Origin of the sequence: Desulfurella amilsii (assembly GCF_002119425.1) — a bacterium.
GTDB lineage: Bacteria > Campylobacterota_A > Desulfurellia > Desulfurellales > Desulfurellaceae > Desulfurella > Desulfurella amilsii.
Window position 1 is genome coordinate 645,172 of sequence record NZ_MDSU01000018.1, and the last position, 57,671, is coordinate 702,842.

General features: G+C 33.9%; 61 protein-coding genes and 3 tRNA genes (2 of these 64 only partly in view). 19 read left to right on the forward strand and 45 right to left on the reverse strand.

What is annotated here, in order from left to right:
- From rlmN to DESAMIL20_RS06850, 17 genes are all read right to left on the reverse strand, one after another.
- Positions 1-916: the 5' portion of a dual-specificity RNA methyltransferase RlmN gene (gene rlmN, locus DESAMIL20_RS06770; RefSeq protein ID WP_086034046.1), read on the reverse strand. Its footprint begins 116 nt before the window's first position; only the first 916 of its 1,032 coding nucleotides appear in the window; the start codon lies at positions 914-916; its stop codon lies beyond the left edge, outside the window.
- Between the two features lie 14 nt (positions 917-930).
- Positions 931-1,302, reverse strand: a complete 372-nt coding sequence (locus DESAMIL20_RS06775; RefSeq protein ID WP_086034047.1) for a response regulator — start codon at positions 1,300-1,302, stop codon at positions 931-933.
- Positions 1,299-2,006: a protein phosphatase CheZ gene (locus tag DESAMIL20_RS06780; RefSeq protein ID WP_086034048.1), complete on the reverse strand. Its 708-nt coding sequence runs from the start codon at positions 2,004-2,006 to the stop codon at positions 1,299-1,301. Before DESAMIL20_RS06780 ends, DESAMIL20_RS06775 begins: the two co-directional genes overlap by 4 nt.
- On the reverse strand, positions 2,006-2,491 hold the full coding sequence (locus DESAMIL20_RS06785) for a chemotaxis protein CheX (protein WP_086034049.1): 486 nt from the start codon (positions 2,489-2,491) through the stop codon (positions 2,006-2,008). The genes DESAMIL20_RS06780 and DESAMIL20_RS06785 overlap by 1 nt, the downstream gene beginning before the upstream one ends.
- A gap of 8 nt (positions 2,492-2,499) precedes the next feature.
- Positions 2,500-3,471 carry a chemotaxis protein gene (locus DESAMIL20_RS10795; protein WP_086034050.1) on the reverse strand — a complete coding sequence of 324 codons (972 nt, stop codon included), beginning with the start codon at positions 3,469-3,471 and terminating at the stop codon, positions 2,500-2,502.
- Positions 3,468-3,914, reverse strand: coding sequence for a chemotaxis protein CheW (locus tag DESAMIL20_RS06795; protein ID WP_086034051.1), 447 nt, complete (start codon positions 3,912-3,914; stop codon positions 3,468-3,470). The genes DESAMIL20_RS10795 and DESAMIL20_RS06795 overlap by 4 nt, the downstream gene beginning before the upstream one ends.
- 10 nt (positions 3,915-3,924) lie before the next feature.
- On the reverse strand, positions 3,925-4,791 hold the full coding sequence (locus tag DESAMIL20_RS10800; RefSeq protein WP_086034052.1) for a methyl-accepting chemotaxis protein: 867 nt from the start codon (positions 4,789-4,791) through the stop codon (positions 3,925-3,927).
- Between the two features lie 5 nt (positions 4,792-4,796).
- Positions 4,797-5,576 (reverse strand): oxygen-binding di-iron domain-containing protein, encoded by a 780-nt coding sequence (locus DESAMIL20_RS06805; RefSeq protein WP_086034053.1) that lies wholly within the window; start codon positions 5,574-5,576, stop codon positions 4,797-4,799.
- 2 nt (positions 5,577-5,578) lie between these two features.
- Positions 5,579-7,906, reverse strand: a complete 2,328-nt coding sequence (locus DESAMIL20_RS06810) for a chemotaxis protein CheA (protein WP_086034054.1) — start codon at positions 7,904-7,906, stop codon at positions 5,579-5,581.
- Positions 7,893-9,089, reverse strand: coding sequence for a HAMP domain-containing protein (locus DESAMIL20_RS06815; protein WP_086034055.1), 1,197 nt, complete (start codon positions 9,087-9,089; stop codon positions 7,893-7,895). The genes DESAMIL20_RS06810 and DESAMIL20_RS06815 overlap by 14 nt, the downstream gene beginning before the upstream one ends.
- Positions 9,082-10,116: a sensor histidine kinase gene (locus tag DESAMIL20_RS06820; RefSeq protein ID WP_086034056.1), complete on the reverse strand. Its 1,035-nt coding sequence runs from the start codon at positions 10,114-10,116 to the stop codon at positions 9,082-9,084. Before DESAMIL20_RS06820 ends, DESAMIL20_RS06815 begins: the two co-directional genes overlap by 8 nt.
- A gap of 52 nt (positions 10,117-10,168) precedes the next feature.
- Positions 10,169-11,467, reverse strand: coding sequence for an adenylosuccinate lyase (gene purB, locus DESAMIL20_RS06825; protein WP_086034057.1), 1,299 nt, complete (start codon positions 11,465-11,467; stop codon positions 10,169-10,171).
- 7 nt (positions 11,468-11,474) lie between these two features.
- The gene (rodA, locus tag DESAMIL20_RS06830) at positions 11,475-12,569 is read right to left on the reverse strand and encodes a rod shape-determining protein RodA (RefSeq protein WP_086034058.1); all 1,095 of its coding nucleotides are present in this window, start codon (positions 12,567-12,569) and stop codon (positions 11,475-11,477) included.
- 26 nt (positions 12,570-12,595) lie between these two features.
- Positions 12,596-13,498: a diguanylate cyclase gene (locus tag DESAMIL20_RS06835; RefSeq protein ID WP_086034059.1), complete on the reverse strand. Its 903-nt coding sequence runs from the start codon at positions 13,496-13,498 to the stop codon at positions 12,596-12,598.
- Positions 13,495-14,442 carry a biotin--[acetyl-CoA-carboxylase] ligase gene (locus tag DESAMIL20_RS06840; protein WP_158090547.1) on the reverse strand — a complete coding sequence of 316 codons (948 nt, stop codon included), beginning with the start codon at positions 14,440-14,442 and terminating at the stop codon, positions 13,495-13,497. Before DESAMIL20_RS06840 ends, DESAMIL20_RS06835 begins: the two co-directional genes overlap by 4 nt.
- Before the next feature lie 21 nt (positions 14,443-14,463).
- Entirely contained in the window at positions 14,464-15,747 is a 1,284-nt protein-coding gene (gene thiC, locus DESAMIL20_RS06845; RefSeq protein WP_086034061.1) for a phosphomethylpyrimidine synthase ThiC, read from the reverse strand.
- A gap of 87 nt (positions 15,748-15,834) precedes the next feature.
- Positions 15,835-15,921: transfer RNA gene (locus DESAMIL20_RS06850), tRNA-Leu, on the reverse strand.
- Between the two features lie 93 nt (positions 15,922-16,014).
- Here DESAMIL20_RS06850 and DESAMIL20_RS06855 point away from each other — a divergent pair.
- Positions 16,015-17,598, forward strand: a complete 1,584-nt coding sequence (locus tag DESAMIL20_RS06855; protein WP_086034062.1) for a cytochrome c3 family protein — start codon at positions 16,015-16,017, stop codon at positions 17,596-17,598.
- On the opposite strand, the gene DESAMIL20_RS06860 is transcribed toward DESAMIL20_RS06855, so the two are convergent.
- From DESAMIL20_RS06860 to DESAMIL20_RS06920, 13 genes are all read right to left on the reverse strand, one after another.
- Positions 17,599-18,138: a hypothetical protein gene (locus tag DESAMIL20_RS06860; protein WP_086034063.1), complete on the reverse strand. Its 540-nt coding sequence runs from the start codon at positions 18,136-18,138 to the stop codon at positions 17,599-17,601. It abuts the gene before it with no gap.
- 64 nt (positions 18,139-18,202) lie between these two features.
- The gene (locus DESAMIL20_RS06865; protein ID WP_086034064.1) at positions 18,203-18,952 is read right to left on the reverse strand and encodes a prepilin peptidase; all 750 of its coding nucleotides are present in this window, start codon (positions 18,950-18,952) and stop codon (positions 18,203-18,205) included.
- The gene (gene tatC, locus DESAMIL20_RS06870) at positions 18,949-19,689 is read right to left on the reverse strand and encodes a twin-arginine translocase subunit TatC (protein ID WP_086034065.1); all 741 of its coding nucleotides are present in this window, start codon (positions 19,687-19,689) and stop codon (positions 18,949-18,951) included. The genes DESAMIL20_RS06865 and tatC overlap by 4 nt, the downstream gene beginning before the upstream one ends.
- A complete protein-coding gene (locus DESAMIL20_RS06875; protein ID WP_086034066.1) occupies positions 19,670-20,038 on the reverse strand; it encodes a twin-arginine translocase TatA/TatE family subunit in 369 nt (122 codons plus the stop codon). Before DESAMIL20_RS06875 ends, tatC begins: the two co-directional genes overlap by 20 nt.
- 44 nt (positions 20,039-20,082) lie before the next feature.
- The gene (gene rpmB, locus DESAMIL20_RS06880) at positions 20,083-20,274 is read right to left on the reverse strand and encodes a 50S ribosomal protein L28 (protein ID WP_086034067.1); all 192 of its coding nucleotides are present in this window, start codon (positions 20,272-20,274) and stop codon (positions 20,083-20,085) included.
- A gap of 40 nt (positions 20,275-20,314) precedes the next feature.
- Positions 20,315-22,507, reverse strand: a complete 2,193-nt coding sequence (gene topA, locus DESAMIL20_RS06885) for a type I DNA topoisomerase (protein ID WP_086034068.1) — start codon at positions 22,505-22,507, stop codon at positions 20,315-20,317.
- Complete coding sequence (gene dprA / locus DESAMIL20_RS06890) at positions 22,504-23,523, reverse strand: DNA-processing protein DprA (RefSeq protein ID WP_086034069.1); 1,020 nt, start codon at positions 23,521-23,523, stop codon at positions 22,504-22,506. The genes topA and dprA overlap by 4 nt, the downstream gene beginning before the upstream one ends.
- The gene (locus tag DESAMIL20_RS06895; RefSeq protein WP_086034070.1) at positions 23,507-24,133 is read right to left on the reverse strand and encodes a class I SAM-dependent methyltransferase; all 627 of its coding nucleotides are present in this window, start codon (positions 24,131-24,133) and stop codon (positions 23,507-23,509) included. The genes dprA and DESAMIL20_RS06895 overlap by 17 nt, the downstream gene beginning before the upstream one ends.
- Before the next feature lie 43 nt (positions 24,134-24,176).
- Entirely contained in the window at positions 24,177-24,548 is a 372-nt protein-coding gene (locus DESAMIL20_RS06900; protein ID WP_086034071.1) for a YkgJ family cysteine cluster protein, read from the reverse strand.
- The gene (gene nth / locus DESAMIL20_RS06905) at positions 24,530-25,138 is read right to left on the reverse strand and encodes an endonuclease III (protein WP_086034073.1); all 609 of its coding nucleotides are present in this window, start codon (positions 25,136-25,138) and stop codon (positions 24,530-24,532) included. Before nth ends, DESAMIL20_RS06900 begins: the two co-directional genes overlap by 19 nt.
- Entirely contained in the window at positions 25,135-25,494 is a 360-nt protein-coding gene (locus tag DESAMIL20_RS06910) for a molybdenum cofactor biosynthesis protein MoaE (RefSeq protein ID WP_239393411.1), read from the reverse strand. Before DESAMIL20_RS06910 ends, nth begins: the two co-directional genes overlap by 4 nt.
- Positions 25,475-26,470, reverse strand: coding sequence for a KamA family radical SAM protein (locus tag DESAMIL20_RS06915; RefSeq protein ID WP_086034075.1), 996 nt, complete (start codon positions 26,468-26,470; stop codon positions 25,475-25,477). The genes DESAMIL20_RS06910 and DESAMIL20_RS06915 overlap by 20 nt, the downstream gene beginning before the upstream one ends.
- A gap of 3 nt (positions 26,471-26,473) precedes the next feature.
- Entirely contained in the window at positions 26,474-27,004 is a 531-nt protein-coding gene (locus tag DESAMIL20_RS06920; protein WP_158090548.1) for an acyloxyacyl hydrolase, read from the reverse strand.
- A gap of 121 nt (positions 27,005-27,125) precedes the next feature.
- Here DESAMIL20_RS06920 and DESAMIL20_RS06925 point away from each other — a divergent pair, with 121 nt between their 5' ends.
- Genes DESAMIL20_RS06925 through aspS form a run of 10 tightly spaced genes read left to right on the forward strand, consistent with a single transcriptional unit; the run spans position 27,126 to position 37,588 of the window.
- Entirely contained in the window at positions 27,126-27,338 is a 213-nt protein-coding gene (locus DESAMIL20_RS06925; RefSeq protein WP_086034077.1) for a hypothetical protein, read from the forward strand.
- Between the two features lie 24 nt (positions 27,339-27,362).
- Positions 27,363-28,985, forward strand: a complete 1,623-nt coding sequence (locus DESAMIL20_RS06930) for a glycosyltransferase family 39 protein (RefSeq protein ID WP_158090549.1) — start codon at positions 27,363-27,365, stop codon at positions 28,983-28,985.
- Positions 28,986-29,897, forward strand: coding sequence for a lysylphosphatidylglycerol synthase transmembrane domain-containing protein (locus DESAMIL20_RS06935; RefSeq protein WP_086034081.1), 912 nt, complete (start codon positions 28,986-28,988; stop codon positions 29,895-29,897).
- Positions 29,894-30,823: a glycosyltransferase gene (locus DESAMIL20_RS06940; RefSeq protein WP_086034083.1), complete on the forward strand. Its 930-nt coding sequence runs from the start codon at positions 29,894-29,896 to the stop codon at positions 30,821-30,823. Before DESAMIL20_RS06935 ends, DESAMIL20_RS06940 begins: the two co-directional genes overlap by 4 nt.
- Positions 30,820-31,719 carry a formyltransferase gene (locus tag DESAMIL20_RS10595; RefSeq protein WP_204218580.1) on the forward strand — a complete coding sequence of 300 codons (900 nt, stop codon included), beginning with the start codon at positions 30,820-30,822 and terminating at the stop codon, positions 31,717-31,719. Before DESAMIL20_RS06940 ends, DESAMIL20_RS10595 begins: the two co-directional genes overlap by 4 nt.
- The gene (locus DESAMIL20_RS10600; RefSeq protein ID WP_204218581.1) at positions 31,716-32,732 is read left to right on the forward strand and encodes a bifunctional UDP-4-keto-pentose/UDP-xylose synthase; all 1,017 of its coding nucleotides are present in this window, start codon (positions 31,716-31,718) and stop codon (positions 32,730-32,732) included. Before DESAMIL20_RS10595 ends, DESAMIL20_RS10600 begins: the two co-directional genes overlap by 4 nt.
- Positions 32,725-33,573: a polysaccharide deacetylase family protein gene (locus DESAMIL20_RS06950; protein ID WP_158090550.1), complete on the forward strand. Its 849-nt coding sequence runs from the start codon at positions 32,725-32,727 to the stop codon at positions 33,571-33,573. The genes DESAMIL20_RS10600 and DESAMIL20_RS06950 overlap by 8 nt, the downstream gene beginning before the upstream one ends.
- A 20-nt stretch (positions 33,574-33,593) precedes the next feature.
- Positions 33,594-34,613 carry an LptF/LptG family permease gene (locus tag DESAMIL20_RS06955; RefSeq protein ID WP_158090551.1) on the forward strand — a complete coding sequence of 340 codons (1,020 nt, stop codon included), beginning with the start codon at positions 33,594-33,596 and terminating at the stop codon, positions 34,611-34,613.
- A 4-nt stretch (positions 34,614-34,617) separates the two neighbouring features.
- Complete coding sequence (hisS, locus tag DESAMIL20_RS06960; protein WP_086034088.1) at positions 34,618-35,829, forward strand: histidine--tRNA ligase; 1,212 nt, start codon at positions 34,618-34,620, stop codon at positions 35,827-35,829.
- Complete coding sequence (aspS, locus tag DESAMIL20_RS06965; protein ID WP_086034089.1) at positions 35,819-37,588, forward strand: aspartate--tRNA ligase; 1,770 nt, start codon at positions 35,819-35,821, stop codon at positions 37,586-37,588. Before hisS ends, aspS begins: the two co-directional genes overlap by 11 nt.
- Positions 37,589-37,592: 4 nt before the next feature.
- On the opposite strand, the gene DESAMIL20_RS06970 is transcribed toward aspS, so the two are convergent.
- Positions 37,593-37,667: transfer RNA gene (locus DESAMIL20_RS06970), tRNA-Val, on the reverse strand.
- A 48-nt stretch (positions 37,668-37,715) separates the two neighbouring features.
- Here DESAMIL20_RS06970 and DESAMIL20_RS06975 point away from each other — a divergent pair.
- From DESAMIL20_RS06975 to DESAMIL20_RS07005, 7 genes are all read left to right on the forward strand, one after another.
- On the forward strand, positions 37,716-39,995 hold the full coding sequence (locus DESAMIL20_RS06975; protein WP_086034091.1) for a DNA polymerase: 2,280 nt from the start codon (positions 37,716-37,718) through the stop codon (positions 39,993-39,995).
- A 3-nt stretch (positions 39,996-39,998) separates the two neighbouring features.
- A complete protein-coding gene (gene hemE, locus DESAMIL20_RS06980) occupies positions 39,999-40,970 on the forward strand; it encodes a uroporphyrinogen decarboxylase (RefSeq protein WP_086034093.1) in 972 nt (323 codons plus the stop codon).
- Positions 40,951-41,787 (forward strand): ferrochelatase, encoded by an 837-nt coding sequence (locus tag DESAMIL20_RS06985; RefSeq protein ID WP_158090552.1) that lies wholly within the window; start codon positions 40,951-40,953, stop codon positions 41,785-41,787. Before hemE ends, DESAMIL20_RS06985 begins: the two co-directional genes overlap by 20 nt.
- Entirely contained in the window at positions 41,784-43,118 is a 1,335-nt protein-coding gene (gene hemG, locus DESAMIL20_RS06990) for a protoporphyrinogen oxidase (protein WP_086034097.1), read from the forward strand. The genes DESAMIL20_RS06985 and hemG overlap by 4 nt, the downstream gene beginning before the upstream one ends.
- A gap of 72 nt (positions 43,119-43,190) precedes the next feature.
- Positions 43,191-43,655 carry a rhodanese-like domain-containing protein gene (locus DESAMIL20_RS06995; RefSeq protein ID WP_086034099.1) on the forward strand — a complete coding sequence of 155 codons (465 nt, stop codon included), beginning with the start codon at positions 43,191-43,193 and terminating at the stop codon, positions 43,653-43,655.
- A gap of 187 nt (positions 43,656-43,842) precedes the next feature.
- On the forward strand, positions 43,843-45,135 hold the full coding sequence (locus tag DESAMIL20_RS07000) for an ammonium transporter (RefSeq protein ID WP_239393417.1): 1,293 nt from the start codon (positions 43,843-43,845) through the stop codon (positions 45,133-45,135).
- Positions 45,136-45,178: 43 nt separating this feature from the next.
- Positions 45,179-45,254, forward strand: a tRNA-Ala gene (locus DESAMIL20_RS07005).
- 188 nt (positions 45,255-45,442) lie between these two features.
- Here DESAMIL20_RS07005 and DESAMIL20_RS07010 read toward each other — a convergent pair.
- Both DESAMIL20_RS07010 and DESAMIL20_RS07015 read right to left on the reverse strand, forming a co-directional pair.
- The gene (locus DESAMIL20_RS07010) at positions 45,443-46,222 is read right to left on the reverse strand and encodes an ABC transporter permease (RefSeq protein WP_086034100.1); all 780 of its coding nucleotides are present in this window, start codon (positions 46,220-46,222) and stop codon (positions 45,443-45,445) included.
- Positions 46,206-46,844 carry an ABC transporter ATP-binding protein gene (locus DESAMIL20_RS07015; protein ID WP_086034102.1) on the reverse strand — a complete coding sequence of 213 codons (639 nt, stop codon included), beginning with the start codon at positions 46,842-46,844 and terminating at the stop codon, positions 46,206-46,208. The genes DESAMIL20_RS07010 and DESAMIL20_RS07015 overlap by 17 nt, the downstream gene beginning before the upstream one ends.
- 89 nt (positions 46,845-46,933) lie before the next feature.
- Here DESAMIL20_RS07015 and DESAMIL20_RS07020 point away from each other — a divergent pair, with 89 nt between their 5' ends.
- A complete protein-coding gene (locus tag DESAMIL20_RS07020; RefSeq protein ID WP_086034103.1) occupies positions 46,934-47,524 on the forward strand; it encodes a GGDEF domain-containing protein in 591 nt (196 codons plus the stop codon).
- Here the strand turns inward: DESAMIL20_RS07020 and DESAMIL20_RS07025 are convergent.
- The 12 genes in view from DESAMIL20_RS07025 to dsrA are tightly spaced (at most 55 nt apart) and all read right to left on the reverse strand, a layout consistent with a single transcriptional unit that may run on beyond the window.
- The gene (locus tag DESAMIL20_RS07025) at positions 47,512-48,171 is read right to left on the reverse strand and encodes a hypothetical protein (RefSeq protein ID WP_086034104.1); all 660 of its coding nucleotides are present in this window, start codon (positions 48,169-48,171) and stop codon (positions 47,512-47,514) included. The genes DESAMIL20_RS07020 and DESAMIL20_RS07025 overlap by 13 nt on opposite strands.
- A gap of 23 nt (positions 48,172-48,194) precedes the next feature.
- Positions 48,195-49,559 (reverse strand): cobyrinic acid a,c-diamide synthase CobB, encoded by a 1,365-nt coding sequence (locus DESAMIL20_RS07030; RefSeq protein WP_086034106.1) that lies wholly within the window; start codon positions 49,557-49,559, stop codon positions 48,195-48,197.
- On the reverse strand, positions 49,546-50,097 hold the full coding sequence (locus DESAMIL20_RS07035; RefSeq protein ID WP_086034107.1) for a precorrin-2 dehydrogenase/sirohydrochlorin ferrochelatase family protein: 552 nt from the start codon (positions 50,095-50,097) through the stop codon (positions 49,546-49,548). Before DESAMIL20_RS07035 ends, DESAMIL20_RS07030 begins: the two co-directional genes overlap by 14 nt.
- A gap of 3 nt (positions 50,098-50,100) precedes the next feature.
- Complete coding sequence (locus DESAMIL20_RS07040; protein ID WP_086034109.1) at positions 50,101-50,523, reverse strand: DsrE/DsrF/DrsH-like family protein; 423 nt, start codon at positions 50,521-50,523, stop codon at positions 50,101-50,103.
- A gap of 15 nt (positions 50,524-50,538) precedes the next feature.
- A complete protein-coding gene (locus tag DESAMIL20_RS07045) occupies positions 50,539-50,889 on the reverse strand; it encodes a DsrE family protein (protein WP_086034111.1) in 351 nt (116 codons plus the stop codon).
- 13 nt (positions 50,890-50,902) lie between these two features.
- Entirely contained in the window at positions 50,903-52,378 is a 1,476-nt protein-coding gene (gene dsrK / locus DESAMIL20_RS07050; protein ID WP_086034112.1) for a sulfate reduction electron transfer complex DsrMKJOP subunit DsrK, read from the reverse strand.
- A gap of 11 nt (positions 52,379-52,389) precedes the next feature.
- Complete coding sequence (locus DESAMIL20_RS07055) at positions 52,390-53,160, reverse strand: respiratory nitrate reductase subunit gamma (RefSeq protein WP_086034113.1); 771 nt, start codon at positions 53,158-53,160, stop codon at positions 52,390-52,392.
- A 55-nt stretch (positions 53,161-53,215) separates the two neighbouring features.
- On the reverse strand, positions 53,216-53,557 hold the full coding sequence (locus DESAMIL20_RS07060) for a TusE/DsrC/DsvC family sulfur relay protein (RefSeq protein ID WP_086034114.1): 342 nt from the start codon (positions 53,555-53,557) through the stop codon (positions 53,216-53,218).
- Positions 53,558-53,571: 14 nt separating this feature from the next.
- Positions 53,572-55,254, reverse strand: a complete 1,683-nt coding sequence (locus tag DESAMIL20_RS07065) for an NAD(P)-binding protein (protein ID WP_086034116.1) — start codon at positions 55,252-55,254, stop codon at positions 53,572-53,574.
- 9 nt (positions 55,255-55,263) lie between these two features.
- Positions 55,264-55,506, reverse strand: a complete 243-nt coding sequence (locus DESAMIL20_RS07070; protein ID WP_086034118.1) for a hypothetical protein — start codon at positions 55,504-55,506, stop codon at positions 55,264-55,266.
- Positions 55,507-55,517: 11 nt separating this feature from the next.
- Complete coding sequence (gene dsrB, locus DESAMIL20_RS07075; RefSeq protein ID WP_086034120.1) at positions 55,518-56,606, reverse strand: dissimilatory-type sulfite reductase subunit beta; 1,089 nt, start codon at positions 56,604-56,606, stop codon at positions 55,518-55,520.
- A gap of 3 nt (positions 56,607-56,609) precedes the next feature.
- Positions 56,610-57,671, reverse strand: the 3' portion of a protein-coding gene (gene dsrA / locus DESAMIL20_RS07080) for a dissimilatory-type sulfite reductase subunit alpha (RefSeq protein WP_086034121.1). It continues 159 nt past the right edge of the window; 1,062 of the gene's 1,221 nt are visible here — the last part of the coding sequence; its start codon lies beyond the right edge, outside the window; the stop codon is at positions 56,610-56,612.

Below are 57,671 nucleotides of genomic sequence, written 5' to 3' on the forward strand. Positions count from 1 at the left end.
TTTGAGCATCGCTTGGATAAAGATTTTCGCTGTATAAATGTTTGTTTAGAGGTATTAAATTAAGCTTGCATTTAATGGGCTTCAATAATTTAATTAGGTTCTTGATGTCTTCTTGTGTATCATTAAACTCTTTAATCATTATGTACTCAAATGTTAGCCTTTTTCGCTCAGGCAGAGGAAAATCTTTTGCAGAATTTATCAGCTCTTCAATTGGATAAGAGTTGTTAATGGGCATCAAATAGTTTCTTTTTAAATTATCAGCAGCATTTAAAGATATAGCCAAATTAATATAAGCTAAATCTTTTTTAAGCTCTTCAATTTTTGGCACAATTCCGCAAGTAGATACAGTAATTCTTCTGCGTGAAATGCTTAAACCGTGCTCATTATTTATTATCAAAATAGCTCTTATTACATTCTCATAATTATCAAGTGGCTCACCCATTCCCATAAATACGATATTAGGGGTCCTGTGGGTTTCTTTTTTAATTTGATTATAAATATATCTTACTTGATAAACAATTTCCCATGTTTGCAAATTTCTAATAAAGCCTAACTTTGCTGTGGCACAAAATTTACAATTCATCTTGCAACCGACTTGAGTTGAAACACAAATGGTATTTTTCCCTTCTTTCATTGGTATTAAAACTGATTCTATAGCTTGACCATCTAATAATTTAAATAAAAACTTTGTTGTGCCATCAGTATCTTTTATTGGACTAGACTCAAGCTTGGGAATAAATAATTTTTCACTTAACATGTTTCTATCTAATTTCTTTAAAACACTAATATCTAAAAATTCATCAAAACCTTTGGCATATATAAAATTAAATAGCTGTCTAGCTCTATACCTGTCAAATCCTAATTCTAACATATACTCTTCAAGATCAAAAAGCGTAAAATTAAAGAAATTTTGCATTTTTAATCCTTTTTTTATTTTAAACCCATTACAATCTCTATTTTTTCTTTTAACACTTCAGGAGTAAAAGGTTTTACTATATAATTGTTTACACCGGCTTTTAGTGCTTCTAAGATATCTTCTTTTGCCGCTTCGGTTGTAACCATTATAATAGGCACATCATTCCACTCACTCATGCTCCTAATTTTTTTAACAAATGTTAATCCATCCATATTAGGCATGTTCCAATCAGTTATAATAAGGTCAACCTTGTTTTGCGACAGAATATCGAGTGCTTGTTTTCCGTCCTCTGCTTCTAATACATCGCTGCCATACCCAATACGGGAAAGTGTATTTTTAATGATCCTTCTCATTGTAGAAGAATCATCAATAGTTATGATTTTCATTCAATCTCCCCCCTTTGAAAACTATTTACAATATCATCTACTTCTTGGTCTATCTGAGGTTTTTGTGATTCATCAGCAATAGTTTTTGCAACGCGAGCCCTAACCTTGCTGCCTGATGCAAACCAGTTGTTTAGATATTCATGCAATGCTTGAATGACACTGATTACTTTTTCTATCTTTTGTCTTGTAATATCCTGAAACTGCAGTAAATCCATAGAGTCGAATATATAGTTTTTAAGTTCTTCATGTGTCTTTTGAATTTCATCAAATATTTTAAGCACATTAGAAAAATACTCGTAGTTTTTATTAACTGAAGCTTTTGGAAATGCACTGACAAATAAATCCATAAATTTCTTGTGTTCGTCTAGGTAGGGCTTAACTTTCTTAAGCTCTGCATCCATTGCATCTATTCTGCTTACTGCGTTTTCTAGCAGCTCAAACAGCTGGTTGACTTTTTCTTCACTTTCTTTTGTAATTTCATCAAGCTTATCTACTACCCTGTGGTCTTCTGGTGGATAGACTTTTCCTTGTAGATGCTCTTGATTTTCTTGTTCTTTTTCTTTTATTTTTGGTTCTTCTTCTATCTTTGGCTCAAGCATTTGCGTATTGTTTTGCTCAAACTTATCTAGCATATCTTCTATATCTTCTTTTTTGGCTGAATTAAAACTTGAAAGCAGTTTATCAATTTCATCTTGTGTGCCCATTATCCCTCCTTTGACGCCTTCTTTATCGATACCTGTACAGCAAAATTGCCAAGTTCAGTCTCAAATGGAATAACTATTGTAGGAATACCTTTTACAGAACTAATAGCAAGATCTTTGCCTACAATAATATTAGGTACAGAGATTTTCATACGAATATTCTTTTCATAGAAGATCTTTTTTACCCTTCCTGCAATTATATTTGTTAATTCGCCTATTGCATCCCTTGTATCAGCAGAAAGCCCAAGCACTTCTTCACCTACAAATTTAGAGACTATCTTAAGCGCAGTCTGTTTGGGTAAAGAAAAAGCAATAGAGCCTACCGCTTCACCCGTTAGGCCAATAAGCCCGGTTATATCAAAGAGCGGTTCATCTGATTGCTTTACATATGGTTTAGATAGCTTTGGCTTAACACCTAATATTTCGTCTAGCACTTCTGTTGCTGCTGTTATGAAAGGATTGATCCAATCTGCACTAATAGCTGACATTCAAACTCCTATTTGACATTATTTGTAACTGCCCTTACAAACTCTTCTGCTATAAACTTGGTGCAGAAATCATCTGCGCCTACTGATTTTGCTTTTGCTAAGTTAGCACCCCCTGAAAGAGAAGTATTAACTACAACAGGCAGTGTTGAAAACCTTGGGTCTTCTTTAATCTTTTTTGTTAGTGTAAAGCCATCCATGTTTGGCATCTCAACATCTGTTATGACAAGGTCTAATAAGGACTTAATATTTCCATTTGAGGTTTCATAGAGTGTGTTTAAAATCTCCCATGCCTCTTGGCCGTCTTTTGTTTCGTAGAGTTTTTCTGTTATAGGCTTTATGGCTTCTTTTATAATCTTTCTTGCTATAGAAGAGTCATCTGCTATTAAGACATTCGCTTTTCTTGATACTTTGTAATTTGATATATCATTTTCTATCTTTTCTACATTTTCTGCTCCAAATATGCCAAGCTCTTCACAGATCTTTTCAAAATCAACAATCAATAGGACTTTTTCTTTGTCTTCATCGTCTATGTTGTTTATCGTTCCTATAATCTTATTTTCATACTGGCTAGAAAGCACATCGTTTGGCGGCTTTATATCGCTCCATGCAAATCTTCTTATCCTTTTTGCTTCATGAACAATAAAGCCTACCGTTACATTGTTGAAATTAGCCACAATGATTTTTTTACTCTTTTCAATTAAAGGGTCTTGTGGTTCTTTGATGTTTAACCATTTAGCTAAGTTTACTATTGGGATTACTTCACCTCTTAAGTTTATCATACCTTCTAGCACATCGGATTTACCATGAACGCTTATTATTTCTTTTGGGTTTGGGTACTTTATTATCTCTTTTATCTTTGATACGTTTATGCCGTATATGTTTTCTTTGGTATAGCTGTCTTTCTCTTCATACATCCTAAAGTCAACAAACTCAACCCTATTTTCGCCTACCCTTAAGACTTCTTTCAAATCATCGTTCATGACTTATACCCACCTTCTTTTAGTATGGTATCAACATCAAGCAAAATAATTAAAGCTTCATCCAGCTTGCCAACGCCTTTAATGTATTTTTGAACATTCTCGTTTACAGTCTCTGGTGAGTTTTCAATGCTTTCTTTATCAATATTGTAGATCTTCTTAATATTGTCTACAAGGAAGCCTACGGTATTTTCTTGCATAGATACCACTATTATCCTGCTGTCTTGAGTGATGTCTTTAAACTTATCAAAGAACTTCTTATTTAAGTCTACTGTAGGTATAATCTTACCCCTTAGATTTATAACCCCAAGCACAAAGTCTTGAGTGTTTGGTATGAAAGTTATGTTTATGGGCTTTATTATTTCAGATACATTTAAGATATCAATACCGTATGTTTCGTTTTCTAAGTTAAAGCCTACCGCTTGAGTGTAATCTGCATCTTGCATATAGCCTACCTCAAAATTTAATCATATTTTCTATTTTCTTGTTTACATTAACCATCGTCATTATTACATGCACTATCTTTTCTAATGCTGAGTATATTGTGCTTATTCTATATGCCAAATCATCCACTACTTTAATTTGCTCGCTTATAGCCAGTGAGTTCTGCGACAAAGACTCACCAATAGAGTTTGATTCTTTTTGGGATTGACTAAATACGTTAGCAAACTCGTTAAAATCCTTTGTTAGTGTTTCTAAAAAGCTGTTTACATTTTCTACGCTTTCAACGGCTTCTTCTATTTTTGTGTTAAAGCTATCAAGAATTTTGTTGATATTTTTTGTCATAGTGTCTGTTTTTGTCGCAAGTTTTCTGATCTCGTCTGCAACTACAGCAAAACCTTTGCCTGCTTCACCAACACGGGCGGCCTCAATTGCAGCATTTAATGCAAGCAGGTTAGTCTGCGTGGCAATATCTGAGATTGAACCAATTACTTCGCTTATCTTTTCTGACGAAACGCTTAGATTTTTTATACTTTCTACGAATGTATTTAAGTTCTCTTTTTTTTCTGCAATGTCTTGGTTGCGTTCGTCTATCTTGGATTTTAATGCGGCATTGTTGTTATTGAAGTGTTCAAAGTCAGCGTTTATAGACAACAGGTGATCGGTCATAGATTTTAGGTTTCCGCTCATTTCTTCAACAGATGCAGCAAATACATTCATTTGCTCCTTAATTCCCAGTACATCGCTTTGGATTATTTTAAAACTGCCATTTGTTGAAGTGCTAAGTAGAGAGTCTTTTACTACACTTTTAGCTAGTTTTGCTATAGTGCTTTTTTTGCTTGATTTATCAAAAGAAGTTGTTATTACGTTATTTTTTTTCATGGTAATCACCTTGATATTTCATCTACAATATCGCTGCCGCACCTTAGGGATTCAAGCCAGCTTAAAAAAGACTTAGCCGATTCTTTTTTAAATACAGCTCCATGCTGGGGAGCTATCATGTTTATATCGTATTTCCTAACGCGGTTAACAAAATTCCTGCACACAGCATTTGATGCCATATAGCGCTTGTGAAATCCTTCCATTAAGGCAACATGAGCATTAAAATCTTCCACAAAAAGGTATGTTTTAGAGCCAAATACAGCTGCACCAACATCACCGCTAAATAGTATCTTGGAAGTTGGGTCATAGAGTGTATGCTGGCCTGGTGAGTGCATAAAGTGAGCTGGTATCACTTCAAATGAATCAATCCTACCGCCGTTGTCTTCAATTGGTATAATACGCGAAACATCAGTTATACCAAAATGTGGTAAAAACCTTACCCACAGCTTAGATATATAAACATTTGCGCTTGTAATGGAAAGCCACATAGCAATACCGCTTGATACATCTGGATCTTGATGTGTGTAAAATATATTTTTAATATCTGCTAAATCTATATACCTGCTTACATTTGCAACAACCTTTGGGAACACATGCACACCACCTGGATCAAGTAATGTGCCTTTGCCGTTTGATATAATCAAGTACTGATTAACCTGTATAAAACTGCCTTTAATGTCTGCTTCATCCCAACCAAGCCAGATAAACTTGTGACCTGATTCTTCAAATAACACTTCGCCGTTTGAGATATTTACCTGCTCGTTTGATAAATTAATATACCCCATACTCACACTCCTTTTAGTAGTTTTATCATTCTTTTTTCTAGCAAGTTTTTAATGCCATCAAGGCTCGTTTGTTGAATAGATACAATAGCATTTAAACTTGTATCTTCAAAGCGGGCTTTATCTGATGTTAGGTCTTCGCTTAAGCCTACAATGTATGACTTCTTTGTAGCAGGAAGCTCCCTTATATCGTTTATTGTATCTATTACATTGTGCAGGGATAAATCTAAAAATATTACGCTTGATGGGTGCGTATAGACAATACTCATACTATCGTGGTAGTATACATTGTAGTCTGAAAAATGCTCTTTTATAAAGCTCAAAGATTCCAATTTATTGCTTATTGCAATCACAAGGGCGTTTTTAGCAAACTCTTTTTGGTCTATTGTATGGGAAGCTATGTTAACAGATAGCTTTGAAGCTTGTTTTACAATTGAGACTACATCAAGTATCAATGCAACACTGCCATCTCCCATAATGGTTGCACCTGCAATGGATTTAACTTTGCCTAAATAGTTTCCAAGTGGCTTTATTACTACTTCTTCTTGGTTAACAAGCGCATCAACCACTAAGCCTAACTGCTTTTCTGCAGATGAGACAATAACAACATACATCTCATCTTTGCTTAGAGTTTTCTTATCTTTAGATATACCCAGTATATCCCCTAAATAGGCAAGAGGAACAATAGAGCCCCTTAGTCTTAGCACATCTTTGTTTTGGACATGCTCAATGTCTGATAGGCTAATCCTTACTGTTTCTATAACATTAGCCAAAGGTATGGCAAAAAGACTGCCTACAGTTTTTACAAGCAAAGACTGAATAATAGCAAGCGTTAGAGGTATCTTTATAATAATCTTTGTGTCTTCGTTTATTTTGGATTTTATGCTTATTATGCCGTTTAGCTTTTCTATGTTTGTTTTTACAACATCCATACCCACACCACGGCCAGAAAGGTTAGAAACTTGACTTGCAGTAGAAAATCCAGGCAGGAATACAAGGTTAAAGACATCATTTTCGCTCATCTGACTTGCTTCCTGCGGTGTAACTATAGAGTTTTCTATAGCTTTTTGCTTGATTTTTTCTTGATCCATACCTTTGCCGTCATCTTCTACGATTATTACTATGTGATTTCCTTCCTGCGATGCAGACAGCTTTAGCGTGCCAATTCTATTTTTGCCTTTTTGGATTCTTTCTGCTGGAGGTTCTATGCCGTGGTCTATGGCGTTTCTTATTAAATGAACAAAGGGTTCGTTTATTTCTTCTACGACGCTTTTGTCTAGTTCAGTTTCTGCACCTTCAATGACAAGGTTTACCTCTTTGTTTAAGTCTCTGCAAATGTCCCTTACTATCCTTGGGAATTTGTTAAATACTTTGCCTATTTCAACCATTCTAGTTTTCATTATAGCCATCTGCAGATCTGTTGTAACAAGCGTTATCTGGGATGAAATGTTAGATAGGCTGTCTGCTATTTCATCACTTTGATTTGTTTCTGATACTATGTTTGCAAGCCTTACCAGTCTGTTTTTTGCTAAAACAAGCTCTCCTGCTAAATCCATCAAGTCATCAAGCTTTTTAACATCAACCCTAATGGTTTGCTTTTCTAAGTCCTGTTTTGATTTGTCTTGGGGTTCTTGTGTAGGCTGTTTGGTGGCTATTGGACTTGTTTGCTTAGGTTTAGAGTCTTTAGCTGCAAAAGAGCTTTCAGCAGGTTTAGATGAAGAAGCGTTTTGCTTTGCCTTCCTTTTTTCTTCGTCTTCTTTCGTTCTTTGAGCTAAAAGCCTTTGGATTTCTGCATTGAGTTCTTCATCTGTTAGGTTGGTTTTTTTAGCAACAGGAGGCTCTTCTTGTTGTATTTCTTCTATCTGGAGTTTAACTATATCGCTTTCTGCTTCTATATTTGGTGCTGGTTCTTCTTTAGCTTCTTCTTGTGCTTGAGAGTTGTTTTCTTGAGCGCTAAGGAGCCTTTGTATTTCTTGTTCTATGTCTATGCTGTCTATGGCTTGATTTTGCTTTACCATATCTACCATTGTCTTTAGCTTATCAACGCTTAAGAGTATCGCATCCATGATAGAAGGCGTTAACTCTAGATCAAAGCGTCTAAGAGAATTTAACAAGTCTTCTAATTTGTGTGTAAGCTGTGTAATTTTATCAAAGCCTAAAAAGCTTGAAGAGCCTTTTATTGTGTGGAAGGCTCTAAATACCTTGTTTAGCAAATCAGCGTCTTTAGGAGACTTCTCAAGCGCCACTAAGTCTTCATCAAGACCTTCTAACAGCTCTGTGGTCTCTACAATAAAGTCCTGAAGTATCTCATCCATTTCATTAAAGCTGCTCATCTTCGTTCTCCTTGTTAACGGCAATATCGCCTAAATTAGCCAATGTTTGAGCCAAAGCATCCATCAAATTATTGACAGATTTTACAAGCTCGCCTAACTCATCATTGCTTTCATATGTTATACGCTTTGAAACATCGCCCATTATTATCGCATTGATTGTATTTGTAGCATCCAAAATGGGCCTTACTATTCTATTTGATGCCCACATGCTAAAAAATAGCGCTATTAAAATAGTAATAACACTAAAAAATGAAAAAATCCCAAGCATTAAAATTGTTTTAGAGTTAATCTGCTGATTAAGTTTGCCAACACCTTCTAATAAGCTGCTAATAGGTAATGTTAAACCTAAAGCCCAACCAGCTTGAGGCACTGAAGTATATCCAACATATTTTTCAACACCGCGAAATGTATAGTAAGATGTGCCGGTTTTTCCTTTCAATATATAGTTTGTCATTAAATATGCTAACTTTTCACCATTTTCTGGGTTAGTCAAATCTACATGGTCTTTTAATGTAATAAGAGGATGTTCTTTAACCTTTGGGTCAAACACCAAAACACCCTTTGCATCCGTCATCCATAAATACTTATCGCTCATTGGCTTAATTTGTGCACTTTGCAATATTGAAAATATTCCTATAGGATCTATTTCAAAAAGGATGTAGCTATCATCTTTAAAAGGAAACAAAAAAGCAAAATACGCATTTTTGTCTTTATTTAAGTAAAAATCAACAAAATAAGAGTTCTTTGAAAATTTCTTATACTCGTGCGATTTTAATCGAGTTATTGCACCATCAAATTTTACATCAGCTGGGTAAGCATACTGAACTGAAAAATTCTTATCCAAAACAGCTACGCCTTTTATATTTAAATCTTTATTCATTACAGTATAAATATTTGGTATATACTGTTTAGGGTCTTGCGCTTTTAGGAGAAAATTAACGGTAGAATCGCACATCTTTTCTTTGATGGTTAAATTAGCTTCTATAATTTTTGAATAACTTTTTACCTCGTCTTCTAAATAATGATTTGCTTGCGCTTCAAAAACATTTTTACTTGAGTTTATAAAAAAACTCCTTAAAGTAAGTAAATTATACAAAGAAATAATACTAAATAACACTGAAACTATAAGCATTATCGAAAAAGTATACGCTACGATTTTTGTTCTTATGCTTTTTTTAAACAACGCTTAGCCTCTCTATGCGCATCTTAGAGCGCTTTTCTATAGGTAAAATTAACTTTACCGTCGTTGTATTATTTTTAGAAATAACACGTAACCTTCCTCTATGAGCTTGCATTATGAGTTTTGATATAAATAAACCTAGACCAATATTTTTTGGTTTTGTAGAATAAAACGGCGTGAACAGCATGCCTAACCTTTCTTTATCAATGCCTCCACCATTATCTTCGATATTAATTAATACATTATTGCCTTCTTTTTGGCAATACATAAATATGTTTCCTTTTTCTTCAATCGATTCGTAAGCGTTTTTTAAAATCTCCTCTAAAACTAAACCAAAAAGTTTTTTGTCTATGTATAAATCCAAGCCACAGTCAAATTGATACCTATATTGAATAGGCTTTAATGTATTTTCCAATCGAAAATTTTCAAAAGCACTATGTAAAAAATCATTAATATTAACTTTTTCCAATTTTAAATCGGATACATTATTTATTATCTCAATATCAAGTACAATTTTCATAATTTTTGAAAACTCGCCTTGAATGTACTCTAGATAAGGTTCGATATCATTTTTCATATCATTTGGCAGTTTTTTTCTAATAAGATTTAGAAAACCGCTTATTGACATTATAGGGTTTCTAAGTACATGGGCAATGCCTTGAGAAATATATTTTAAATAATTGTAATTTAAGTTTCTCTGACTTAAACCAAGCTTGTTAAAACCAGAAAGTACTATTATTTCAAACACATAAGAATCACTGTTTTTAAAACCATTAATATAGCAAAATTGCACTTTTTTATTTTTGTCAAGCAGGCGTATAAAATTCTTATATAACCCTTCTTTGTTTAATATATCCATTAAATTATCAAAAAATACAACCCTATCGTCTGATTGGAATATACTTCTTATGTCGTCTTTTAATTTTACATCAAAATGCATTATTGCATTTTTGTTTGCATAAACTATACGCTTTTCTATATCAAATACTATTATACAGCTTTCCAATAAATCAAAAATCTCTACATTCACATAATAATCCAGCCTTCTAAAATTATCTAGGCAAAATATAACACAATTTTAACTATTTATCAAATACTCGTTCGAATATTTTGTCAATATTCCTTATAAAATAAGTATGCTCGAAACACTCATTCAATTCTTTATAACTTAAATATTTATTAATTGTTTCATCTTTCGAAAGTATTGTTTTGTAATCCAATCTATTATTCCACGATTCAAAAGCCTTACTTTGTGTAATCTTGTATGCAGTTTCCTTGTCGAGTCCTTTTTCTATGAGCTTTAGCATTACCCTTTGGGAGTATATAACACCTCTTGTCAAGTTTAGGTTTTCTAGCATTTTATCCTTATACACAACCAATTTTGTCAATATATCATTTAGCCTGTTTAGCATAAAATCTACTGCAATACTTGAATCTGGCAGTATTATACGCTCATTTGAAGAGTGACTAATATCGCGCTCATGCCATAGGGCAACATTTTCTAAAGCACACAGTGCATTTGACCTAACAAGTCTTGCAAGACCATCTAGGTTTTCACTTAACACTGGGTTTCTTTTGTGGGGCATACTTGATGAACCTTTTTGGCCACCATGAAAAAACTCTTCTGCCTCCTGCACCTCGGTTCTTTGGTAGTGTCTTATCTGTAAAGCAATTTTTTCGATAGTTGCCGCAATTATAGCTAGTGTTGTCATATACTGGGCATATCTATCCCTTTGTATAATTTGGTTTGATATAGGAGCAGGCCTTAATCCTAAAATTTCACACGCACGCTCTTCTACTTTAATATCAACATTTGCAAATGTCCCCATAGAACCAGAAATCTTACCGTATGAGATAGACTCTTTGGCTTGCTGCATCCTCTGTAGGTTTCTTTTCATTTCTTCATACCACAGAGCAATTACAAACCCAAATGTTATTGGCTCTGCGTGTATACCGTGAGAGCGACCAATCATAGGTGTATCTTTAAACTCAAAAGCGCGCTTTTTTAAAGTTTCAAGCAGTTGTTTTATATCTTCGATTATTATTTCAGATGATTGTTTTAAAAGTAATGCGTTTGCCGTATCTACAATATCAGACGAAGTAACACCATAATGCAAAAAACTACCTTCAAGGGGCGTCAAATATTCTCTTACATTTTCATTAAAAGCTACAATATCATGGCGTGTTACCTCTTCAATTTCTTCAATGCGATTTACATTAAACTTTGCTTCCTTTCTAACACTTTCTGTTATACCAGCAGGGATTGTGCCCATTACTTCGTTTGCCTGCATAATTGCAAGTTCTACTTCGAGCCATTTTTGATATTTATTCTCTTGCGTCCAAACATCACCCATAATTTTTCTTGTATAGCGCTCAATCATAATCACCTCACCTATAGATTTGATTTTTTATTTTAATATTAAGTAAAATCCCGATTGCAATAAAATTAGTTATAACAGCAGAACCACCATAACTTACAAAAGGCAAAGGCACACCAACAACAGGCAGCAAACCAATAGTCATGCCAATATTGAATATCATAGAAACAGATAACATTATAGTGACACCTATTACTACAATTTTTTCAAAAATTGAACTAGCGACATCTATAAATGACAAACACCTAAAAATAATAAACACATATAAACTAATTAGTACCACAGCACTTACAAACCCCCATTGCTCGCTAAAAGCAGCAAATATAAAATCTGTATGGTTTTCTGGTAAAAAGTTCAGCACGGTTTGTGTGGCTTTGGCTGCTGTTTTACCAAAAATACCCCCAGAGCCAACGGCGATTTCTGATTGTATAATGTGATAACCAAATGTATGTGGCGAAAGGTAGGGATTGATAAATGCAATAAGGCGTTCTTTTTGATAATTCTTTAATAAACTCCAAAAAAATGGGGCTGCAATAAGCAAAAAAATGATAGATTTAATCAAAAATGTTTTCTTTACGCCAACGCTTAATATTATGCCAAACCCAACGATAAGAATAATTAAGGCTGTGCCCAAATCTGGTTGCTTTATAATTAAAACGGCAGGGATTAAAATTAAAGCCAGTGGCAGGTACAAATCATTAAAATTATACTTAGAGCTTTTTATGTACTCATCAAAATACGCAGCCAAAACAAGAATAATTGCCAACTTCATAAACTCAGATGGCTGTATATTAAAAAAGCCTAACGAAATCCAGCGTTTTGCACCATGACCAACAAAACCTATAAAAAACACTACTATTAAGATAAATAATACAAAAATATAAAATACAAAAGCATAGGATTTAATTAGCTTTAAGTCCATATTTGCCACAAGCAAACATAAAAAAACCCCAAGTAATTCCCATAATATCTGTTTGTTATAAAATACCCGGCCTGCATCAGTGCTATAAATCAAAAAAACACTCAAAACCCCAAGTAAACACACAGCTATAAATAAATAATAATCAAAATATTTAAATTTTCTTCTATCTAATTGCAATAACATTTAAAATAAAATTTAGAAAAAACATTTTAGTCAAATACTGTTATGGAGTTTTTGCCAGATCGTTTTGACGAGTACAATGCAGCATCAACCCTTTCCATTATAGAATCTAGCGTATCATCCTTTCTCACACAAGTTAATCCAATAGAAAAAGTAACTTTAAACTCTTCATCTTTTTTCTTAAAAATAACCTTAGACATTTTATCTGTAAACTTTTCCGCCACTTTTTTTGCGCTATTTATATCCGTTTCTGGCATTAAAACAACAAATTCATCTCCGCCATAACGAACTGGTATGTCAGATGATCGAATATTTTTCTTTATCAAGTTACCTATTTGCCACAGTACATTATCTCCAATTTGATGTCCAAACTTGTCGTTTATGTCTTTAAAATCATCCACATCAATCATAAATAAGCTAAAAATACGACCGTAGCGCTCCATATAGTATAAATTTTCTTTTAACTTTATTTGCAAATATTCTCTTAAATATAAGCCGGTTAAACTATCACGGTAAACTTTTACTTTTACTTTTTCTAAAGATTCTCGCTCTAGGTCAATGTTTCTCATAGCTTTTTCTAAATTCATTTTTAAAGAAAGGTTTATTTTTTTAAGCTTTTCTATTTCTTCATATGCATTTGAAGCATCTTCTAAGTGTAGGTTTTCTTGAGCAATAAGAGTTTCGCTAATATTTTGACTTGCATTTGAGATTTCTTTTTTTACATTATCAACGATTCTTTCAATTCTTTCTTTTATTTGGTCTGTCAATTCATCTTCTTTGTATTCTTCATACAAGTATTTTTTTAAATCAGTTAAATTCAAACCATTTTGCGTTGCAGTTTCTATAAAAAGTTTGTAATAATTATAGGGGGTTAAGTTTACATTATTTTCTATTGCCTTGTTCAATGTTTGAGCGATAAGCTCTTCAATCACAAAAACCTCACGCTATCAGAAGTAATAATCCTTTGTATCCCATTTTGAGTCTCTACAAGCAAAAAACCATATTCATCTATGTCACTAGCCTTACCAATAATTTTTTTAGAATCACTAATAATTTCTACCTTTCTGCTAAGTGTTGTGTCGTATAATCTCCATAGCTTAATTATATTACTTTTTCGTTTATTTTCAATTAGTTTAATAAGTGCTTCTAAATATTGCACAATTTTGTCCAAAATGAACAACCTATCAGTGGTTTTTTTTGTAACCTCATATACACTTGTTGCATTGGTTTCTTCTGGTATATCAGCCCAATTTATATTTACACCAAAACCGATAATAATTTCGTCTATTGAAGATATATCGCTTTTTGCATCAACTAACACGCCCGCTATTTTTTTATCGCTTACAAGACAATCATTTGGCCATTTAATTTTGGCATCAATGCCAATTTGCTTTAGGGCTAGCACTATAGCAATGCAACCTGCAAACATTACAAATAAACCATCTTGTGGCATGAGATTTTTGGGCAAATAAATATAAGAAGCATATATATTTTCACCAAACGATAACCAGTGTCTGTTTTTGCGACCTCGACCTTGCGTTTGATTAAGTGCAACTATAAGCGATTTGTGAGCTAAATTTTTATTATTTTCTGAGATTTTTTTTGCCTCATCCATTGTAGAAGTAGTATTTTCAAAAAAAAATATATTTTCAACAGCCGTTGTATGCTTTAATTTTTCAATCTCGTAAAGGTTAAGTAAATCAGGTGGATTTTGAGTCAGTTTATAACCTACACCCCTTTTTGCTTCAATAATATAGCCTAACTTTTGTAATTTTTTGATATGTTGCCAAATGGCAATCCTTGATATTTGGGTTATTGAGCACAAATATTCACTACTAACAAAGTTACCTTTATTACTGTATAGAATTTCCAACATAATACGAGTGGTATTCATCTATTATCTATTGCGCAAAGCTTTGTTTAGTAATTTGATTGCGCAAAATTTACCACACATTGTGCATACATCATTTTCTTTCGGCAAAGAAGACTGTCTTTGTGCTTTCACATATTCTGGGTCAATAGACAACTCCATCATTTTGTTCCAATTAAGGTCTTTCCTTGCCTTTGACATTTCTATATCCCAATCAATTGCGCCTGGAATCTTTTTTGCAATATCTGCTGCATGAGCTGCTATACGCGTTACTATGACGCCTTCCCTTACATCTTCTGGGTTTGGCAGTCTCACATGCTCGGCTTTTGTCACATAGCACAGCATATCTGCGCCATATGAAGCCATAAGCGCACCACCAATAGCGCTTGTTATATGGTCATAGCCTGGTGCAATATCTGTAACAACTGGACCTAACACATAAAACGGTGCATTTTCGCACACAGCTTCTTCGATTTTTGCATTTGTAATAATCTGATCAATGGGTACATGGCCTGGACCTTCTATCATAGACTGCACGCCCACACTTAAAGCCTTCTTGTGCAATTCTCCTAAAATAATTAACTCTTCAATTTGCGATCTATCTGTGGCATCAGCTATGGCACCTGGTCTGAAGCCATCACCTAAAGATATCGTAACATCATATTTTTTGATAATTTCAAGTACATCGTCAAAATACTCATAAAGCGGGTTTTCTTTCTCGTGATAAAGCATCCAAACAGCTAAGAAAGAACCGCCTCTTGAGACTATATCTTCTATCCTTCTCTGTTTGATTAATCTTTCGAGCGAGCTTTGAGTTACTCCGCAGTGCAGTGTCATGTAATCAATCCCATCTTGAGCCTGTTTTTCTATGGTCTTTAATAAATAATCCTTTGTTAAATTTATGATGGAACCTTCCCTTGTTGCAACTTCAACCGCAGCTTGATATATTGGAACATTTCCAACCACGATAGTTGACTCTTCTAAGATTTTTCTTCTAAAAAAATCCAGGTCACCACCTGTTGACAGATCCATAATTGAATCAGCTTTGGCCTCAATTGCCGCTTTTACTTTTAGTAATTCTGCATTTATATCAACTATATCACTTGAAGTGCCAATGTTGGCATTTACTTTCGTTTTTAAGCCTTTACCTACACCCATTGCTTCAATTTGATGATTTATGTTTTTTGGTATTACCATTGTTCCTTTTATTAAACCTTCCATTATAAATTCTTCGCTTCTTTTTTCTTTGGCTGCAACTTCTTTAATTTGTTTTGTAGCAATGCCTTTTTGGGCATACTCAATTTGCGTCATAACACCCCCTTAAATTAATTGTATTATTACATTAATTATCAAATTTATCAAGTGGTATAAGAGATATGTAATAAAAGGCTTTTAATTTGGTGCCGGGGGCGGGACTTGAACCCGCACGAGGTAACCCTCACTACCCCCTCAAAGTAGCGTGTCTACCAGTTCCACCACCTCGGCGCTTATTTTATGTTTTATAATATAGTCTGTTATTTTTGTCAAGTAAGTTAAAATTTACTTTTATAAAAAATTTTTTTATGCTATACTTTTTTTATGCGGGTTTTGTTTTTTTTGGCTTTTTTGTTGCTTCCTATAATTAGCAAAGCTGCTAATTTTAACGATTGTTTATCTTGCCATAAAGGCATTGAACAAATGCCACCACCACACAACTTTAGCTGTCAATCATGCCATGTATTGCCCAAGGATAGAAATAAGCCACTTACATCACACAACATGATTATAAAAAACCCATCGGCACCTAAATATTGGAATACTTTTTGTTACAAATGCCACGCAAAGCAGATTGATGATGTAGAGCACTCACTGCATTATACAGCCTACGGTGAAATAAACAAAACGCTTTTAACGCTGCTTCACAAAAAAACAAGCTACACAGTCCAAGACCTGCCATCAAAAGGCAAAAACACACTTGAGACACTATCTTTTCAGTTCCTAAGGGAAAATTGTCTTAAATGCCACATATCAACTGAAGGCGAAAAGGGCACTGGTTTATACAGACCTTCTGGGTGTGCTGCCTGCCACATGCCTTTATCAAAAGACGGCATATACCTTGGAAAAGACAAAGCTATGCATGGCAAACCCTCAAATATAGCTTACCACAGTTTTATAAAACCTCAAATGCAAAACTGTTTATCCTGCCACAACAAACAATACGTAGGCACTGATTACTTGGGTATGTTCCCAAAAGAGTTTGGCGAAACATACAGAACCCCAATAAACAAAGAAGGTAATTTTCCTCCTGTGATATACGGCATTGATTACAATTATTTAGCAAAAGATGTACACTACAAAGCAGGTATGACATGTATGTCATGCCACACAAAACAAGAAGTTATGGGAAATGGTAAATTTTATCACAATGAAACGCAAAGCTTGCAGGTAAGTTGTCAAACATGCCATGGTGGATATCATACAAAACCTACCAGGTATTTTAAAAACATAAAACTTTTTAACCCAAACATACCTGGCCACAAATATCACGAAAATGTCTCTTGCAGTGCCTGTCATGCACAATGGACTATATACGATTTTGGCTTTTATGCCCTTAAAGACGATACAAAAGACTACACCAAATGGTCTGCTTTTACACTTACCGGTAACCCACAAGCGGATAAGTTTTTATCTAATGCTATAGGTCTTATGGAAGAAGGTAAAATCCCGCCGCCTCCCATGCAGGAAGATTTTCTTACTGGTAAATTAGTGCCAGGACTTTGGCATATTGGATATTTATTCACAAGATGGGAATATGTAATACTAGGTAAAATGGGTAGCAAATATGTAATATTGCGCCCAATGTATCAGTATTACTTTAGCTATAAAAACGCGCAAGGCAAAGTTATTGTAAATAATAAATTTATGGGTGCAGACTGGGAACCATACTTTCCTCATACGATTGGCAAAGCACGAAGCTGTTTATTTTGCCATGGAAATAAAACCGTAGCAGGCGATGGCTTTTATCCGTTAAAAGACAATTATGCAACAAACCTTATGAGACCAACAACATGCGCACAGAGCAATGTTAGGGTATTAAACAATAAAGAAAAAGAAAACCTCATAAATTACACGCCTTTATTCAAAAAAGAATATTTGAGACACCTAAATTATTATAAAAAATGATTATCTTTCGTAAAATAAATTAGACGGGATAGTTGTATATGATTTAATCTCGTTCTTGTCGTTTTGGTATATAGTGTAGCAGTAAATGCCAACTTGCGTCAAAAAATCCAGCAAGTATTTATCGTTATTGTTAAGCTCCCGCTTAATGGCCTTATCTATAACAAAAATTATGTATATAGAGTGCCTAAATTTTACATCTGCAATATACATAAATGTTTGACCAATAGCGCTAACCCATGCGGATTGGTCTTTTTGTGTATTTACTTCAAGCTCAATAAATATTGAGTTTTTGGGATCGTAAAAGTCAGCTTGCCAAAATTTATAGCTTTTTGATGTAAGAGACTTAAGTGTTGTCATGGTAGGAATATTTTTGTCTTGAAGCAACATATTGTATTTTTGAGCAACTTTTTTAAACTCATCTTTTATGTCTTGTATTTTTGTCTGAGAATCCTTATTAAAAAAACTATATAAATTAGAAAACCTTACCTGATAATTAAAATAAGCATTAAAAACATCCACAATAGGATACGAATTAAACATCGATCACCTTTTTATACATTTAACTGGAAGTTTACAAATTATTTTCAATTTTGCAAGAAAAAAACTAAATACCATAAAAAAAATGCATCAATTCTTTCCCAAAAAAGATATAAGAAAAGGCACTGAGTGCTAAAAAAGGCCCAAATGGTATTTTAGCTTTAAAATTTTTACCAAATAAAAAAACCAATAAAATTCCTGCGATGGAACCTGTAAGCGATGCAACAAAAACAGTGTACAATACACCTACCCAGCTAGTCCATACACCCACTGTACCAAGCAATTTTACATCACCAAAACCTAGTGCTTCCTGTTTTAACAATTTTGAAAATATAACTGCCAAAGCATAAAACAACACAAAACCAAACACACCCCCAATTAAGCTTTCGATAATTGCGCCATTGTATATTGCAAACAAAAACCCAAATATTAGCAATAATACATTTATAACATCGGGTATAATAAACAATTCTAAATCTATAAAACTTAAAGTTAACAAACAATACCCAAAAATGGCCCAAAAAACACTTTGCAAAGCAAAACCAAACTTTAGAAAAACACACAAGGCGATTAGTCCACCAAATAACTCCACAATTGGATGCTTTATAGGTATATTTGATTTGCAATTGCGGCATTTACCTTTTAAAAAAATGTAGCTTAAAATAGGAATATTATCGTACCATTTAATCCGAGTTTTGCAAATGGGACAGCTAGATGGAGGAGTTATAATAGAAAGACCGCGCGGGATCCTATAAATACAAACATTTAGAAAACTACCAAATATTATACCTATTATAAAAACAAATAAATAGATCAATCTTCGTCCTCTTTTTTTGGTTTTTGAGCAATATAGACAACACCAATACTAACCACATATAACAAAATCATAGGTATAGCCATCAAAAATTGAGATAATACATCTGGTGGGGCAAGCACTGCAGCTACTATAAAAGCGCCAAGTATCGCATAATCCCATTTTTTTATTAGCCATTTTGCGTTAATTACATCGGCTTTTGCTAAAATATAGCTAACAACGGGCATCTCAAAAATTAACCCAAACGCAAAACAAATCCTTAAAAAAAACGACACATATTGCTTAATGCTAGGCATAGCAGACATTTCCTTCCCACCATAATTAACTAAAAACTTTAAACCAATTGGTAGTATAACTTTATAAGCAAAAACACAGCCTATCAAAAAAAACACAGTGGCAAAAAAAATAAATGGCAAAACAATCTTTTTTTCCTTTTTTGTTAAACCTGGATGCACAAACATCCATATATGATAAAAAATATACGGCAAACCAAAAAGCACAGCAGCATACAAAGAAACTTCCATCCTAACCCAAAAAGCTTCCGTTATACCTGTAAAAATCACATGGCTTGTAGGAGGCAAAACCTTTATAAGTGGCTTTAGTATGAACTGCAGTATACGAAGTGAAAAGTGAAATGTTATAAGAGCTAATATACCAAGAACAATTGTTACATAAATAATCCTTAGCCTGAGCTCTTCTAAGTGCTCAAGCAAAGTCATGTTATTTGGGTTTTTCTTCATCTGATTGTGTTTTTTTGGGCTCTTGTTCTTTCTTGGCTTCTTCTATTAAACTTTTCCATTCGTTTTTAATCTTTTCTGCTGGATTTATATCTTTGATATCTTTGATATTTTTGATATTTTTGAAACTTGTCATATTTTTTAGATCTCTTATTTTTTTGAAATCTTCTACATACTCGTTATCTATATCTATGTTTTGTTTTATATCGCTTTTTGCTTGCTCGTAAGCCTTAATAAAGGCTTTGTAAAATTTGGCAAATTCCCTTGCTAGCTCAGGCAAACGCCTTGGCCCTACAATAACAATTAATATAAACAATATTACAAGTAATTCGCCATCGGATATACCAAACATTTTAATGAAGATTTAGCCTGCAAAAACAGGCGAATCTTAACTACTTATATTACTTTTTCAACTTTACCAGATTTTAAACATGTTGTGCAAACAATCATCTTTTTTGGTTTGCCATTTTGCAAAACTTTAACCTTTTGAAGATTTGGGTACCATACTTTTTTGGTTTTTCTGTTAGAGTGGCTAACATTGTTTCCAACATGAACGCTTTTTCCACAAATTTCGCACTTCCTTGACATTTCACAACCTCCTTAAGACAAATACACTATAAACAATATGCTACAATTTTTCAAGTTCTTCTTTTTCAATGACCTCTTTATAATCGCAATTTGGGTTTGCGCATTTTAGTGTATCCTTTAAAACCTTAAACAGTCCATAACCACATTTTGGGCATTTTTTATTAATAATATTACCTTTGATAGTGAATTTACAAGTAGGATAATTGCTACAACCGTAAAATTTTCCGCGTTTTGAAGATTTCTCAACTAAATCTCCACCACACAAAGGACACTTCAATCCGGTAGGATACGGGATTGTGTTTTTACAATTAGGGTAGTTTGAGCATGCAAGAAACTTAGAACCTTTTTTTGAATGCTTAACAACCATTTTTGAACCACATTTATCGCAAATTATGTCGACTGTTTCTTCGTTTAATGACTTTGTGTTTTTACACTTGGGATAATTTGAGCATGCAAGAAACCTGCCAAAGCGACCTTGTCTTATAACCATTGGTGAGCCGCAAAGTTCACATACCTTATTGGTAGGTTCATCTTTGGGCTTTATGCTATCCATTTCTTGATAAGCTTTGTCAAGCATCAAGCGAAATTTTTCATAAAAATTTTCTAACAATTTAGTCTTATCTACCTTGTTTTTGGCTACGTTATCTAAGTCTTCCTCAAGTTTTGCTGTAAAATCTACATTTATAATATCTTTAAAGAAATTATCCAATGATTTTGAAACTATCACTCCAATCTCTGTTGGGTAAAATTTTTTATCATTTAGGACTACATACTCTCTTTCTAAAATTGTATCAATTATAGTAGCATATGTAGAAGGCCTGCCAATACCGTATGATTCAAGTGTTTTTATAAGACTTGCTTCTGTATACCTTGGTGGTGGTTCGGTAAAATGCTGTTTTTCTACCACATCTTTGAGCTTAACACTGTCGTTTTGCTTAAAATTCGGTGCTTTTTGGAAATCATTGTCCGATAAATCCCAGATTTTTAAGTAACCATCAAAAACAAGTTCATTGAAGTTTGCTTTTGATTTAAAACGGTTGGAAGAAAAAATTATACTAATTGTATTTATTTTTGCGCTTGCAGCTTGACTTGCCATAAATTTTTTCCAAATTAGGCTGTATAGTTTGTACTCATCATCGCTTAAGTGTTCCTTTGCCATATCTGGCAATAAAGATGGCTTTGTAGGTCTTATGGCTTCGTGCGCTTCTTGAGCTGTTTTTGATTTGGTTTTGTAAATGTTTTGTTGTTTTGGCGCATACGAGTGTCCATAAAATTTTTTAATGATATCTAAAGCTTCCTCTTGCGCTTGGCTTGCCACATTTAGTGAATCGGTTCTCATGTATGTGATAAGGCCCATGCGTTCTTTTTGTAAACTCACACCCTCATAGAGCTTTTGAGCTATTTTCATAGTCTTTTTTGGAGGAAACCCTAAAATCGTGGAAGCTTCTTGCTGCAGAGTGCTTGTGATGTATGGTGGCTTTGGTTTTCTTACAACTGTTTTTTTTGTTATACTTTCTACGATAAATTGCTCTTTTTCAATTTGAGTTTTTATATCCTTTGCTAAAGCAGCATTATTGATGTAAAATTTATCTAATTCAACATTGTCTATGCTGATTAAAATAGATTCAACCTGATTGTTCTTATCTGAAAAAACCAAATGCAGCGTCCAGTATTCTTTTTTTACAAAATTTTTTATTTCTTCTTCTCTTTCTACAGCCAGTTTCAATGCGACAGATTGCACCCTTCCAGCAGAAAGCCCACGTCTTATTTTTTTTGCCAAGAGCGGAGATAGTTTGTAACCAACAATTCTATCTAAAATTCGCCTTGACTCTTGAGAATATACCATCAGAAGGTCAATGTTTCGTGGGTTTTTTAAGGCATTTAAAATTGCTTCTTTTGTAATTTCGTGAAAAACAATGCGCTCAACCTTATCTTTCGGGATTTTGCCAGCTTCAACAATATGATAACCAATAGCTTCACCTTCTCTATCTTCATCTGTAGCTATGTAAACTTTATTTGACTGTTCGCTTAGTGTTTTAATTTTTTCAACAATAGGCTTTTTGTCTTTTAAAATTGTATACTTTGGTTTAAAACTATGTTCAATATCAACGCCAAAATTATTCTTTGGCAAATCCCTAATATGCCCATAAGAGGCCATGACTTCATAACCTTTACCCAAGAAGCGCGATATGGTTTTAGCTTTTGCTGGCGATTCTACTATAACTAAGTTCATAACTTTCGCACCCTATCAAAATCGAGTCTTTTAATAACGCCTTTAACTTCCAAATCAAACATTATAGATACTACCTCGTCTATTGAAAAATTTATCTTTTCAGCAATCTCATCCAAACTCATCTCACCTTCTAAGACATCTAAAATACAGGCTTCTTTATCTGTTAAAACTAATTCTTTTTGATTGTTACTTTCTTTGTTTAGCACTTTTTTTATTTCTTTGTAAAAATAAAAAATTATATCTGAAGGCTCCTGCGTAAAATATGCTCCATCTTTTATAAGCTGATTTGTCCCATAACTTCTTTTAGAAAAAATTTCACCTGGTATAGAAAATACTGGTTTTGACTGTGTTAACGCATACTTAGCACTAATTAATGAGCCGCTTTTTATATCAGCTTCAACTACCAACAAACCTTCGCTTAAACCTGTAATTATTCTGTTTCTTCTTGGAAAATTGTACGCACTAGGCGGAGTTGAAATTGCAAACTCGCTGATTATAGCACCATTTTGAATCATTAACTCAAATAGAGCCCGATTTTCTCTTGGATAGACTATATCTATACCACAGCCTAACACGCCAACACTATAGCCGCCATTCTGAAGGCAACTTCTGTGCGCAATGCTATCGATACCTCGAGCTAAACCACTCACAATAGAAAAATTAGCCAAAGCAAGCTCTTTTGAAAACAATTGGGCGCATTTTTCGCCATAGCCAGAAGGATACCTTGTACCAACTATGGAAAAAAACAATTTCGAAGGATCAAAATGACCTTTTGCAAATAAAACAATTGGTGGATAATCTATATTTTTTAAATTTTTTGGGTAATTTTCATCAAAATAGCCAATTATAGTAATACCGTTTTTTTCAATATAGGCTAAATCAGCGTCTATTTTTTTTGGATCAATTTTTATGTTACTTTTCTTGTACAATTCTTCTACGCATGAAAAATTTTTTAAATCTTTTACCATAATATTTGAGTTTGAAAGTGCAGCTAAAATCTCACTTCTTTGCAACAAGCAACCTCACAAGACCCCTATAGTAATAATATTCATAAAAACCGCTAAAGCCGACACTTCTTAATATTTCTTTAATTGGAATGTTTATAAAATCAACAGCCAAAGGACACTCAAAATGGTCAAATAGTTTTTTAAACAATAGTGGTTTATTGTAATAATCAAATTCATTGTAATCTAGTATGCAAAACTCACCATTTTGTTTTAAGTTGGCGTAAGCGCTGTTTATTATTTTCTCTCTATCTTTTGGCTCAAAACCATGCAACACAAACGATATAAACACTTTATCTACTAAAAAAGGCGTCTTTTTTCTGATATCGTGTTTAAATATTTTTACATTTTTATAATATTTGCATTTTTTGTAGGCTCTATAAAGCATTGTTTTTCCAATATCTAAACCAATAATCTGCCCTTTTGTGTGGGTTAAAAAATTGCAAAGTGCCATAGCAGAACCACAACCAAAATCCAAAATTGACTGATTTTGTCTTATATTCATATCATTTATAACTTGAGTGAGAAATTTTTTATATGTAAAACCACTAACTAAGCTAATAAGCTCATCGTAAAATAGCGCTTCTAGCCCTTTTACCTCAACTTTACTTAAACTTTTCATAAGCTGGCTATAAACTATAAGAATTCTTTAGAAAAGTCAACCGCTATTTTTTTAGAATCGCAGGGCAGAGTTGATTTAAATCTTCAAGACTGAAATTTTTCATACTCTCCCAAAAAGGAAAAGTCCTGCATTGAATAGGTCTTTTGGGGTAAATTTCACATAAGCCTTCTTTATCTAAAAAACAACACGTATACTCACCATTTACTTTGATGTTTGCAAGGGTAACTTTATCGTAAAATTTTCCCGTATAGGTTTGTAAAAATTGTTCTTTTTCCAAATTCAAGTAAGCAGCAATATCTTCTATATCGCTTTGCGTCAAAAATACATAGCCATCGCCTCTGCAGCAGTAACCTTTGCATATTTTACAGTAGCTATCATCAAAACTGTAACTAAAATCTAGATGTTTTTTACACATACATCGCTTAAAAAGCAACTGTCGCAGTGTGCAAGCCTAGCCGTACAAACATACCTGCCATGCAAAATCAAACCAGAAAAAAAGTTTATCCAATACTTTCTATCGCATATTGCTTTAATAGCCTCTTCTACTTCTTTTGGGTTTTCGTTTTTTGATATACCAAGCCTTTTGCAAACACGTGCCACATGCGTATCTACGCCGACTGCTGGCTCACCAAAACCAAACGCAAGCAGGATATTGGCTGTTTTTTCGCCAACGCCAGGCAATTTTGTAAGCTCTTCAAAATCATTGATAACAGTATTATTAAACTTTTTACAAAGAATATTTGACAACTCAAAAATATTTTTTGCCTTTGCGTTGTGCATGCTGCAAGATGATATAAATTCATTGATTTCTTCAATACTTGATTGTGCTACATCACAGGGTGTTTTAAAGCGCTTAAAAAAATCCTTTGTTATCTTGTTTGTTGTTTTATCCAAACATCGTGCAGACAAAATCAGCGCTATAAGCAGCTCAAATGGGTTTGAGTACTCAAGTTCTAGTTTTGGATCTTTGTAATGCTCGATTACACGCTGAACTATCTCGTTCATTCCTGTTCTCTCACAATGTTTTTCTTTATAAATTCAATAAAATCCTCAAACGGTTTTAAAACATTACTCCTTCTGTCGCCTGCTACAACAACAAGCATAATATCATCGCCTACTTTGAGCCTGCCCTCATTTATAAAAGCCAATACTTCAACTATACCTGGCAAGTCTTTTAGTTCTTCTATTTTTTTGTCTAAAAGTTCTTTGTCGTAACTTAACAGCATTTCTTTTACGATCTTTGATCCATCTTTTGAAGTTTTTCTTACAATTCCGTTATGTATTAAAATCATACCAAGATTTTCGGGATTACTTTTCTGTTTTATTTTTTTTACAATCTCATCAATACTGGGCATCTTCATAAATATACTCCTTGCCTTCAAAATTTTTAAGCTTATATATGCTACCTTGTTTTGAAACAATACGATTTGGCTCAAGTACGACTTTGCCGCCATCATCTACATCGAAAGCAAAAAAAGGCATACACAAACCGCTTATATTATTGCGCAAAGATTCCATTATGTTCAAAGCTTCTTCTAATTTCACCCTAAAGCGCTCATTGCCAATTGCTCGATCGCAACCAAATAAATAATACGGCTTTATGCGTAACTCAACAAGTTTACAAAATAATTCTTTTAATGTTTGAGTATTATTGTTTATATCACGCAATAGAACCGTTTGAGAAACAATGGGAAACCCACTATCTATAATTTTGTTTGAAGCTTCAATAAAGTCCTTAGTAATTTCATTCGGGTGGTTTATGTGTATGGAAAACCATATGGGTTTATATGGCTTTATGGCTTCTAAAAAGGAATTGGTTATTCTATATGGCAAAACACTCAAAGCACGCGTTGCGATTCTTATTAGTGCTATATGTTTTATAGCTTTGATTGCTTTAATTAAGCTAGCTAAACTTTCATCCTCAAAAGTTAGTGGATCGCCACCGCTAATCAAAATCTCTCTTATTTCTTTGTGATTATTTAAGTACTCAATAGTTTTTCTTAAGCTAAATCCATCGTAATTTTGCCAGTTACTCTTTCTAAAGCAAAATCTGCAATTTGCAAAGCACTTGTTAGTAACCACAAGTAAAGCTCTATCAGGGTACCTGTGAATCAAGCCTTCTGATTTTGTGAATTCCTTTTCAAAAAGGGGATCATCTAAGCCAGCATTATCAGTTTTTGAAGTCTCTACAAACTGTTTGATTATTTTATCGCTTTGAAACAAACTCAATAAATACGGTGTAACAAGCGTATCATTTGTACTAACAAAATTTAAGCCAAGGCTTGATACATCTTTTAAAGAGTTCCTTTTTTGCCAATGCCAATCTTTAAAATCCATTAATCAAAAAGCAATGCCTATCATTAATGTATTGGAGTTAACCGCACCATTTGGCTCTTTTAAAGAAGCGCATGACATATGTATAAATCTATCTTCTATAAACATCTTTGTAGACTTTCCAACATTAAATTCAACACCCAAGCCTACTTGAGGCATAAACAAATACTTTGATGCTTGTCCTTTATACTGCAAGGTATTGTATGAAACGCCTAAACCGCCATCTGCAAATGTTCTAAATGTAGCTTCATTTAAAAAGTAATATCTTAAAAGCCCGCTTACACCAAAAGATACACCACTTGTAGGCCTATTTACATAAGCAACAAATGGTTCTGCTATAAGACTGAAATTTTTACTGTAAAAATGCTCAAAATCTACGCTTGCCTTGTAATAGTCATAGTATTGTTTATCCAGCTTAGAAAACCCATTCCCAGTATTTAACAAACCAAAACCATAACCCAAATTATATATAATGCGAGCACTTGCAACACTACTTAATGAAAGCAAGAATAATAAAACAAACAAAATTTTTTTCATCCCATACCTCCTGTTTAAACAGTATAGTAAATTCTTAATCTTTTTCAACATATTTTAAAGTGAATAAAATTTAAGATTTTTATAATCACAAAGCCAGGCCGTTAATTTATCTTAAATAAACATGAGTGATTCTAAACTGCTTATTGTAGTATTTTCTATATTTTGTTGTTTAACCGTTGTACAGAAAAATCATATTTATTCTATGCAGCACAGTGAAGGTCTTCATACTTTAGACTACAAATTTACTTCAAGACTGCCAAGGATCGAACTAGAAGCCAATTTTGAAGATTTTTTGTCGTTTAACAAAAAATTATGCAAAATTCAAACAAAATGATATAAATATGCACTGGAGAGTATGATGGATACACAAAAGAAAAAACTTATTTTTTATTCGCTATTTATCATTATTTGTTATTTTGGTTTGATTTGGCTTATGCCTTACATGGACCCAGATGAAGCAAGGTATGTAGAGATACCACGTGAGATGATGCAGCTTAAACATTACATCATACCATATTTAAATTATACGGTTTATTTAGAAAAACCGCCTTTATACTATTGGATGAATATTATAGCGTTAAAAATTTTTGGTTTTAATGATTTTGCTGGTAGGTTTTGGACAGTAACTATTTCACTGCTTGGAATTTTTTTGAATTACAAGTTTGCAAAAAAAGTCATTAATAAAAAAACGGCGTTTTGGTCATCTTTAATTTTGGCAAGCTCGCTTTACTATTTTTTAATTGGCAGACTAAACCTAATAGACATGACAAATGCATTCTTTATCTCAATGTCAACCTACTGTGGGTATCTTTTCTTAAAAGAACACAAAAAATATTTTTTATACCTTATGTATGCAGGCATGGCATTGGGATTTTTATCAAAAGCGCTAATTGGCATTATCTTTCCGTTTGCAATACTCTTTTTATGGTCTATTTTTACAAAGCAATTCAAAAGCTTTTTTAAGCTTATATCACCTGTCGGTATTATTATACTTTTGGCTTTATGTATGCCGTGGATTTATATGGCTGGAACACAATTGAGTGATTTTTATTACTACTTCTTCCTAAAACAGGAGTTTTTAAGATACCTTGAGCCTCTTGAGCATACACAGCCTATCTGGACGTTCATACCTGTTGTAATTTTTGGGTTTTTGCCATGGATTATATTTGTATTTAGTTTGTTTAAAACCTATAAAGCAACAAAATTCAAAGATATTGAAAAAAACGATTTAATTTTTCTGTTAACTTTTGTGGGATTTATATTTGTTTTTTATAGTTTATCTCAAAGTAAACTGGTGACTTATGTTGCACCATTGTTTTTCCCTGCAGCAATAATATTGGGTAATTTGTTTTCAAAAATTGATACCATAGACAAAAAAGACAAATATATAAATCTAGCTTTATTTAGCATTTTTTTTATCGCATTAGTTGGCTTTTGTTTTATACAAGATGTATATATGAGCAAAGAAAAATGGTTTTTACTAATTTTACCAAGCGCAATCGCATTAATTATACTTGGTGTGTTGCCATTTATTATAAAAGATGCAAAAAAAATCTTCGCTAGTTTGTTTTTTGGTATGCTCATTTTTTATAATCTTGCTATAATACCCACAGCAAGCTACACTATGTATTACAAAACCACAAAACCCGTCGCTTTATTTGTCAACAAAATATACAAAAAGGGCGATATTTTAGCTTCTTATAAGTTGTATAGGCAATCGTTTAACTATTACACACAAAAAAGAACAGTCCAGGTAGACAGTATTAATGAGCTTGGTTTCGGATACAGGCACTTATCGCCAAAAGGACAAGAAATCTGGTTTCCAACCATTGAACAATTTAAAAAAGTGTGGGATTCAGACCATAAGGTAATTTTACTTATTAAAACAAAAGAGATACCAAAATTCGCATACAAACACTACTTTATTTTGCTTAAAGAACCTTATTTTAGCATCTTATCCAACAAGGGGCGTTTAGATTAATTGAGAAAATTCTTTATCTTACTTGCACTGTTGTTTCTAATAGTTTCTGCAATAGGTTTTTTTGCTGATTTTAAAAAAGCTGTGCAATCTTTAGAATATTTTGATACAATATATTTGGTTGGTGCGGCTATTTTTGGGTTTGGAAATGATTTTATAAAATTTTTTAGATGGCATTTATACATAAAAAAATTACACATTAATGTAGGTTTTTTTACCGATTTGAGAATTTTTTTGTGCGGTCTTGCAATGAGCGTTACACCTGTAAAATTTGGCTATACGATAAAAAATTACATCATAGAAAATATTACAAAAACACCATTTAAAAAGACATTATCAGCTACATTTGCAGAAATTTATGTTGATTTTTTGGTACTTTCTGTGATATCTTTATTGGGCATGTTTTATTTGAAAAAGTTTTCTGTAATTGGAGCAGTACTTATTATTATAGTAAGTGTAATTTTTTACCCAAGCGTTTTTAAAAAGATATTTATACAGTTTAGAACTATCTTGCCGTATACAATAAGAAAGTACTACATGGTCTTAAAAGACATGGTTTCTTTTTTTTCCATAGGTCTTTTTGGAGAAGTTATTTTAATTACAATACTAGCGTGGCTAAGTGAAGGCATATCCCTTAGTTTAATTTTAAAAGGTTTTGGTTTTGATGTCAATATAATAAAAACTACTATAATATTTGGCTTTGCAACACTAGCTGGCAGTTTATCAATGCTGCCTGGTGGCTTAATTGTCTCGGATATAACACTATTTGGTTTGCTTGTCTACATTGGAATACCAGCGTATATTAGTCTGGGCGCAACAATTTTAGCAAGAATTTGCACATTGTGGTTATCCGTAATTGTGGGCAACAGCGCTTTATTTTTGAACAGAAAAGTTTTCTTTGGAGTACAAAAATGATATCAATTGTTATACCTGTTTACAATGAAGAAGAAAATATAACATCGTTACACAAAAGGCTATTCAAAGTTTTAAATTCCCAGAATGAAGGCTATGAGATTATATATGTTGATGATGGCAGCAAAGACAATTCCCTAAACATTTTAAAAAACCTAAAAGGCAATGTAAAAGTAGTAGAACTTGCTAGAAACTACGGCCAGCATGCAGCTATTTTTGCAGGATTTAGCATGGTTAGTGGAGATAAAGTTATTACAATGGATGCCGATCTTCAAAATCCACCAGAAGAAATACCAAAAATTCTCGAAAAATTCAATGAAGGCTATGATGTTATAGCTACAGTAAGACAACAAAGGAAAGATTCTATTTTTAGAAAATTTTCATCACATCTAAATAACTATATTACAAAAAAAATTACAAAAGTGGATTTAAACGACTGGGGCTGTATGCTTAGAGGATATAGAAAAAAAATAGTTGAGCGCATGTTAAACAACGACGAAAAAACTGTGTTTATACCAGCAATTGCAACTTATTACACAAAAAATATCATTGAGATCCCAATAGAACACAGTCAAAGACAAGCTGGAAAATCCAAATACTCACTAATAAAACTCGTAAATCTAATGTTTGATCTTATGACATCGTTTTCAAATTTGCCGCTTGAAATACTTTTGTATGGTGGTATAGCAACGGCTGCTTTTGGCATTTTGCTAGGTATTGTTTTGGCACTTGGAAGGATATTTTATGGTGTTGAGTGGGCTTTGGGCGGTGTGTTTTCGCTCTTTAGTGTGCTTTTTGTGCTAATTGGAGCTCAATTTTTTGCATTTGGTATACTAGGTGAGTACATCGGAAGAATCTATAAACAAGTAAAGAACAGACCCGTATTTGTAATTGAAAATATCTATGAGTCAAAAGAAGATAAACAATGAAAACGGTTGCTTTTGCCTATCACAATATGGGCGTAATTGGCCTAAACGCTCTAAAAAAACACGGATTTGATATTGAATGCGTTTTTACACACAAAGACGATGACAACGAAAATATATGGTTTGAAAGCGCTCAAACTTGGTGCACAAAAAATGACGTAAACTATTTTGCACCAGAAAATGTAAATACAAAAGAATGGATTGATAAAATTAGCCTTTTAAAACCCGATATTATCTTTTCATTCTATTACAGAAATCTTATATGCGAAGATATCTTAAAAATACCTAAGTTTAAAGCTATAAATCTGCATGGCTCCTGTTTACCTGATTATCGCGGCAGAGCACCAGTCAATTGGGTACTTGTAAATGGTGAAAAACGCACAGGTGTTACACTTCACTATATGGTCAAAAAACCCGATGCAGGTGATATCATTGCACAAAAGTGCATAGATATTGATTTTTATGATACTGCAAAAACTTTGTTTGAAAAATTAGAAAAATTAGCTGCTTCTATACTTGATGAAGCATTACCAAATATTAAAAACAACACAATAAAACCCATAAAGCAAGATGAAACAAAAGCAAGCTATTTTGGTAGAAGAACAAAGCAGGACGGCTTAATCGATTTTGAAAAAAACTCAATTGAAATATACAATCTAATTAGGGCTGTAACAAAACCCTACCCTGGCGCTTTTTGCCACTACAAAGGCAAGGAATTAATTATCTGGTGGGCACTGCCAAACAATGTTAAATTACAGCCAAAGCAGATTGCCATAATTGGAGAAAATGTTTATATTGGCACAAAAAAAGGCTCACTTGAGCTAAAAGAAATAGAGTACGACAGCAAAATATACAAAGAAAAAGAAATTTCAAATCTTTTAAAAGGAGGACATTTGTGAAGATACTTATTTTAGGCGTAAATGGTTTTATTGGTTATCATCTTACAAAAGAAATTCTTGCGACGACAGACTGGGAAGTCTATGGCATGGATATAGATGATAACCGCATAAACGAGCTTGAAAACTCAAGACTACATTTTGTTGAAGGTGATATAGAAATAAATAAAGAGTGGATTGAGTACAATATAAAAAAATGCGATACTGTTATGCCACTTGTTGCTATAGCAACGCCAAAAATGTATGTAGAAAACCCTTTGAGGGTATTTCACCTGGATTTTGAGGCAAACTTAGATATTATAAAAAAATGTGCAAAGTACAAAAAACGCATTGTTTTTCCATCGACTTCAGAGGTTTACGGTATAAGTCCTGATGCTGAGTTTGACGAAGACAAAAGCCCATTATGCACAGGCCCTATTAATAAAGAGCGCTGGATTTATTCTGCTTCCAAGCAATTGTTAGATAGAGTTATTTGGGCTTATGGCAATCACGAAAATCTACCATTTACACTCTTTAGACCATTCAACTGGATTGGACCAAAGCTGGATTCAATTGAAATTGCAAAAGAAGGCTCATCGCGGGTTGTTACGCAATTTATAGCCTCACTGCTTTTTAAAAAGCCTATTTACTTAGTTGACGGTGGCAAACAGATGCGCTGCTTTACATACATTAGTGATGGCATTGCTGCTCTAATCAAAATTTTAAAAAACGAAAACAATATTTGCAATAAACAAATTATAAACATTGGAAACCCAAAAAACAACATATCGATAAAAGATCTTGCTTATCTAATGAGGGATATTTTCTCCAAACACGAAAAGCACAAAAATGACAAAGAATTTTCTCAGATTATGGAAATAGATTCAAAAGAATTTTACGGAGAGTCGTATCAAGATATATATAATAGAAAGCCTTCCATAGAAAAGGCCAAAAAAATGCTTAATTGGGAGCCAACAGTAGATTTAGAGGAGGCTTTAAAGCTTGCCATTGACGCTTTTATAAATGAGTATGAATAGTATTATTATTAAAGTTGACGTAGATACATTTAACGGCTTAGAAAATGGTGTGCCAAAACTCATTAAGGTATTTGATGAATTCAATATAAAAGCTACGTTCTATGTAACGCTTGGACCTGATAATTCCGGTAAGGCTATCGTAAATCTTTTAAAGCCTTCTTTTTTAAAAAAGATGCTAAAAACTAAAGCAACTAGTTCTTATGGTTTTAAAACGGCCCTTTACGGTACAATACTAAAACCGCCAATACTTGCTTGGCTAAAGGATAATTTACTTAAAATACAATCCATGGGACATGAAGTTGAATTTCACGCATACGATCATAGATTATGGCAAGATAAGATATATAATTTGAGTTACACCGATATTAAAGACTGGTTTGAAAAAGGTATATCAGCCTACTTTTCTATATACAAAAAATACCCTAAATCGTTTGGTGCACCAGGGTGGGTATGCTCTCAAAAGGCTCTAAATTATATTAAAGGTTTGAAGTTTATAAAATTTTTAAGCCTATCTCGAGCAGATACGCCCTTCATTGAAGAAACCACGCAGTTAGTTGAGATACCATCAAACCTGCCATGCTTGGAAGAAAACCCAAAAGATTTTACAGACGTTGCTGACAAAGCGATAAACAAAACAAAAAATGGCGTTTTGCCCGTACACGCAGAAATTGAAGGTGGGCCTTTTATTGATAAATTTATCAAACTATTAAATTTAATAAAAAGTAATACAAACTTTTTGACCATGAATGAGTATTTTTTAGAGCTGGATAAAAAAAACTTAAATGTTAGAAAATTTGAATCAAAAATACTTCCAGGGAGGGCTTTTAGCTGTTTGGTGTAAAACTATTTGATAGATACATATTGCTAAATCTTATAAAATCTTTTTTTGCTAGTCTTATAATTATCACAGTGGTTATGCTTATTGGTGATATGGTTAAATTTTCCGATGTACTTTTTTCTACAGGCACAAATTTACTTGATATGTTAATGATACTTGCTTACATGGCTTTATTTTTGGCAATTTTTACAATACCTATGAGTTTAATGCTATCCATTAACCTTACATACACTCAAATGTCTAAAAACTTAGAAATAGATATTGCAAAAACTATGGGACTTTCCACATTTAGAATATACAAAAGTGCGCTTTTGTTTACATTTATAGTTTTTCTTCTTTTGCTTTTTATTGTAGCATACCTTTCGCCTATAGCTAACGCTTCTTATAGAAACAAACTCTACAGACTAGCAAAGAACAATGTCCAAGCGGGTCTATCGGAAAACACTTTTTTTAAGACAAAAAACTTTACAATATACGCAAACACACTATCTGCTAACCATAATACGGCTTATGATGTACTCGTGGATATAGAAAATAAAATTATAAAAGCAAAAAAAGTTGAGTTTGTGGACACAGCGGACGGATTTGCCTTAAAATGTTTTGATGGGAATGTATTTTATAGGGATAAAAATAGTATAAATACTGCATACTTTAAAGTATACACAGCAGTTATGAAGTTTTCTGATTTAACTTATAACTTTGCAAACGATCCAGGTTTTATGCCTATAAACAGACTTATAAAATATATTAAAACACATCCGCAAAGCACAGATGCATTATTTGAGTTGCACCAGATGTTTGTACTTTCAACCAGCGTGTTTATTTTGTCTTTAATTGGTTTTGTTTCTGCTTTAAGTTTTTATAGATCTGGGAAAACTTTTGGTATAATATTTAGCATGTTTTCTTTTGTGGTTTTTTATGTGCTTGAAACATTCGGTAAAAGTTTATATGCAAGCAACAACATTTATTATGCAATATGGCTGCCTAATCTGATTTTGTTTCCTATTGCTATAATAGCTTTTGTAATAAAATCAAGGAGGTAAGTTTTTGAAAGGATTTAAAGATACATTACCAGATACAGTGAAAAAATGGCAATTGCTTGAAGAAACAGCCAAAAATTTGCTTGAGTCTTTTGGGTATAGCCAAATAAGAACACCAATAATAGAGAAAACTTCTCTCTTTGAAAGGGGTGTAGGTGATGCTACAGATATAGTAGAAAAAGAAATGTACACATTTTTAGATAAATCTGGCGAATCTGTTACGCTTAGACCTGAGGGTACAGCTGGCATTGCAAGGGCGTTTATAGAAAACAAACTAGAAACATCAATATTCAATAAACTATACTACATAGGGCCAATGTTTCGCTATGAAAGGCCACAAAAAGGACGCCTTAGACAATTTCATCAAATTGGCGCAGAGTGTTTTGGCATTAAAAACCCAGCAGTTGACGCAGAAATTGTGTATATAAATAAATTATTATTTGAAAAATTAAACATAAAAGCAAATTTAGAAATAAACAATATTGGCTGTCCTTTATGCAGACCAGCATATTCAAAAGCTTTGATTGATTATTTTAAAAACCACGAAGAATCTTTATGTGCAGATTGCCAAAAAAGATTGTATAAAAATCCGCTGAGAATTCTTGATTGCAAAAACGAAAAGTGTAAAATCACAGCCAAGGGTGCGCCGAGGTTAAAAGATTATGTGTGCGAAAATTGTCAAAATCACTACAATGGTGTAAAAGAATGCCTTGACACACTAAATATTGAATATGTAGAAAACGATATGCTAGTTAGGGGGTTGGATTATTACACAAGCTTTGTTTTCGAGCTTGTCGATACAATTACGCTTTCTGCTGGCGGGCGCTATGATAACCTTATTGCAGACTTGGGTGGAAACAATATTTGCGGCGTCGGGTTTGCACTTGGGCAAGAACGGCTTATTGATATTATGGATATAGAATCAAAAAATACAATTGGTATATACATAGCAAATTTAGGTGTTAGCTTATATGCACTCAAAATATTGCAAATTTTAAAAGATTTGTCTTATAACGTGTACTGTGAGTATGATTCAAAAAGTTTAAAAAGCATGCTAAAAAAAGCTGATAAACTAAACGCAACCGTTTCAATTATAGTAGGTGAAGAAGAATTCAAAAATAACACATGTATTGTAAGAAATATGAAACAATCGTCGCAGGAAATCATTAAACTAAACCAAATAGAAAGCACTTTAAAAGGAGTTTTGTATGCCACTTGATAGGACTGTTTATTGTGGAAATGTTAATGAAAATTTACTAGGTAGCGAAGTTAACCTTTATGGTTGGGTTCAAAACTGGAGAGATCACGGTGGGGTGATTTTTATTGACTTAAAAGATAGAGAAGGCATAGTACAGATTGTTTTTGATCCTAAAGAAAATAAAGAATTGCATGAAAAAGCTCATACGCTAAGAAGTCAGTACTGCATAAAGGCAAATGGCATAGTTAGGCTAAGGCCTGAAGGTACGCAAAACCAAAACTTAAAAACAGGTAAAGTGGAAGTGTTGGCTAAAAATTTAGACATCCTCTCAACCAGCGATGTACCTCCTTTGCCTGTTGAAGAGTATGTCAATGCAAGCGAAGAAACGCGACTCAAATACCGCTACCTTGACCTTAGAAAACCAACCATGCAAAGAAACCTCATTACTCGCTATAAGGCAGCGTTTGCTGCAAGAAAATACTTAGACTCGCAGGGATTCATCGATATAGAAACGCCAATGCTGACAAAAAGCACTCCAGAAGGCGCAAGGGATTTTCTTGTACCCAGTAGATTGGATCCAGGCAAATTCTATGCCCTGCCACAATCACCTCAGCTTTTCAAACAGTTGTTAATGGTTTCAGGTTTTGATAAGTATTATCAAATAACAAAATGCTTTAGAGATGAAGACCTAAGGGCAGACAGACAACCTGAATTTACACAAATTGATCTTGAGATGAGTTTTGTTGACGAAGAAGATGTTATGCAAATTACAGAAGGCATAATCTACTCAATTTTTAAAGAAACGCTAGGGCTTGAACTTAAGATACCATTTAAGCGCATATCCTACGATGAAGCAATGAGCCGTTTTGGTTCTGATAAACCAGATATGAGGTATGGTTTAGAGCTAAAAGACATAACAGACATTGCGCGCGTTTGCGATTTTCAGGTATTTAACGCAGCTGCTCAAAAAGGCATGGTGTGCGCCATTAATGCCAAAGGGTGTGAGTGGTTTTCAAGAAAAGAAATTGACGAGTTAACCAAACTTGTCAGTGTATTTAAAGCCAAAGGTCTTGCGTGGATAAAAATTAGAGAAAACGAGCTCCAATCACCTGTTGTAAAATTTTTCAAAAAAGAACACTTAGATGAGATACTAAAAAGATTGGACGCAAAAGTAGGCGACATTATTTTCTTTGTTGCCGATAAAAAAGAAATCGTATACAATGCCCTCGGTGCTTTAAGGGTTGAGCTTGCTAAACGACTTAATCTTGCAAATAAAGATGAGTTTAATTTTACCTGGGTTGTTGATTTTCCATTATTTGAATACAACGAAGATGAAAAAAGATGGGATGCCATGCATCATCCTTTTACATCACCCAAACGTGAAGACGTAGAATTCATTGAAGAGCATCCAGAACGCGTAAAAGCAAGAGCCTACGACATTACCTTAAACGGTACAGAAGTAGGCGGTGGCAGCATCAGAATTCACAGAAGCGACCTTCAGGAAAAAATGTTTAAAGTACTAAACATATCAGAGGATCAAGCAAAGCTAAAGTTTGGATTTTTGATTGATGCTTTAAAATACGGTGCCCCACCTCATGGAGGTCTTGCTATAGGCTTTGATAGGCTTGTCACGCTGATTTTGAAAGAAGAGTCAATTAGAGAAGTTATAGCTTTCCCAAAAACCCAAAAAGGTGTGTGCCCATTAACTATAGCACCAAATGAAGTAGATCAAAAACAACTTGATGAGTTATCTTTAAGGATAGTTTTAAAGAAAAATTAAAAAATGGTGGGCGATACAGGTATCGAACCTGTGACCTCTTGCGTGTGAAGCAAGCGCTCTTCCACTGAGCTAATCGCCCATCTTCAAGGTTTATTATGGTAAAATTTGTTTTATTTGTCAAATACTTATGAAAGATAAATTATATTTGATAGATGGAAACTCTTTTCTATATAGGTTTTTTTATGCAATAAAAAATCTATCAAGCAATGATTTTCCAACAAGCGTAATTTTTGGGTTCTCAAGGCTGCTTTTATCATTAAAAGATGCCTCATACATACTGATTTGTTTTGATTCAAAAGAAAAAACATTTAGAAAAGAAATGTTTGATGATTACAAAAAACAACGTCCATTAATGCCACAGACTCTAGCTGTTCAAATTGAGCCAACAAAAGAAATAATAAAAGCCTTTGGCGTAAAATACTTAGAAATTGCTGGATTTGAAGCTGACGATATAATCGCAACGCTTGCAAATCAATTTAATAAAAACTACGATGTAATAATTGTAACGCAAGATAAAGATCTATACCAGCTTGTTAACGATAGTATTTTTATATATGACCCTGTAAAAAATGTCACTTATGATTACAAAAAAACCGTTGAAAAATTTGAAATCGAACCTGCACAAATTAGTGATTTTTTAGCACTAGCAGGTGATTCCTCAGATGGTATACCAGGTATTAATGGCATTGGCCTAAAAACAGCCGTAAAACTATTAAAAGACTATAAAAATATTGATGGTATTATTCAAAATAAAGATAAATTACCTCAAAAAATAAAAGGTAATATTGACGAAGAAAAGTTAAAATTATACAAATCTTTAACTACTTTAGATAAAAATATAAACATCGACAATATTTCGATTAACTACATCAAAAAAACCGCTTCAGACACAAAAACACTTAAAAATTTGTTTGAAAAGTACAACTTCAAAAGTCTAATAGGCAAATTAGAACCCCAACAAAATTATACCAGCAAAAATAATAAACCGCTTTTATTTGACATCAAAATACCAAAAGTTGAAACAGATGAAGCTAGCCTTCTTGAACTTGCAGCTTATTTAATTCAGCCAAGAAGCGCAGGCAATATTAATAAGTGTGCTTTGTTTATAGATAAAAATCTATATGAAAAAATCATAACAATGGAAGAAAGTGAAAAAGTCTCCTATCTTAAACCGATCTTTTTGGATTTGATAAAAAAACTTGATCTAGAATTCTTATTATTTGAAGTAGAGTTACCCCTTCGAAAAATCCTAAAAAAAATGGAACAAGAAGGCATTGCTGTAGATATAGAAAAATTAAAACACTACAAAACACTCATAAATGTCTTAATAGAAGAAAAACATTCTTCAATAGAAAATATAATCGGTCCATGCAATATAAACTCACCAAAGGAACTAGCATTTGCACTTTATGAACAATTAGGCTTAAAATCAACTAAAAAAATTAAAACAGGATTTTCTACAGATTCAGAAACGCTACAGCAGCTAGACCATCCTGTTGCAAAACTCATAATTGAATATAGAATACTAACAAAACTGCTGTCTACCTACATAGAACCTTTTTTGAACAATGTTGATAAAACTAACCGCATACATACAACATTTAATCAAACGCTTACGCTCACTGGAAGGCTATCTTCTTCAAACCCAAATATGCAAAATTTACCAATTGACAACTCTTTTTTTAACATTAGAGAAGCGATTGTTGCAAAAAATGGTTATAGTCTAATTTGTGCAGATTATTCTCAAATTGAACTAAGGGTTTTGGCTGAACTTTCAAAAGATCCTATCCTTATTGATATATTTAAAAAAGATTTGGACATACATACACAAACCGCCGTAGAATTGTTTAATATTTTGCCAGAAACAGTAGACACTCACACAAGACGGATTGCTAAAACAATTAATTTTGGTATTATCTACGGTATGGGTGCTCAAAGCTTAGCAAAAACACTCTCCATAACACCTCAAAAAGCTTCTCAATATATCCAGCGTTATTTTGAGAGATTTTCAAAAGCAAAAGAATTTATAGACCAAACACTAAAAGAAGCAAAAGGTTTAGGTTATACTCAGACATATTTTAATAGAAGACGCTATTTCGATAATATAAACAGTCCAAATAAAAAATTATCTGAATTTGAAAAGAGAGCTGCAGTAAATGCAAAAATTCAAGGTACAGCAGCAGATATTATAAAAATTGCTATGGTTAAATTGGATAAAGCACTTCAAAACCTTGATGCTACAGTTGTATTGCAAATCCATGATGAGTTATTGATTGAATGCAAAGATAATCTGATTGAAGAAGTAAAACTCATTGTAAAAGAGTCAATGGAAAAAGCTCTAGATTTTGATGTGCCTTTAAAGGTTAATGTTGGCGTTGGCAAAAACTGGCATGAAGCTAAGACTTAATGTATGATTTTTTTAGATAGACTAAATGGCATAAAAGGCCCAAAAACACCTGTGTGGCTTATGAGGCAAGCAGGCAGGGCACTAAAGGAGTATAGAGATTTAAGACGCGATTATTCCTTTTTACAGATGTGCACAGTGCCAGAACTCGTAGCAAAAACAACATTGCTTCCAGTTGATATATTGGGCGTAGATGCTGCTATATTATTTTCTGATATACTAATTCCCCTTCTTGCTTTAAATGCTAAGATTTTTTACCATGAGGGCACACCTCCCGTTGTAGAAATTGATATTAACAATTTACACTACAATGGTCTTTCAAATAAACTAAATTTTGTTTTTGAAGGTATCAAATTAATAAAAACCCAAACAAACAGGCCACTGATTGGCTTTGCTGCAGGCCCATTTACGCTATTTTGCTACCTTTTTAACGATGCTAAGTTTTATTCTCCGAAAGCCTTCCTTTATCAAGAAACAAAAAAATTTAAAAAAATCATGGAACTGTTAACTACACTTACTATAGATTATCTAAACGCGCAGCTTAAAAGTGGCTGTGATTGTTATCAGTTGTTTGACAGCTGGGCGGGTATTTTACCGCCAAAGATCTACAAAGAGTATGTTTTTGATTACAATTTAAGAATTTTAAGTTCTCTAAAAAAACCCTCTATTTATTTTGCACATTCTGCAAACCACTTAATAGATTATATTTTAGATTTGCCTACCAATGCGTATAGTTTTGATTGGAAAGTCGATTTAAAGACAATTTCAAAAAAAACTGACAAATGCCTGCAAGGCAACCTGGATAACACTATCCTTCTAACCAACAAAGAAACAATCAAAAAACATACACACGATGTGCTAAATAACATGCAGGGGCTCTTGCATATTTTTAATCTAGGCCATGGTGTTCTACCCCAAACCCCACAGGATAATTTAAAATTTTTAGTGGATGTTGTGCGTGAGTATAACAATAACTAATTTAGGCTATGTCTCAAAAAGATTAGAGTGTTTTAGCTTTTTGTTTTATATGTTTAACGATAAACACATATCAAACATTAAAAACCCAATCGCCAGAAATATATTTGCTACAATTATGCTAAGTAGAGCTTACTCAACCTGCAAAATTTTAAAAAAAGCCCCTTCGCCTCTGTTGGATATCACCAAATCTCAGGCCAGCAAATTGCAAAAAATTCTAAATATACAAGTAAATCATTGCTTTTCTTACTCAAAACCATTTTGTAAAGACAAAAACACCACCATGTTTCCACTCTACACAGTATACTCAAATACGCTGTATGGGATTTTATTTGATAAAAAGCCAAAAAAAATTTTACCGCCACTATGTGCCTTCAAAGAATTCAACGCATTTTATATTCAAAAATTACAGGATAAATTCACAGCGCTCCACCCACAGGCAGTAATTTTTTCTAACCACAGCCTACCTTTAAGCCTTGCAAAAAAAGATTCCTACGAAAAGGACACATATGTATTCTGCAATCTTTTAGCCACAAACCTCAACTTAAAAGAATACTACATATCGTTTCAATCAAAGCTTGGCCTAGTTAAGTGGATTGAGCCTTCTACGCTTAATACCCTAAAATCACTAAAAAATAAAAGCGTCCTTATAGTACCTGTAAGTTTTGTGTCGGATAACACTGAAACGCTTTACGAAATAGATTATATGTATGCTCAAGTTGCCAAAAATTTAAACATAAAATTGGAAAGATTAGAGTGTTTTAATGATAGCAATGATTTTATAGAAATCTTGTCAAAAATTTTATTGAGGTATATATGAAAGCAATTGTCATAGGAGCGGGTATATCCGGCCTATCTTGCGCTTATTTACTACAAAAAGAAGGTTTTGATGTTGTTGTGCTTGAAAAAGAAGATTATGTTGGCGGAAAAATAAGAACTATTAAAGAAAATGACTATTTAATTGAAGCCGGACCCAATGGCTTTTTATATAGTGAAAATACAATAAGGTTTATTGAGCAAGCAGGTTTTTCGCATGATCTCATAGAAGCCAAGCAATCATCCAATAGAAAATTTATATATGACGGTAGACTATATGAAATCCCTCAAAAACAACAAAAATTGCTTTTTGATAATTTTTTAAGCATAAAATCAAAATTAGCTCTATTAAAAGAGCCATTTGTAAAACCCAACCCAGATGACGAAACCGTTGCAGAATTTGTAATAAGACGCTTGGGCAAAGAATTTTTGGATAAATTGATTGGACCTATGTCGCTTGGCATATACGCAGCAGACCCTTATACCATGAGCATAACCTCTAATTTTAAGCGTATAAAAGAAATAGAATCAACGTACGGCTCGCTTATTAAAGGTTTGGTAAAACTTATGAGTCAAAAAAAAGCAAACGCTTCTTCTGCAAGTGGCCAATTTTCAAAGCAACTATACTCGTTTAAAGATGGCATGCAATCTTTTATAGAACACTTAGCACAATCCATAAATGTTTTAAATGGATATAATGTAAAGTCAATAGAAAAAACATCGAAGTATGTCATTTACACAGATTCTGCTAAATTTGATGCAGATATCGTTGTGTTTGCTGCGCCTTCTTTTGAAGTAGCAAAAATTATAGAAAACCTTGACAAACAGCTGCCCAATTATCTTATCAGTATCCCCTACTCACCAATTGTGCTTGTGGCGCTTGCCTTTAGTAAAAAATTTGCAAATAACACAGTTGGCTCTTATGGGTATTTATTTGATTTAAACAAAATCAACAGCACCATTGGTGTGCTTTTTGATTCAAGTATTTTTGATTATAGAAGCAGTGACGATAGGTTTTTGGTAAGAATGTTTTTAGGTGGGGCTCTAAGACAGGGTGTTATACAAAAAAATAATTTAGAGGTGCTTCAAAGTGCTATTGCAGAACTCCAGCGCAGTGCAAAAATCTTTGCACCTTTTGAATATTACAAAATTATAAAGTACACTAAAGCAATTCCTCAGTATCTAATGGACCATAAAGAAATTATTAATTTAGCCCAAGCGTTTGAATCTAAAAATCCTGGAATATACTTTGTTGGCAATGCTTTTTATGGTGTTGGGTTTAATGATTGTATAAATAATTCTTATAATCTAATTAAAAAAATAAAGTCGATTTAATTAAAAAAATTATTGCATTAATATAACACTATTGTATAATATATGTAAGAAATTTACATTTGGAGGTGTTTTATGAAACGTTTGTTAGTTTTGTTCGCTTTGGTTGGCTTTCTCACATCTCTACCCATTAAATACGCATACAGCGCAACAGCCCTTGCTGAAAAAAAAATTAAAGAGGCTAAAACTTGCATCCACAATGTAAGTGTGCAGGAAGCTAAAAAACTCATTAAAAACGGATCTGTAATCTTAGATGCAAGGGAGTACCCAGAGTATGCAGCTGGCCACATACCTGGTGCAATCTGGGCACCAAGAGGATTAATTGACTTTCAAGGTCCTACATGGTTTCCAGATAAAAATAAAACATACTTAACTTACTGCAAAACTGGCGGAAGGGGCGTTATAGTAGCCTATGAGTTAAAAGAGTTGGGTTACGACAATGTGGTAAACCTCGATGGTGGTTTTGATGCATGGGAAAGAGATGGTGAGCCTATTGAAAAAGGTGCACCAGAAGGCCCTGGAAAAGGAATTAAAAAATAAGTACCCCCCCCCACTTAATTTGGCCATCTGCGCATTGGCCAGGTGGCCTTGACAAAATTGTAAATTTGTTTACATTTTTGTATCTTATTGTTTAATCTATAGCTAAAAAACTTCAAAAAATATTGATATTCCAATAGTAGAACAAATATTGCTACCTGCATTGCGTGACTTTTTGTGGAGGTTTAGCGTGGCTTCTAAGTTTTATAAATTTTGTTGGGCTGTTTTTTTTATTTTAACACCAAACATTGCCCTTGCCCAAAATAATACTATCAATCAAGCAAATACGGCATGGATGTTAGTTTCAACTGCACTTGTCTTGTCAATGACACCCGTTGGGTTAGGTTTATTTTATGGTGGCATGGTACGTTCAAAAAATATATTAAACACAATAGGCATGTCTTTAATTTCTTTAGCAATTGTTAGCATACTGTGGATTTTTATTGGATATACTTTGGCTTTTGGTCCAGATACGTATGGTATAATTGGAAATTTAAAATATTTATTTTTAAATAATATTTCACTAAACTCTATAAAAAATACAATCCCTACATATTTATACTGCACTTTCCAGCTTTCATTTGCTGCTGTAACATTAGCCTTAATTAGCGGAAGTGTTGTGGAAAGAATAAAATTTTCTTCATGGATAATATTTGGAAGCTTATGGATAATATTTGTATATGCTCCCATTGCTCATTGGGTTTGGGGTGGTGGCTTTTTGCAAAAACTTGGCGTTTTAGATTTTGCAGGTGGGTTGGTAGTAGAAGCTAACTCTGGAATTTCTGGTTTAGTATTAGCTCTTAGTGTAGGAAAACGAAGAGATTTTAAAAAAACTATAATACCACCTTCTTCAATAGCTCTAACACTGGCAGGCGCTGGCTTGTTATGGATAGGTTGGTTTGGGTTTAATGCTGGTAGTGCTATTGGTTCAAATGCCCTTTCTAGCTATGTATTTTTATCAACAAATACAGCCGCAGCGGCTGGCGCTTTAAGTTGGATGTTTATTGAGTGGATTTTCCATAAGCATCCAACAATGCTGGGTGCGGCAAGCGGTGCAATTGCAGGTCTTGTAGCTATAACACCTGCGTGTGGTTTTGTTGGTATAGGCTCTAGTTTGCTTATTGGTGCAATTGCTGGAGTGATAAGTTTTTTAGGTGTGACTTTCTTAAAATACAAGTTTTCTTACGACGATTCTTTAGATGTATTTGGCGTGCATGGTTTAAATGGTATATTTGGCATAATCGCAACAGGGTTTTTTGCTACAACATTAGTGGGACCAAAAAATGGATTTTTTTTTGGCGATTATAAAACGCTTTTTATACAACTGCTGGCTTTGTTTATAACAATAACATATGCTGCTTGTTCAACATTTGTAATTGCAAAAATTACATCCCTACTAACGAATGGCTTGCGTATTAATGAAGAAGACGAGCAAAAAGGTCTAGATATTGCTACACATACGGAAACAGGCTTTGACATTTAAATTGACAAAAAATTAAAATTTAGCTAATATATTTAAAGATTTTGGGGCTATAGCTCAGCTGGGAGAGCGCTTGGCTGGCAGCCAAGAGGTCAGGGGTTCGATCCCCCTTAGCTCCACCAAACATATATTTTTGCCATATCAAGCCAGATACAGTGTCTGTTATAGATGGCTGTTTTGTGACACTGCCTAAAACAAAAGCTCTAATATCTAATTTCAGGACAAAGATAATGTTGAAAAATTTTATAATTGGCTAGAAAACATTGAACTTGATATAAAAAAGATGCAATACGACATACCACAAACTTTTTTAGAAATTTAATTGGCAAAAAGGATTAAAAAACTTTTTTTGCTCAAAATATAGCAAAATATAAACAGATAAACATATAGCGGTATTAATAGCAAGGAGAATTATCATTTGGTATTTTACAGCTTCTATAGGGTTTATGCCTGATAAGATCTGACCTGTCATCATGCCAGGAAGGCTTACAATACCCATTGCGCTTACGCTTGCAAGCTGGGGTGTAAGACTTGAGCGAAAAGCCTTTTGTTTTAGCTCAATAACCGCTTCTTTTGGTGTTGCCCCTAAAGAAAGCAACTCTTCAATATAGTATCTATTTTGCTGTATTTCGCTAAAAAAACGCTCGACTGAGATAGTTATAGAATTCATAGAATTACCCACGATCATACCAGCTAATGGAATAAAATACCTAGCTTCAAATGGATTTTTTAGGCCTATACTGACAATAGACATAAAAAGCGTAACAATAAGCCCTGTAATAAAAATAGCTCCAAAAATAATAACATTTGCATGCGTAAATTTTACTTTTGTTCGTTCTTTTATAATGTTTGCTGCAAACATAACCATTACAGCGTAGTATACAATTATTAGCGCCGCATTGTTTATCTGAAAAATAAACTTTAAAATATAGCCAATTAACAACAACTGAACGCTCATCCTTGCAAATGAAAATACAATGTCTTTTGTTAGCTTTAATTTTTCTGTATAGTTTACAAAGAAAGCAACGCCTAGCATTAAATATGAAATAATTAGCTGTAGAAGCGATATTGTTTCAACTTGCACTTGCATAGCTATCCTCAATTGAAATTATTTGCGTGCAAAATTGCCTAACAGAATCAGCATGAAACGAAGCAATAATAAGCTTTTTTTCAGATAATTCTTTTAATAGTTTTAATGTTTTTTGCTCCATTTTAGCATCTAGTGCGCTTGTTGGCTCATCTAATAACAAACACTCAGGATCAAGCAAAATAGCCCTAATGAGAGCGATGCGTAGTTTTTCACCACCAGATAATTGGATAATATTTTTTAACAGTGCTTCTTTAAGTTCAAAATATTCTAGTAAATCATAAAGTTTTTTTTCATCAAAAATCTTTTCTGAGTTTACCCTAAAGCTAAATGGCAGTCTAATACATTCAACAACACTCATTTGACCAAGGATAGGCATCTGAGGCACGTATATACAATGAGATCGAAAGGTAGGCATATCAAGTGTATCGACTAATACGCCTTTATAAAAAATTTCTCCAAATTGAGGCGATTCTAATGCGCACATTATCCTCAAAATAGTAGATTTGCCACTGCCTGATGCGCCCCTTAGCCATACTAAACCTACTTGATTTAGTTTAAAACTAGCATTTTCTATAATTTTTTTTCCTTTTTTTTCTACAACCACATTTTTAAACTCAAACATTTTTAAAATTTTATCATTTTTTTATTGGTTAATCAAATTAATTTTTATATAATCGCTCCTATCAATTATATGTGCCGAGGTGGCAACTGATGCAAAAACAAGAAGGTATATATGTGCAATTTTTAAATAAGATATGTAACAAAATTGGCAAAACTGGAATAAAAAACATTGAGCAACAATATGCTACAATTCTGGATAATCTTATAAACATGACATACAAAGATCATTTGACAAAACTATTTAACCGCCGATACTTTGAAGAAGAATTAGAAAAAGAAATGCATAGATTTGAGCGATATGGTTATATATTTTCTCTTTGCATGATGGACATAAATGGCTTTAAGCAAATAAATGATACACACGGACATCTAAAAGGCGATGAAATCTTAAAAGACTTTGCTGACATCTTGAGAAAAAATTCTCGCACAAGCGATATTTTGTGCAGGTGGGGTGGAGATGAGTTTGCTGTAATTTTGCCCCATACAACATTTAGCAAAATCGAACCCTATATCAAAAAAATCTTATCTGCGCTTAAAACACCAGAAGATGGTATTCTTATCAATACAGCAATAGGTGCAACATCTATAAGGTTAAACGATGACAAAGACTCTCTTCTAAAAAGAGCAGACGAAGCACTATATAAAGCTAAAAAGGACGAATCGCTATTTTACATACTATAGTTTTCTTTAAAAATTGTATAGATTGATCCTATCAAAACAGGAAACAGCACAAGCCAGCCAATAATTGAAAATGTTGCTAGTATCGCAAGAACAAAATAAATAATAAGTAAAAAAATAAGCGGTATTAAATTCTTCACACAAACAATAATGCTTTCTTTAATTGCTTTAAATACATTTAACTTTTGTATAGCAACAAATGGTATGGCAAGCATTAAGACAAAATTGACTACTATATCAACAAGCATGATAAAAGAAATTGGCGCGTAGTTTTTAGAATCTATATGCTTGAAGCTAGTAGCAACATCATTGATGTTTACAAACTGAACTAAAAAATAAGACACAACTAAACTGCATAGCAAAAAAATAATGCTTAACGTTATTAAATTTGATAAATTATTTGAAAACCCGTCAAATAGATTATCAAATGTTATTTTTTTAGATTTTTTTACATTATCAAAACTTATAAACACACCCGCTGTCAAAAGCAGCTGTATCACATACAAAAAAACTGATAAAACAAATATTTTCATTAAATATGAAACAACAATAGTAAGAAATATAAATAGAGTTTGAAACACAAAAATAAACCCAGCTTGCTTAAAAAGCTCAAAACCTTGCGAGAGCCAGCTAAACGCTTTTGATAACATATTTAAATTATACAATAAATTGATTAAGAATCAAGCTCATTCGACTTAAACCAATTATAAAAAAAATCGTTATCGTAATCAAAGATATGAGAAAAGTTAGCTAAAGTATTATTTATTGTAGCACCATCACACATTCCATTTATTCCATAGCCCCTTTCAATATTAAAAAAACAATCAATACCAGTAAAATTTTTAAAAAAACCATGATGAAATTCATGAGCGTGAATTTTTTTATCTTTTAAAAAGCTATCCTTGTTTTTTGCTGATAACACAGTATAACCATGACCCATAGGCTTTTTTGAAAGGTACGTATCCAGATTAAACACGCAGCACATTTTACCAATACTGCCGTTATAGCTTATGCTATTTGTCAAATACATCAAACCGCCACACTCAGCATAAATTGGCATACCATCTTCAGAAGCTTTTTTAATTTGACTTCTAAGTCTAAAATTGTTTCCTAATTGATTTAAAAACAACTCAGGAAATCCACCGCCTATATAAATAGCATCCGCATTTGGCAATTGTTCATCAAAAAGAGGTGAAAATTTTTTTATCTGTGCATCTAAAGCTTGCAAATTTTCTAGATTTTGATTGTAATAAAAATTAAACGCTTCATCAAAAGCAATGGCAATTGTTACTTTTTTATTAAGTTTCTTCGTTGAAGCTACATACTTATTAGCATAAAGATCTGGTGCTGTTTTAGCAATTTTGATAATTTCAGAAACATCAATATACTTTTCTAGCTCATAGGCAATCTCATCAATGAACTCTTGTTTTTGTTCTAGCTTAAGTGTAGATGATAGCCCTAGATGCCTTTGTGTAATAGATGCATCCTGCTGCGGTAAAACACCCAGAATAGGAATATCGACAAACTTTTTAATTGCTTCGATAAGCTTTTTTTCTTGGCGTGCAGATTGAACTTTATTTAATATGACCCCAGCCATTAAAACATCTTTATCAAAATTTATAAAACCGGAAAGCAAAGCAGCTATACTTCTTCCAAATTCACTCACATCAATAACAAGTATAACGGGTGTTTTAGTAATTTTAGCCAAACTAGCATTGCTTGTTCTTCCGTCTACATAAATATCATCAAACAAACCATGATTGCCTTCAATGAGGCAAAAATTACATTTATTTTGATCAACCTTATCCACAAAATAGTTATAAATTTTATCTTTTAGAAAGAAAAAATCTAAATTATAGCAATAATTTTTACTTGCGCATTCAAGCCACATGGGATCTATATAATCTGGACCTTTTTTGAACGTAAGAAGTTTGTATTTTTTAGATAATATACTTGAAAGCGCAATCGATAGTGTTGTCTTGCCAGAACTTTTTTTTATAGCGCTAATATAAAAACGCGGAACACTAATTTTTAGCATCGTTAAAAAACTTTTTTATTTCTATTTGCATGTTTTTAGTATCAATTTTTCTTAATTTACTAACTTTCTCAATTAGATTTTCTATGTTTTTTGGTAAACGTTGCATTAAATATGCTTTTAAAGCTTTTGAAACGGCTGGAGCTTTTGATGAAGTGTTTATTCCAATAACCAAATCTCCATCATGGATAATAGAACCAAAAATAAAACTACAATACTCTTTGCTATCTACGCTATTTACAAGTATATTTTTTTTGCTGCATATTTGAGAAATCCTTTTTTGCAGCTCTAAATCATCAACAGCAACAACCACTAAAAAATGGTCTTGCTGAATATCATTTTCATCGAACTGCTTGATTTTTAAGTCTATTTTCTTTGAAAAAAAAAGTTCTTTAATCTTTTCGTTTACTTTTTTAGCGATTACAGTTATTTTGGGATGAAAGGGCAGCAGAACTTCAACCTTTCTATAAGCAATATCCCCTGCCCCAATAATAACTACATTTTTATCTTTAAGATCCACAAAAATCGGAAAATAAGCCATAACTTACGTAAATATTATCTGCGCATCATCTGAAAATGTATAAAATTGTCCAACCGATATAATATCATCCACTTCAGGACAAAAATCTTCTTTTTTTACTCCCCACAGATCTACAGTAGCTCGGCATGCGTATATTTTGGCACCTGAGTCATGTATCATTTCTACAAATTCTCTGATTGTTGGAAAGTCGTACTTTTCCATTGCCTGCTTCATTGTTTCCATCGTTAGCTCTGGGTGTGTCTTGTTTATCAAAGGTAAGTTATCCATGGTAGATTCTATTATAGCATCTAAACCAAAAGAAGTAAAAAATAACATTACATCTATGCCTTCCATCCTTGCACCATTTGCCATAATAAGCCCAGGCAAAACTTCTTCAAAACCATTTCTTGATATAATTATTGATAATTTTTTTATCTTTCTTTCCATATTCTCCCTCCTTTTTTATGTTCTAACATATGCGTACCCATCAGCTTGGCGTTTAATAATCTCTAAAATACCAGCTTTTGTTATGCCTACTTCTTCAATTAAATCTTGTGCTTTTAGATTTAAATTGTTCAAAGAATTATTGCACATTAAAAACTGCACACCTAAATCGTGCAGTTTCTTTATATGGCTGTATATTTCTTGATCAAAATTATTTTTAACAAACAGCAGTGGACCCTTATAATTTGCCACAACCACTATATCGCATTGGTTTTTTGGGATTTCTTTAAGCAGGTTATTGATATTTCCTACTGCAATTTTAAGCGGCTCTACAGCATCAAGTTCAATGTGAAATAAAACTTTACACATATTAATTTCCTCCTTACAGCACGATTGCTGCGCTTACAAGCTGATGTATGCCGCCCACCCAGTCTCTTTCAAAGCCATACAATGGAAACATAGCGTAAAACTGCGTCTTGCATATTGCGCAGATCGTGGCAAAAAAGTTTACGTTGTTTTTATCCACAACGTCTTTAAAAGCCTGCATTCTTGGCATTACACCGTTTATGCGTGTTTGCATAATTTCATCTGTAAGCAAACCCGCACCTGCTCCGCAGCAAAATGTCTTTGCCTTTATTGCCCCTTCTTGCATATCTACAAAATTATTACATACGGCTTTAATTAGGTCTCTTGGTATGCTAAATTGGTCCCCTGGCTGAGTGCCCATACGTGAAGCCCTTGCTACGTTGCAAGGATCATGGTAGGTTGCTACTTTATCATCATTTGCACTCCTATCAACCTTAATTACACCATCCCTGATAAGTCCCAGCGTAAAATCGCAGATATGAGAAGGCTGCGGATATTTGGGGTCAAGAAAATCAAAGGGACCGTTCATTGTATTTGAGTAATTGTAAGCTGCTCTCCATGCGTGGCCACACTCACCTATAATAACCCTTTTTACCTTTAATCTTTTTGCTTCTTCCCAGATGCGTTTGTTAATTTCTTTAGTGTTTGTGTAGCTGCCTATAAACATACCGAAGTTTGCAGCCTCAGAAGCATAAGATGACAGTGTATAGCTGATACCTGCTTTGTAAAATACCTTTGCATAGCCAAACATTGACTCAACGTGCGGTATTGCAAAAAAATCAGCCGATGGCGGCACAAGCAGAACATCTGCGCCTTCTTCATCTATTGGTATTCTTATGTCTTTACCCGTTTCGTCTTTTAAATCCTCTTCAAATTCTGCTATTGTATTTTTTAGCGCATTCGCATCTATGCCTATGTTATTGCCCGTCCTATAGACTTGCGTTATAGTGTTTGTTGCATACTTTTCACCAACGCCTATTGAGTCCATAATTTCCCTTGCTGCCATTGTAATTTCTGCTGTATCTATCCCATATGGGCAAAAGTAAGAGCACCTCCTGCACTCAGAGCACTGGTAGAAGTAAGATTGCCATTGCTTTAAAACATGCTCGCTAAAAGGTTCTTTTGAGCCTTTTGAGCTAAATGGTGCAAAGTAATACCTATAAACTTTACGCATAAGCTCTGCTCTGCCAACAGGCGTATTATTAATATCACCACTGCCTAAAAAAAACTGGCATTTATCCGTACAGGCGCCGCACCTTACGCAGATATCCATGTATGTTTTTAAAGCTTTATTGTTATTCAAAAGCTCTTTGAAAATACCAACAGCTTTATCCTGCCAACCTTCTTGAAGTTTCTTAGGAAAACCCAGTGTTTCCATATCTTGTTCAAGGGCTGGAAAAGTAAACTCGGTAGCCTGATTGCCTTTTCTTAAAAGCTTCGGGGTTTCGATCTTTCCCGTTAGTTTATGAATATGATAGTGTTCTTTAGACATTTTACCCCCTTTTAAATCGTTAGCCTTGTAGTTTTTTCATCTGTATATCGATTTTCTCTAACATCATCATTCATAGACAATGTAGGGCTAAAAAATATACCAACAAAATGCATAATCTTACTAAACGGTATATAAGCAATAAGAAGCAAAACTAATGAATAGTGCAGTAGGAAAAATGGGTTGTGCGGTATGTCAACTGGTTGAAAAACAAACAGTTTGTTAAAAAATGCATCCAACTGCACAACGCTTTTTTCTAAAGCACTTGCTGGTTGGAATAATATTTCAGACAATCCTGCTATTGTGATAAGCATTAAAAGCACAAGTATAAAGTAATCTGACAGCACACTTATAAACTTCACCCTTTCTACAAATATTCGTCTAAAAAATAAGTAAATTAAGCTTACTAGCATCAGTGTACCAAACACAAGACCAATGGGCACAAGGAGATTGTACCAAGCAGGTGGGTTACCATTGTAAAAATCATACACATAGTGTCTTAAAACATGCTGAATTAAAACAATGGCTAAACTAATGTGAAATACATACCCACCAACCCACGTGCTTTTGTTTGATCGGTAGAGGCTTTTAAAGAAAAAAACTTCACCAAGCACCCTAAAAAACGCACCTGTTTTGGTCTTTGGAGCAGGCGTCAGCGGGATTTTTACAGGCATTGGCGTTTTTGCATATACAATAATTTTCCACACTATACCAATAATTAGGATAGCAAAAGCAGCGTATGTAAGAATAACGTATATAAAACTCACAAAATCAAGATTTCCCATTGCTTCCTCCAAAAAAAGGGTAAGAAAAGCTTTTTCTTACCCTTGAAAGCGTTTTTTATACACAGCCTGTTGGTTTTGATAAACCTGCGTACCTTACAAGCTGCCTTGCTGGTCCTTCCGGGAAAAGTACATAAATATATTTGTTGCCTTCCCTAACATTGGGCAAATTGCAAATTTCAGCAGTTTGCTTTGCAACAGCTCTAATTGAAGGTGCTACCTGATATTCTTTAAAGTATTCCCTTATGTAATCAATAAGCTTCAAGTGTTCTTCCTTTAACTCTATTCCATCCTGCTTTGCCATGAATTCTGCCAACTCTTTGCTCCAGTCTTCTTGATGCTGAATGTATCCTTCATCATCTATCTCTATTTTTTTGCCATTAAAATCTAAAAAAGCCATTTAAACCTCCTTTATTACATTTTTTCTATATAGCCGCACGGGCAGTTTTCAAAACACTTCATGCAGCCATCGCACGTTTCTAAATGAAACTCATAATGTTGACCCTTGGGCAGCTTTTTAACACCGCTGTGCGAACAATAAGTAAAACAGTTTCCGCAGTCAAAGCAAAGCCCACAGCTCATGCATCGCTTTGCCTCTTCTATAAATTCTTCCATGGACAAGCCGTTCATGAAAGGCTCAAAGTCTTTAATGCGCTCTATTGGATCTCTGAGTTTTCTTTCGTGACGCGGTTTTGCTTCGTATAAATCAAGGTGCATCTTATCAGATTCTATTACTTTTCTTGTATCTTTTTCTATAACCTTTTTACCTGTTAAATACTCAATCATGTTTACTGCTGCAGCAAAGCCATGCCCAATAGCTGTGGTTACATACATAAGCCTTGGACCTACTACATCACCGCCTGCAAATACTTTATCTTGACCTTCTACCTGATAATTATCTTTTATTTTAACAAATCCTTCGGATTGCCCAAGCAGCTTTTCCAAACCGCTGTAATCGGGCTTTTGGCCTACTGAGTAAATAAATGCATCGGCTTTTACCAAAAATGGTTCGCCTATATTTTCTACTTGTGCTGCATGGCCGCGTTCGTCTTTTGCACCTACTTTAATTTTTTGGAATTTAACACCTGTTAGTTTACCATTTTCACTTACAAGCTCCACAGGCACCGTTGCAAATTGGAATGTTATACCTTCTTCGTAGGCATCAATAGCCTCTCTTGAGGCTTTTTTATCAAAAGTCTCTTTGTCTGGCACGGTTCTTCTGTAGGCAAATGTTACGTTTGCGCCCCATCTTTTGCTTATCATTGCAGCATCTGCTGCGGTATCTGCGCCAACTACTACCACATCTTTGCCAATATCTATGCGTTCGCCTTTGGCAAAATGGTATAAAAATTCAAGGCCACTGTAGACACCTTTTATATTATCGATATTTTCCAAGTTGGGTTTTTCTGGTTTGTATGCGCCAGTCGCCACATATATGCAGTCAAATTCCTTTTTTAGATCTTCAATGCCTATATCTTTGCCTACAGCTTTGCCGTATTTAATGTCTACGCCTAAATCTACAATCCTTTGTATTTCAGCGCTGACAATTTCTTTTGGCAGTCTAAAATTAGGTATACCGTAGTAGAGCAAACCGCCTGGCTTTTCTTCTTTTTCAAATATTGTTACTTTTACACCTCTTCTTGCTAGATGGTACGCACAAGACAAACCAGACGGACCAGAGCCGATTACAGCCACTTTTGCATCGTATGTTTCATCAAGCTTTTTTAGAGGCAGTTTATTTTGAACTGCAAAATCTCCAATAAACATTTCACTAGCGTTGATATTTACAGCGCTGTCTTTATCCTTTCTATTGCACCTTGACTCGCAAGGATGCGGGCAAATTCTACCTGTAGTTGCAGGCATGGAGTTTGTTTGAGCTATAATGTAGAAAGCGCCTTCTAAGGCTTCCTCGTATGTTCTACCGTAATCTTGCGCTTGCGCAATGTACTGTAAAAACTCCCTTACCTGTTCGCCATTTGGACAGGTATCAGAACAAGGCGGGCGCTTTTCTACATAAATGGGCCTATCTGATGAATACTCTGTACCACTTGGTTTGCTAAAACTCTTTATACTTTTTTTAACCTTCACTACAGCCATAAAAGCTCCTTATTGTGTTTGATCTTCCGGCAAAGCCAGAAAGCTTCCTCCCGCATATCCATAAATCAGTTCTCCGCTATCTGTAAGCTCTTTGATAGCGGCTTTTGCGTCTTTTCTTGTTATATTTTCACTTTGAAAGTTTTGCTCAATCTCTCTTTCTAGATCAAGAGGCTTGAATCTTTTTTTACCGTGATATTCTTTCACTAAATTAACAGTAAAAGCCTTTATTTTTTGTTTTTGCTCGTCAGTCATAGCAGGCCTCCTTACAATCTTGCATAGTTAGAGTAATTCATTGTTGCTTCGCCTAACCTAAAGTCATCAATATGATACTTTGTAAATTCAAAGCCCGTTATCTTAAAGAACTTTGGCCAACCTATCCTTTCGATCCATTCTGAAACACGCTCGCCTCTTCTTGCGCCATCTTTATAAGCCTCTAATATAGTCCTTACAGCCTCTATAACCTCTGGCCATCTTGGTGGATTGTTTGGAAGCCATGGCACGGCAAGCTTTGAGAAAGTTGGCTTGGTTCTTGCGTTTGCAACTTTGCCTCCAACAAATATTGCCAAACCATCATTTAGAGGATCGGCTATTGGAAGCGCGGGGCATACGGTATAGCAGTTACCGCAAAAGACGCATCTATCTTCATCAATCTCAACAGAAGGCTTACCGTTTATCGTTTTTGGCCTTACTGCATCTACGGGGCATGCTGCTATCGTGCTTGGTATTTCGCATAAATCCTTCACCCTATCTGCCATAACAGTTGGCGGTCTTCTGTGCATACCTACAATTGCAATATCTGAAGCACCCACAGATCCACACATATTAAGGCAGCATGCAAATGCCATTCTTACCTTTGCTGGTAGTTTATCTCCAACAAAATAATCATAAAACTCATCCATCAGCGCTTTAACTACGCCTGATGCATCGCTTGCTGATGTGTGGCAGTGCAGCCAGCCTTGTGTATGAACAATATTGCCCAAAGAATGGTCCATCCCGCCTACAGGAAAACCAAGCGCCTGTACTTCTTTAATCAAAGGTTCAATATTTTCTTCTTTGTCAAGAAGAAACTCTAGGTTGTTTCTTGTTGTAAATCTCAAATAGCCATTGCAGTACTTATCAGCTAAATTCGATATATCCCTTACAAAATCACTGCTTACTATTCTGGTTGAGCCTACCCTTACGGTGTAGAGTTTATCTTTCGTTTCTGATACATGCACCATAACGCCAGGCTTTAGTATCTCATGGTAAAGCCATTTGCCGTAGTTTTTCTTTATTATTGGCGGCAAAAAGTTTTCGTAGTTAGGCGGACCAATATCTGTAATCCTTACTGTTCCTTTATCTACATCTGGCATAGTTTAACCCTCCTTACTCTCTTCTTCTTCATCTGCTACTAAATATTCTTCAAATTTAATAAATGGGTTTGCCCTTGGATGTTCTACCATTTCAGGCAGCGGTTCAAGTTCGATTGCCTCAAGGAAATTACCTACCCCTACCCTTTGGATCAGCTCTCCAATACGCTCCCTGCTTGTCCCATACTCATCCCAAAAATCCCAGATCTTCTGAATCAAGTCTTTTAAGAAAGTGTAGTCCTCTTCTTTGTCTTTGTTAATATCGTAGAAAGGCACCAATATAAAGCCTAATCTGGGTCCCTGTACCATCGGTACTTTTGCACCTATTCTAATTTGAGCACCCTTTTGCAAACCTGGCCTTAGAGCCTTTGGCATGGAGTTTATGCAGTGCATGCATTTAACACAGTTTGAATCATCGATCGTTAGCTTGTCATCTGTATAATCCATACAGTGCGTTGGACACTTGTCTACAACGTATTTTTTAATATCAAACTTCTTTGCATATTCTGCAACCTGGTCTTGGTCAATCCTAATATTATCTTTCCATACTCCAACTATTGATAAATCCGACCTTGCGCCAGATGCTATACAGTCATTTGGGCAACCAGCACATTTGATTTTAAATTTATAGTTGAATGTAGGCCTGTGCATTTCGTTTTGGAATTCTCTTGTCAAGTTGTCTGTTACATGCAGTGTGTCGTAGTTTGCCCATTCACAACGAGCCGGACCTACACAGCAGCTTGGAGTTCTTAGTGCTGAGCCGCTACCACCAAGGTCAAAACCTAACTGTGCGCATTTTTGGAATAATTCTTCTGCTTCTTTCTGTTTAAAACCAAGAATTTGGATATCGCCCGTTGAACCATGAAAGTTAAATAAACCACCTGCGTGTTCATCGCATATATCAGCAAGCTTTCGTAAAACATCCGAGGTGTAGAAAAAACCTTCAATCTGATTTATTCTTGCTGTATGGTATTCTTGAGTTCCAGGGAAATCTTCAGGGGAATCAGAAAACCTGCCAACTATACCAGCTCCATAACCCTTAACACCTGCCATGCCGCCATGTTTCCA

Bases quoted from the DNA above. Each gene is read 5' to 3' on its own strand.
- thiC (WP_086034061.1), bottom strand. From the start codon at position 15,747: ATGACGCAAATTGAGTATGCCCAAAAAGGCATTGCTACAAAACAAATT.
- hemG (WP_086034097.1), top strand. From the start codon at position 41,784: ATGAAAGCAATTGTCATAGGAGCGGGTATATCCGGCCTATCTTGCGCT.
- DESAMIL20_RS07030 (WP_086034106.1), bottom strand. From the start codon at position 49,559: ATGCTAAAAATTAGTGTTCCGCGTTTTTATATTAGCGCTATAAAAAAA.
- DESAMIL20_RS07045 (WP_086034111.1), bottom strand. From the start codon at position 50,889: ATGTGTAAAGTTTTATTTCACATTGAACTTGATGCTGTAGAGCCGCTT.
- aspS (WP_086034089.1), top strand. From the start codon at position 35,819: ATGCCACTTGATAGGACTGTTTATTGTGGAAATGTTAATGAAAATTTA.
- DESAMIL20_RS07040 (WP_086034109.1), bottom strand. From the start codon at position 50,523: ATGGAAAGAAAGATAAAAAAATTATCAATAATTATATCAAGAAATGGT.
- DESAMIL20_RS06930 (WP_158090549.1), top strand. From the start codon at position 27,363: ATGGATACACAAAAGAAAAAACTTATTTTTTATTCGCTATTTATCATT.
- DESAMIL20_RS06810 (WP_086034054.1), bottom strand. From the start codon at position 7,906: ATGAGCAGCTTTAATGAAATGGATGAGATACTTCAGGACTTTATTGTA.
- DESAMIL20_RS06920 (WP_158090548.1), bottom strand. From the start codon at position 27,004: ATGAAAAAAATTTTGTTTGTTTTATTATTCTTGCTTTCATTAAGTAGT.
- DESAMIL20_RS06855 (WP_086034062.1), top strand. From the start codon at position 16,015: ATGCGGGTTTTGTTTTTTTTGGCTTTTTTGTTGCTTCCTATAATTAGC.
- DESAMIL20_RS10595 (WP_204218580.1), top strand. From the start codon at position 30,820: ATGAAAACGGTTGCTTTTGCCTATCACAATATGGGCGTAATTGGCCTA.
- DESAMIL20_RS06910 (WP_239393411.1), bottom strand. From the start codon at position 25,494: ATGAAGATGCCCAGTATTGATGAGATTGTAAAAAAAATAAAACAGAAA.
- DESAMIL20_RS06780 (WP_086034048.1), bottom strand. From the start codon at position 2,006: ATGGGCACACAAGATGAAATTGATAAACTGCTTTCAAGTTTTAATTCA.
- DESAMIL20_RS06900 (WP_086034071.1), bottom strand. From the start codon at position 24,548: ATGTGTAAAAAACATCTAGATTTTAGTTACAGTTTTGATGATAGCTAC.
- rpmB (WP_086034067.1), bottom strand. From the start codon at position 20,274: ATGTCAAGGAAGTGCGAAATTTGTGGAAAAAGCGTTCATGTTGGAAAC.
- dsrK (WP_086034112.1), bottom strand. From the start codon at position 52,378: ATGTCTAAAGAACACTATCATATTCATAAACTAACGGGAAAGATCGAA.
- DESAMIL20_RS07025 (WP_086034104.1), bottom strand. From the start codon at position 48,171: ATGTTATCAAAAGCGTTTAGCTGGCTCTCGCAAGGTTTTGAGCTTTTT.
- hemE (WP_086034093.1), top strand. From the start codon at position 39,999: ATGATTTTTTTAGATAGACTAAATGGCATAAAAGGCCCAAAAACACCT.
- DESAMIL20_RS06975 (WP_086034091.1), top strand. From the start codon at position 37,716: ATGAAAGATAAATTATATTTGATAGATGGAAACTCTTTTCTATATAGG.
- DESAMIL20_RS07070 (WP_086034118.1), bottom strand. From the start codon at position 55,506: ATGACTGACGAGCAAAAACAAAAAATAAAGGCTTTTACTGTTAATTTA.
- DESAMIL20_RS07015 (WP_086034102.1), bottom strand. From the start codon at position 46,844: ATGTTTGAGTTTAAAAATGTGGTTGTAGAAAAAAAAGGAAAAAAAATT.
- purB (WP_086034057.1), bottom strand. From the start codon at position 11,467: ATGATTGAGCGCTATACAAGAAAAATTATGGGTGATGTTTGGACGCAA.
- DESAMIL20_RS07035 (WP_086034107.1), bottom strand. From the start codon at position 50,097: ATGGCTTATTTTCCGATTTTTGTGGATCTTAAAGATAAAAATGTAGTT.
- DESAMIL20_RS06875 (WP_086034066.1), bottom strand. From the start codon at position 20,038: ATGTTTGGTATATCCGATGGCGAATTACTTGTAATATTGTTTATATTA.
- DESAMIL20_RS07020 (WP_086034103.1), top strand. From the start codon at position 46,934: ATGCAAAAACAAGAAGGTATATATGTGCAATTTTTAAATAAGATATGT.
- DESAMIL20_RS10795 (WP_086034050.1), bottom strand. From the start codon at position 3,471: ATGAACGATGATTTGAAAGAAGTCTTAAGGGTAGGCGAAAATAGGGTT.
- dsrB (WP_086034120.1), bottom strand. From the start codon at position 56,606: ATGCCAGATGTAGATAAAGGAACAGTAAGGATTACAGATATTGGTCCG.
- rodA (WP_086034058.1), bottom strand. From the start codon at position 12,569: ATGTTATTGCAATTAGATAGAAGAAAATTTAAATATTTTGATTATTAT.
- DESAMIL20_RS06795 (WP_086034051.1), bottom strand. From the start codon at position 3,914: ATGCAAGATGCAGATTACACTCAAGCGGTAGGCTTTAACTTAGAAAAC.
- DESAMIL20_RS06840 (WP_158090547.1), bottom strand. From the start codon at position 14,442: ATGTTGGAAATTCTATACAGTAATAAAGGTAACTTTGTTAGTAGTGAA.
- DESAMIL20_RS06895 (WP_086034070.1), bottom strand. From the start codon at position 24,133: ATGAAAAGTTTAAGTAAAGTTGAGGTAAAAGGGCTAGAAGCGCTATTT.
- nth (WP_086034073.1), bottom strand. From the start codon at position 25,138: ATGAACGAGATAGTTCAGCGTGTAATCGAGCATTACAAAGATCCAAAA.
- DESAMIL20_RS06805 (WP_086034053.1), bottom strand. From the start codon at position 5,576: ATGGGGTATATTAATTTATCAAACGAGCAGGTAAATATCTCAAACGGC.
- tatC (WP_086034065.1), bottom strand. From the start codon at position 19,689: ATGAAGAAAAACCCAAATAACATGACTTTGCTTGAGCACTTAGAAGAG.
- DESAMIL20_RS07060 (WP_086034114.1), bottom strand. From the start codon at position 53,557: ATGGCTTTTTTAGATTTTAATGGCAAAAAAATAGAGATAGATGATGAA.
- DESAMIL20_RS07055 (WP_086034113.1), bottom strand. From the start codon at position 53,160: ATGGGAAATCTTGATTTTGTGAGTTTTATATACGTTATTCTTACATAC.
- DESAMIL20_RS06915 (WP_086034075.1), bottom strand. From the start codon at position 26,470: ATGGATTTTAAAGATTGGCATTGGCAAAAAAGGAACTCTTTAAAAGAT.
- DESAMIL20_RS06785 (WP_086034049.1), bottom strand. From the start codon at position 2,491: ATGTCAGCTATTAGTGCAGATTGGATCAATCCTTTCATAACAGCAGCA.
- topA (WP_086034068.1), bottom strand. From the start codon at position 22,507: ATGAACTTAGTTATAGTAGAATCGCCAGCAAAAGCTAAAACCATATCG.
- DESAMIL20_RS06775 (WP_086034047.1), bottom strand. From the start codon at position 1,302: ATGAAAATCATAACTATTGATGATTCTTCTACAATGAGAAGGATCATT.
- DESAMIL20_RS10800 (WP_086034052.1), bottom strand. From the start codon at position 4,791: ATGAAAAAAAATAACGTAATAACAACTTCTTTTGATAAATCAAGCAAA.
- DESAMIL20_RS06995 (WP_086034099.1), top strand. From the start codon at position 43,191: ATGAAACGTTTGTTAGTTTTGTTCGCTTTGGTTGGCTTTCTCACATCT.
- DESAMIL20_RS06860 (WP_086034063.1), bottom strand. From the start codon at position 18,138: ATGTTTAATTCGTATCCTATTGTGGATGTTTTTAATGCTTATTTTAAT.
- DESAMIL20_RS06940 (WP_086034083.1), top strand. From the start codon at position 29,894: ATGATATCAATTGTTATACCTGTTTACAATGAAGAAGAAAATATAACA.
- DESAMIL20_RS07065 (WP_086034116.1), bottom strand. From the start codon at position 55,254: ATGGCTGTAGTGAAGGTTAAAAAAAGTATAAAGAGTTTTAGCAAACCA.
- DESAMIL20_RS06950 (WP_158090550.1), top strand. From the start codon at position 32,725: ATGAATAGTATTATTATTAAAGTTGACGTAGATACATTTAACGGCTTA.
- DESAMIL20_RS06925 (WP_086034077.1), top strand. From the start codon at position 27,126: ATGAGTGATTCTAAACTGCTTATTGTAGTATTTTCTATATTTTGTTGT.
- DESAMIL20_RS07010 (WP_086034100.1), bottom strand. From the start codon at position 46,222: ATGCAAGTGCAAGTTGAAACAATATCGCTTCTACAGCTAATTATTTCA.